Genomic DNA, 53,171 nt, shown 5'->3' with positions numbered 1-53,171 from the left:
CCCCGATGGCGGTGCCATCCGTCTCGGCAACCGCGTAAAGCTGGGCTACGTGGCGCAGGAGGCCCCGGCCGGGGACATCACGCCGCTGGACGTGGTGCTGGCGGCCGATACCGAACGCGCCGAGCTGCTGGCGGCGGCTGAGGACCCCGCCACCCCGGCCGAGCGCCTGGCGGAAATCCATGAGCGCCTCTTCGCCATCCAGGCGGATTCCGCCCCCTCCCGCGCCGCCTCCATCCTGGCCGGGCTGGGTTTTAACGAGGAATGGCAGGCCCGCCCGATGTCCAGCTATTCGGGCGGCTGGCGCATGCGCGTGGCGCTGGCGGCAGTGCTGTTCTGCCAGCCCGACCTGTTGCTGCTCGACGAGCCGACCAACCATCTGGACCTCGAAGCCACACTCTGGCTCGAAGGCTATTTGCAGAAATTCCCCGGCGCCATCCTGCTCGTCAGCCATGACCGCCAGCTCCTCGATCATGCCGTGGAAGCCATCGTGCATCTGGACAAGGGCAAGCTCACCCTTACCCCCGGCGGCTTCGCGGAGTTCGTGCGCATCAAGACCGAGCGCGCCATGCAACAGGCCCGCGAGGCCGAGCGCGTGGCCGCCCAGCGGGCGCATATGCAGTCCTTCGTGGACCGTTTCCGCGCCAAGGCCACCAAGGCCCGCCAAGCCCAGAGCCGCCTGAAGGCGCTGGAGCGCCTGCCGCAGATCGAGGCGGTGGTGGAGGATCACGCCACCGAATTCTCCTTCCCCTCGCCAGAGGACCTGCCGCCCCCGATGCTCCAGCTGGAGGGCGTGGATATCGGCTATGACGGCAAGCCGATCCTCACCGGCGTCTCGCTGCGCATCGACATGGAAGATCGCATCGCCCTGCTCGGCCAGAACGGCAACGGCAAATCCACCCTGGTCAAGCTGCTGGCGGGAAGGCTGTCCGCGCTACGCGGGCGGGAGTTCCGGGTGAAGGGCCTGCGGATCGGCTATTTCGCCCAGCACCAGGAGGACGATCTGGTGCTGGAGGACACGCCCTACGACCATCTGGCTCGCGCCTTGCCCAAGGCCCTGCCGCCGCAAATCCGCGCCCAGGCGGCGCGCTTCGGGCTGGATGCCGACCGCGTGAACACCAAGGTCGGCGCGATGTCCGGCGGTGAGAAGGCACGGCTGCTGCTGGCCCTCGCCACCCGCGACGCCCCGCATCTGCTGCTGCTGGACGAGCCGACCAACCATCTGGACATCGATGCCCGCGACGCGCTGGTGAAAGCCCTTACCGCCTTCGAGGGCGCTGTGGTGCTGATCTCGCACGATCCATACCTGGTGGACCTCGTGGCCGACCGCCTGCTGTTGGTCGCCAAAGGCAAGGTCACGCCGTTCGACGGCGACCTCGCCGCCTATGCCGCCACCATGAACGAGCGCGCCGCCCCGGCGGCAAAACAGCAAGTGGAAGCCAGAAAGAACGACAAGGCTGCCAGGGCCGAGGCCCGCGCCAAGCTCGCCCCGCTGCGTCAGGCGGCCAAGGCGGCGGAGCAGGTTCTGGCGAAGCTGCTGACGGAAAAGGAAAGCCTGGAAGCCCGGCTGGCGAGCGAGGAGCTCTACGCCCAGGCCAAGACGGCGGAACTGACCAAAGTCACGCAGCGTTTGGCCGTGGTGAAGCGCGAGATCGACGCCGCCGAGCATAACTGGCTGGAGGCGCATACGGCGCTGGAAGAGGCGGAAGGCTGATGCGTAAACTTGTTGTTATAATAATTAACCGGATTCCGGTTAATCCTTGAGGGCGTAGATCATTTCAGCGCTTTTGCCCCGGCTGCCACGGCCGGGGATGATGATGTCGGCCCTTTTCTGGGGGCGGGTGAGCATATACATGTCCACGCTGGGCAGAAAAATCTCCCGCCATTCGCGCAGCCAGATGCCTAGGCTGCGCTTGGGGGCGATGTCCAGGATGCTGTTGCGGTCGCTATCGACGAAGATCTTCAGCCCGTAATAGGGCTCCAGCAGTGGTACCAGGGCGGAAATCCCCTCCACGATCACCGGGCGCAGCGTGGTGATCTGGCGCGGCGTGGCGGAGACTTGCAGCGTCGTCCAGTCGAACGGGTGGTAGCTGCACGCCCCCAGCTCGGCGAGGTCGCTCACCGCCTGCAGGAATTCTTCGTAGCGGATATAGGGGAAGGGGAAGGCGGGCTGGCAGCCGCGCCATTCCTCCTCGGGGCGCAGGAATTCGTCCACATGCAGGCACTCGAACCCATGGGCCTGTTGCAGCCGCGTGGCGAGCGTAGTCTTGCCCGCGCAGGGCAGGCCGTCGATGGCGATGAGCGGGCGCGTCAAGCGTTGTGGGAAGCCCGTTGGTAAACCTAGTCCTGCCGTGGCGTTTTCGCCCATTTGGTCCTCGAATGCTGGCGCGCGCGTTGTAACGCAACAGCCCGCGCCAGGGAAATCATCAAACCGGGAGGGTCACGCTCACGCGCAAGCCCCGTTCGGGCAGGTTGGTCAGGCCCACATCCCCGCCATGGGCGCGGATGATGTTGCGGCAGATGGACATCCCCAGCCCCGAACCGCCGGTCTCGCGATTGCGGCTGGTCTCCAGGCGGCGGAACGGCTCGAAGACGCGCTCCATCTCCTCGGCGGGAATGCCGGGGCCCTGGTCCTCGATGTCGATCCGCAGCACGCCCTTGGCTGGCGGGTGCAGGGTGACATGCGCGGCATCACCATATTTCAGCGCGTTGCCGACGAGGTTGGTTAGAGCCCGTTTCAGCGCCAAGGGACGGGCATTCACCGGCAGATGCTCCGGGCCCGTGTAGTTGAGGGCCGTGGCATGGTCCGGGTTGCCATCGGCGGCGTCGTCCAGAATCGTGCGCAGGAGGCTGGCGAGATCGATCCGCGTCACCTTTTCGGTGGTGGTCACATCCCGGCTGAAGGCCAGCGTGGCCGCGACCATCGCTTCCATCTCGTCGAGATCCGCCAGCATCTTGGTGCGCTGTTCGTCATCCTCCATGTATTCGGCGCGCAGCTTCAGCCGGGTGATCGGCGTGCGCAGATCATGCCCGATGGCGGTGAGCAGGAAGGTGCGATCCTCGACGAACCGCCGCACCCGCGCGGACATGGTGTTGAACGCCTTGGCGGCGATGACGATCTCGGCCGGGCCTCTCTCGGGCAGAGGCGGGGCGTTGACGACATCGCGCCCCAGCGCCTCGGCCGCGGCGGCCAGGGTTTTCACCGGCAGCAGCAATTGCCGCACCGCCCAGGTGATCATCACCCCGCCGAGCAACGTCATCACGATGAAGGCAGTGGCGAAGCCGGGCGAGCGCCAGGGGGCTGGCGGCGGCAGGGTGGAGGTGATGGTGAGCCATGCGGATGGCGGGAAGAGCGATGACAGGTCCAGCGGCCCCAGATCAGGCGGCCCCATGCCCAGCAGGGGCGCCCCGCCATTTGGTGGTCCTCCATTGGGTGGGCCGCCATTGGGCGAGATGGGCAGGGGCGGCAGCGGGCCCGGGAAGAACGGATTATCGGGCAGGCCGAAACTAATGATGAAGCGGGGCGGAAACCCCGCGATGCGCAGTACCAGTCCGCGCGGGCGCAGTGGCGGGGGGACGCCGTAATCGAAGATCGCGGCGCGTATGGCGTTACGCGCGCTCATCGGCATGCTGAATGTGTTGTCGATGGGCGGCAACTGCGAGATGATGGCTTTGTCGTTCTTGGGCAGCGGCGCCCGGGCCAGCATGGCGGCGCGGTCCTCGGGAGCCGCCATCGCGATCTGGCGGTAGATGATGACGGCGCGCGTGGCGAACTCCTGCTCCTCCTCCAACTGCTGCAGATGCACCTGGTTGACGGTGTGAATCAGCAGCCCGAAGAGCTGGATGACCGCGAAGCCTGTCAGCAGGAAAAGGATCATCCTGCGCGCCAGGCTGTGGGGCAGGGAGAGGAACCTCAAAGCCGTTCGACAGGCGTGGACAGCACGTAGCCGCCGCCGCGCACGGTCTTGATGAGCTGGGCGTTGCGCCCGTCATCCTCCAGCTTGCGGCGCAGGCGGGAGACGGCGACATCGATGGCGCGGTCGAACGGCCCGGCTTGGCGGCCGCGCAGCAAGTCGAGCAGCATGTCGCGCGTCAGCACGCGGTTCGGGCGGTCGAGCAGCGCCACCAGCAGATCGTACTCGCCGCCGGTGATGGAGACCTCCACCCCGGCCGGGTCCAGCAGGCGGCGGCGCGCGGTTTCCAGCGACCAGCCGGAGAATTTATAGGTCTTGGCGTGCTCGGGCGCGCGCTCTTCGGTGTCGCTGCTCCGGCGCAGCACGGCGCGGATGCGTGCCAGCAGCTCACGCGGGTTGAAGGGCTTGGTCACATAGTCATCCGCGCCCAGCTCCAGCCCGATGATGCGGTCCGTCTCCTCCGCCATGGCGGTGAGCATGATGATCGGCACGTTGGTCTCGGCACGGAACCAGCGGGCGAGGTCCAGCCCGCCCTCGCCGGGGAGCATCAAATCCAGCACCACGAGCTGGTAATGCCCGTTCACGAAGGCCCGGCGCGCTTCCTTGGCGTCCCGCGCGGTGGTCACCCGCAGGCGGTTGCGCTCCAGAAACTTGGCCAGAAGGTCGCGGATTTCACGGTCGTCATCGACGATGAGGATATGCGGCAGCGTTTCCATGTCTGTTACAATAGCGATGGCACGCCCGTTTGGGCAGGCCAAGTTGCACTCCGTGACAATTTGCGCCGGGATGCAAATAAGTCTTGCACCCCGGGGGCGATGGCCCTATTTCGCCCCCCACGCAGCAACGTACGTGCCTCTGCCGGTTCTCCGGTTACGCAACGGCGTCAAGCGTTCTGGCAGCACGACTGGGGAAGCCTGGAAGTCGGCTGGTTCGTTGGACCGTTTTGTAACCATGTCCGTCGCCTCAACAGACGGACATTTCAGAGAAAGGATGAGGGCGATGACTCCCAAAATCGCTTCGTTTCTTGATACCCAGCCGGCAACCCCGTGCCTGGTTCTGGACCTCGACCGCGTGGCGGAGAACTACGCCGCGCTGCGCCGCGCCTTGCCCGCCGCGAAAATCTACTACGCGGTAAAGGCGAATCCAGCCGCCCCGATCCTCGACCTGCTGGCCGCGCGCGGCTCTTGCTTCGATGCCGCCTCCCTGCCCGAGATCGAGATGTGCCTCGCCGCCGGTGCGCCCGCTTCGGCCATCTCCTTCGGCAACACGGTGAAGAAACCCTCAGCCATTGCCGCCGCGCACAAGCTCGGCGTGCCGCTCTATGCTTTCGATTCCATCGAGGAACTGGAGAAGATCGCCGCACACGCGCCGGGCGCCAAGGTGTATTGCCGAATCGCCGTGAACAACGAGGGCGCGGAATGGCCGCTTTCCAAGAAGTTCGGCACGACGCTGGACCGCGCCAAGGTGCTGATGCTGGCCGCCCCCGCGCTGGGGCTAGTGCCGCATGGGCTGTCCTTCCATGTCGGCAGCCAGCAGACCGGCACGGCGGCCTATGAGACGGCGATCGCCGAAGTGGCGATGCTGTTCACGGATCTCAAGGCCGCTGGCGTGGAGCTGAAGATGCTCAATCTCGGCGGCGGTTTTCCAATCCGCTACCTCTCCGATGTGCCCGAGGCCGACGCCTTCGGCACCGCGATCATGGACGCGATGGTCGAGCATTTCGGCAACGACCTGCCGGAGATTCTGATCGAGCCCGGCCGCTCGATGGTTGGCAATGCGGGTGTGGTGGCGTCCGAGGTGGTGCTGGTGTGCCGCCGCATGGAAGCCGATGCGCGCCGCTGGGTTTATCTGGACATTGGCCGTTACGGCGGGCTGGCCGAGACCGAGGGCGAGGCGATCCGCTACCGCATCACCGCCGGTAACGGGCAGACTGGGCCGGTGGTTCTGGCTGGCCCCTCCTGCGACGGCGTGGACGTGATCTACGAAAAGACGCCCTACCACCTGCCGCTGGAGCTGAAATCCGGCGACCGCGTGCTGATCCACGACACCGGCGCATATGTGACCACCTACGCGAGCCAGAACTTTAATGGTTTCGCGCCGCTGCAGGAGTATTATGTATAGCGCAGTTCCAACAGGGAGAACGCTATGCACGAGATCAAGCTGAAGGCCGCGGATGGCGCGGGCGAGTTCACCGCCTATGTGTGGGAGCCCAAAGGGACGGCGAAGGCCGGCGCGGTCGTCTTGATCCAGGAAATCTTCGGGGTGAACGACGCTCTGCGCGCCACGGGTGAGGAGCTTGCGGCCCAGGGGTTCATCGCCATCGCGCCGGATCTGTTCTGGCGCCAGAAGCCGGGGGTGAACCTCACCGACAAGAGCGAAGCCGAATGGAAGCAGGCTTTCGAGCTGCTGAATGGCTTCGACCAGGACAAGGGCGTGGAAGACCTGAAGGTGACGCTGGCGGCGGCGCGCAAGCTGCCCCGCGGCAACGGTAATGCCGGCACCATGGGCTTCTGCCTCGGCGGGCGGATGGCGCTGCTGATGGCCACACGCTCGGACGCGGATGTGAACGTCTCCTATTACGGCGTGGGGCTGGATAATCTGGCGCCGGAGTTCGACAACATTGCCTCGCCGTTGATGCTGCACATCGCCGAGAAGGACGAGTACTTCCCCGCCGACGCGCAGGAGCGCCTGCTCGACGCGCTGGAAGACAACGAGTGGGTTGATGCCTTCATCTATCCCGGCGTGCAGCATGCCTTCGCGCGTGTGAACGGCGTGCATTACGATGCCCGCGCGGCGGTGATCGCCAACGGGCGCACCACGGAGTTGCTGGCGGAAATCCTGGAGTGATGCTCCGCCGCCGTGGACTGCTCGCCGGTGTTGGGGCAGCCATGGCGCTGCCCCGCCTCGCGCGGGCCGACGACCTGGGCGCCGCCTGCGTGCGGGCGGTGCTGGGGCAGATGGCGGCACTGGGCGATGGCCCGGTGCTGCTCAACTCCTATCTGGTGCAGGCTGGTTCGGCGGCGGGGGATTTCGACATCACCCAGGCCAACGCGGCTTATGTGTACGACAACGCTTTGGCAGGGCTGTTGCTGCTGGCCGCAGGGCATACGGACGAGGCGAAGCGCATCGCCATGGCGTTGCAGATTGCTCAGGAGCACGACCGTAAATTTACCGATGGCCGGTTGCGCAACTGCTATCAGGCCGGAGTGATGGCGCAGCCCGCCAAGCTGGCCGGATTCTGGGAAGCCAAAGCCCAGCGCTGGGACGAGGACCCGTATCAGGACGGCACCGATAGCGGGCCGCTGGCCTGGGCCATGCTCCTCTGGGCCGCTTTGGGCATGACCACTCCCGCCAACCGGGCCGGGAATTTCCTCGACCAGCAACTCCGCGCGCCCTCGGGCTATTATGGCGGGCTGTACGGGTACGATCCGTCGCAGACCCTGCTTACCTGGCAGAGTACGGAGCAGAATGTCGATCTGACCGCCGCCTTCCGCGCTTTGGGTCGCAAGGAGGATTCGGCCCATGCGGCTGCCTTCGTGCAGAGCATGTTCAACCTCGCCACGGGGCGCTTCGATTCCGGGATGGGGGCGGATGGCGCGGTGGACCATCTGGACGCGGCGGATGCCGGAATCTGGCCCTATCTTGCCGGGCTGGGCAGCGAGACTTCAGCGCTGAACAGCATCGGCTCGCTGCAACGCGGCCCCGGCATCGGGTTTTCGGACGCCAGCGACGGCATCTGGCTGGAAGGCACGGCCTTTGCCGCGCTGGCGCTCCAGCAGATGGGCCATGAGTCCTACGCGCAGAGCTTCCTGGCCACGGTGGCGCAGAACACCTCGCCGGAAGGCTATGTGTACGCGACCATCTCGCCCAGCCTGGCCACGGGGCTGACAGTTGGGCCATCCCTGCGTCAGGGCGTGCCGGCGCAGATCTTCCAATATTTCCGCCGCCCCTCTCTGAGCGCGACCTGCTGGGCAGGGCTGGCGGCGTTGGGCGTGAACCCGTTAACTCCACCGGGCTAAGGCCGCTTACTTCCCGATACAGAAGCCGGAAAACACGGCGTCGAGAATCTCCTCGACGCCGATGATCCCCACCAGTCGCGCCAACGCCTGAGACGCGCTGCGCAGCTCCTCGCCGCGCAGTTCGGGATCCTCCACGTGAAGCGCCGCATCCAGCGCCGCCTCTGTGTCGCGCACGCAGGCGATCTGCCGTGGCCGCGCCAGCGCGGCAGCGCCCTTGGTGTCGGTCAGTTCCGCCGCCGCTTCGGCCAGTTTGGCCCGCAATTCCGCCATGCCCAGCCCGGTCCTGGCCGAGACGCCGAAGCCCTCCGCCGGGGTAAGGTCGGCCTTGGTGCGTAGCCGCAAACATGGGATGCCCTTGGGCGCTTCGGGGAAAGCCTCGCCAGGGGCAGCCACCAGGAGTAAAAAATCCGCTCGCGCCGCCCGTGCCTTGGCGCGCTTCACGCCTTCGGCCTCGATCACATCTTCCGTCTCGCGCAGCCCGGCTGTGTCGGTGATGTGTACTGGCACCCCGCCTAGATCGACCCGCACGCCCACCGCGTCGCGCGTGGTGCCGGGGATGTCGGAGACGATGGCGATCTCCTCGCCCGCCAACGCGTTGAGCAGGGTGGATTTACCTGCGTTCGGCGCGCCGAGGATGACGAATTCCAGCCCCTCGCGCAGCCGCTCCGCCGCCGGGGCGGCGCTCAGCGCGGCGCGCATTTCATCGCGCAGGGCAATGATGCCAGCCAGCAGCGCGGCTTCCACCTCGGGAGGCAAATCCTCGTCGGGGAAGTCGATCAACGCCTCCTGCCGCGCCATGATCTGCCGGAGTTCCTCACGCCAGATCAGGCAGGCGGCGGAAAGGCCGGTCATGCTCTCCAGCGCCATGGCGCGCTGCGCCTCAGTCTCGGCGGCGATGAGGTCCGCCATCGCCTCGGCCTGGAGCAGATCCATCTTGCCGTTCTGGTGCGCGCGGCGGGAGAACTCGCCCGGTTCGGCGGGGCGGGCGCCCAGCGTGGCCAGCACCTCGCTCACCGCCGCCAGTACGGCGCGGCCGCCATGCAGGGAGATCTCGGCCACATCCTCGCCGGTGAAACTGTGCGGGGCGGGGAAGGTGACGAGCAGCGCCTCGTCCAGCCGCCGCCCCTCATGCCCCAGTGGGCGCAGGCTGGCGCGGCGCGGCGCGGGCAGGCTCCCAGCCAGCGCCTGCACGATGCCGAAGGTGCCGGGACCGGAGAGGCGCAGCACGGTAACGGCACCGCCGCGCCCGGTGATGGGAGCAAAAATCGTGCTCATGCGCGTTATGCTTCGGCGTCGGCCAGCAGGGCGCGCACCGCGTCGGCCGAGGGTGCGGCCAGCGCGTCGGCGGCCAAGCGCTGGCAGGCGGCGAGGCTGCTGGCGCGGATCGCCTTTTTCACCAGCGGCACGGTGTTGCCGTGCATGGAAAGCTGGCGGATGCCCAGGCCCAGGAGCAGTGGCGCCGCATGGGGCCGTCCGGCCAGCTCGCCGCACACGGAAACCTGGATGCCCACCTGCGCCGCGAAGCTGGAGGTGAGGTGGATGAGCCGCAGCACCGCCGGTTCCAGCGGGTCGTAGAGTTTCATCCCGGCGGGCAGGCTGCGATCCGCCGCCAGGGTGTACATGGTGAGATCGTTGGTGCCGATGGAGAAGAAATCCGCATGTTGCGCCAGCACCGGCGAGGCCAGGGCAGCCGCCGGGGTTTCCACCATGATTCCGAGCGGCGGCAAGCTGTCGGGCAAAGTGATGTTCTTGCGCCGCTTCAACCGCCGCCAGACGCGGATGAGCACCTCCCGCGCCGCCTGAACCTCGGCGGCGACACTGACCATGGGCAGCATGATCCGCACCGGCCCGTGTGCGGCGGCGCGCAGAATGGCGGCGAGCTGGGTTTCCAGCAGCGCCGGGTAGCGCAGCAGCAGGCGGATGCCCCGCAGCCCCAGCGCCGGGTTGGCCTCGGGCGTTTCCGGCAGATAGCGCGAGAGGGCTTCCACTTCCTTGTCCGAACCCCAGTCCAGCACGCGGATGGTCACCGGGTCGCCATCCATGGCTTCCACTATGTCCTGGTAGATGCGCGCCTGGGTATCCTCGTCGGGCGCCACCTCGCGGTTCATGAACATGAACTCCGAGCGCAGCAACCCGATGCCATGCGCGCCCGACTCGGCGATCATCGCCAGCTCGAAAGGCAGTTCCAGATTGGCCTGCAACTCCACGGGCGTGCCGTCTTTGGTGGTGGCGGGCAGGCGTTGCAGCCGGGCCAACGCACGGCGGGCGCGGGCCTGGGCCGAGAGCTTCTTGCGCGCCGCCTCCAGGCTGGCCTTGGTCGGGTTGAGGATGATCTCGCCCGTGTCGCCGTCCACGATGACGAGGCTGCCCGGTTGGGCGGCGTCCAGCACACCGTCCGCCCCCAGCACAGCGGGCAGGCCGAGGGCGCGCAGCATCACCGCCGTATGGCCCTCCACCCCGCCTTCGGTGGTCATGATGCCCGCGAAGCGCGTGGGCTGAATCAGCGCGGCATCGGCGGGGCGCAGATCCTCCGCCGCCAGCACGCTGCCCTGGGGCAGGGCCGTGAAGCTGCGGAAAGGCTGGCGGGTGAGATTACGCAGGATTCGGCGTCCCAGCTCGCGCACTTCCTCGGCGCGGCGGTTGCGCCCGGCCTTGTCCTCCCCCGGCTGGGCCAGAATCGCCTCGGCCTGGGCTTCCGCCTCTTCATGCACCGCCGCCTCGGGGCAGAGGTGCTTCTCCTGGATTCGCGCCTTGATTCCGCGCATCAGCCGCGAGGGGCCGAGCATGTGCAGATACACATCCATCAGCGGCGAGATTTCCGCCTGCGAATCCTCAGGCAGGACGGCCAGCCGGTTCTTCAGCTTCTGCAACTGGTGGCGCGAGCGGGAAACAGCCTCTTCCAGCCGTGTCAGTTCGGGCGCGACCTCGGCGGCGGTGAGTTTCTTGGTGGAAACGACAAGATCCGGCTCCAGCGCCTCATGCACCGGGCCGATGCCGATGCCAGGGGAGACCGGATGGCCGGTGAAGGTTTGTTCCTTGCCGCGCCTAGTCTGTTTCATGGAAGCCGGCCTCGATCAGCGCGGCGATGGCATCAAGCGCTTCCTTCGCGTCGAACCCCTCGGCCGAGAGGCGCACCGTGCTGCCGATGCCAGCCCCCAGCATCATTAAACCCATGATGGACCGCGCTGAGACGGATTGCCCGTCCTTGGAAACCTCCACGCTGGCGGAAAACTGTTCGGCCAGATTCACGAGCTTGGCAGCCGCCCGAGCGTGCAGGCCGCGCTTGTTGACGATACCGACATCGACGGAAATCATCGCGCCACTCATGGCCGTTACTCCGCGGCGCGGCAGGCGGGGGCCTGCAGTTCGTGTCCGTTGCAGATGTACTTCTTTCCAGCGGCCTCGGCATGGGCCACGGCCTCGGTCAGGGTTTCCTGGCCGCGGATCTTAGCCAGCTTCACCAGCATGGGCAGGTTCACGCCGCCGATTATTTCCACCCCTGGTTGCGCGGCCATCGACATGGCGAGGTTGCTGGGTGTGCCACCGAACATATCGGTGAGCAGGATCACGCCGTCTCCGGTGTTCACCTCCGCCATGCGCTGGGCGATTTCCGCCCGCTGGCCCTCGAATTCCGCGTCTGATTCAATACAGACGGTGGCAAGATTCTTTTGCTTGCCGACAACATGCTCCATGGCTTCGCGCAGCGCGGTGGCAAGCGTTCCATGGGTAACAAGGACCATACCGATCATGTGGAGAGGCTCATTCCTTCGCCGATATTTCCGGCGTCGCGCTGGCCGTCGCGAAGCGGGCGGCCTCGCGATGCGTAACGCCGACGCGCCAGCCGAGATTGGCCAGATGGGTGCTAAGTTTTTCGATCATGTAAACAGATCTATGTTGTCCGCCGGTACATCCGATACATATCGTTGCATATTTTTTTCCTTCTTGCACGAAGCGTGGAAGTAAAAATTCAACGATATCCGCGACTTTTTGGAAGTATGTCGAAAAATCAGGGTCTTGCTCGATGAAATTTCCCACCTCGGGGTCACGGCCGCAGAGGGGGCGCAAGGCGGGGTCGTAATGCGGATTGCGCAGGAATCGGGCATCGAACACCAGATCGGCCTCCGGTGGCAACCCGCCCGGATAGGCGAAGGACATAAGCGAGATGACCATGCCCGGCGAGGTTTCGCCGAAATGCTGCTCGATGAGCGCGCGCAGCCGGGGCAAAGGCAGGCGCGAGGTATCCACCAGCCAGTCGGCGGCGCGGGCCAGCGGTGCGGTGAGCTGGCGTTCCAGCGCGATGCCCTCGGCAATGGCGCCCGATTGCGCCAGCGGGTGGCGGCGGCGCGTCTCCGAGTAGCGGCGCAGGAGCGAGTCCTCGTTGGCGGTGGCGAAGATGAGAGACGGGCTGAGATTGGCATGCTGGCGAAGCTGATACAGCGCATCCAGCACCGCCTCCGCCGCGAAACCGCGCGAACGGGCATCGACGCCGATGGCGAGGTTCTTCTCCGCCCGCGTGGCCAGAGTGACCAGCGTGTCGAGCGGCGGATTGTCCACGGTCTCGAAACCGAGATCCTCCAGAACACGTAAAATTGATTGCTTGCCCGCGCCAGACAGCCCGGTGACGAGCACGATCTGCAACTTGGGCGGTTGGGAGTTCATGCGCTGAAGGCGCCCACAAGCTGGGTAATGCGCCCGCAGGCGGCTTCGAGCGCCAGGGCGGCGCGTTCGGGTGCGGAGGCCAGGGCTGGGTCGAGGGTGATCTCGGGCAGGTCCAGCACCGCATGGCAGCGGGGGGAGGGCAAGCGCTCCGGCTGCACGCCAAGCAGGATGACGAGGCGCAGCCGGGCCTGGGGCAAATAAGGCAGGCGGAAAATGCCGAGGCCGCGGACTTCCAGCAGTCCGGCGAGTGATTCGGGAGCGCGGGCGATGCCGTTTTCCACCAGCACCTGGTCATCGGCCACCAAGGCAAAGCCGCGGTCGATCAGGCGCAGCAACAGGTCAGACTTGCCCGTCCCGGCAGGGCCGAGCAGCAATAAGGCATCGTCACCATCCGGCATTTGCCGGGCGGCACAGGAGGCGTGCAGGCGCATGATGCGCCGAATGTGGCAAATTTTGGGCGGGCGGGGAAGGGGAGCCAACGCAGCCCCCCTATGCCGAGGCTGTCAGCTCGCCTTCGCCTTTACCACGCTCTGCGGCATCTCAATGTCAATCTCGAGGGTGGAGACCTGATCGCTGCGGTCGAGCTTCACGTTCACCTTCTCGCGGTCGATGGCGATGTGCTTGGCGATGACCGCCAGGATTTCCTCCTGGAGGATGGCCGCGAGGTCGGCCCGCCCGGTCAGGGCGCGCTCATGCGCCAGCAGCAATTGCAGGCGTTCGCGCGCAACCGGGGCGGAGCGCTTGCGGGTGAAGATGTCGAAGATGCTCATGCCACCGCCTTCCGGCCGAACAACCGGCCGAGCAGGCCCTGCTTCTCCAGCGCCGGGGTGGTGATCTCCACCGTCTCGCCGAGTAGGCGCTTGGCGGCGTCGGCATAGGCCTTGGCGGCGGTGGAGGCGGGGTTGTGGAGCGTCACCGGGCAGCCGAGATTGGAGGCGTTCAGCACGTCCGGGCTTTCCGGCACGATGCCGAGCAGCGGAATGGCCAGGATTTCCAGCACGTCGTCCACACCCAGCATCTCGCCCTTGGCGGCGCGGGCCGGGTTGTAGCGGGTCAGCATCAGGTGCTTCTCGAAGGTCTCGCCGTTTTCCGCGCGCACGGTCTTGGAGTCGAGCATGCCGATGATACGGTCGGAATCGCGCACCGAGGAGACTTCCGGGTTGGTCACCACCACCGCGACATCGGCGAAGCGCATGGCCAGCATCGCGCCCTTCTCGATGCCCGCCGGGCTGTCGCAGATGATCCAGTCGAACTTCGTGCGCAGCTCGTCGATGACGGATTTCACGCCTTCCTCGGTCAGCGCGTCCTTGTCGCGGGTCTGCGAGGCGGCGAGGAGCGAGAGCGTGTCCACCCGCTTGTCCTTGATCAGCGCCTGGGCCAGCTTGGCGTCACCCTGCACGACGTTCACAAGGTCGAACACCACGCGGCGCTCGGCGCCGAGCACGAGGTCGAGGTTACGCAGGCCGACGTCGAAATCCACGACCACGACATTCTGGCCGGCCTGGGCCAGAGCCGCGCCGAGAGAGGCGCTGGTCGTGGTCTTGCCGACACCGCCCTTGCCCGAGGTGACCACAACAACTTTCGACATGCGATTTACAGCTCCTTCCTGATTGTCCGGCGCGTTCATGCCAGGGGTGCAATGTTAAGCACGCCGCCCTCGAGTCGGACCTGCGCCGCGCGATTATTAAAGGCTTCGCTCCAGCTTTCGGGCGTGTCGTAAACACCGTCGATGGCCACGAGTTCCGCGCCGAATTTATGGCAGAAGATCCGCGCATTGGCCCCGGCCCGCAGCCCGGCGATGGCCCGGCCCCGCAGCGCGCCATAGATATGAATGGACCCGCCCGCGATGACCTCGGCCCCCGAGGAGACCGGGCCGATGATGGTGACGTCTCCGTCCTCGAAGATGATCGACTGGCCGGAGCGGACCGGGCGGTCGATGAGCAAGGAGGTGACAGCTGGGACGGAGGGGGCGGGGAGCGGGTCGTCGGGGATTTCGATGAGCTTGCCGCCCACATCCTCGCGGTCCTGCGGCTTTTGGCGCAGATCCGGCAGCCCGGCCCAGCGCGTGCCGGTCAGTTCGTCGGCGCTCAGCCCTTCCACGGCGATAATATAAAGTCCGCGTGCCTCCAGTGCCGAGACGATTTCGTCCAGCTTGCCCCCGGCCTCCTGCGCCACGGCCAGATTGATTACGATGGGCTTGTTCACAAAGTAGCTGGCCGCGCGGCGGAGCTGTTCGTCGAGCGCTGTGAACCAGGCTTCGAGCGGCGGCTCGGGAGCCAGAATCAGGCACATGAAACTGCGCCCGCGAATGCGAAGCTGCGGCAGCGCCGGGGCGGCGGCGTTTACCGGCAAGGGGGCAGCCCCTGCCGCCACGCCCGCGAGCGGTTCAAAAACTTCAGCCTGCTGGCAAGCGTTTTTGGAAAATAAAGGGGCATTTTATGAGTCCGATAAGCAGGCGGCGCGATTCAGGTCAAGGATTGATGTCCAGGGTTTTCCTAACCTTTGATCCATGTCAAGGACGGCCTGCAAACAAAGGTTCAGATGCAATTCACCTTATGCGGTCGGAGGCCTCGCCGCGTCAGGGCCACCATTTTCAGGAATGAACCATATGTTTTGCTTCCAGTGTGAACAGACCTCCCGTACCGACGGCATTGCCGGGTGCCACACCGCCAAGGGGGTGTGCGGCAAGGACGAAACCACCGCCGATCTGCAGGACGTGCTGATCTATCAGCTCAAGGGCCTAGGCCAGTACAGCGCGCGGCTGCACAAGCTCGGCCAGCTGGACCAAGCGGCGGACAGCTTCATTATGTACGGCCTGTTCACCACCCTCACCAACGTGAACTTCAACCGCGCGGTGTTTCAGGAGCTGATCGCCGAGGCGGCGCGGATCCGCGATCGTCTGCGCGATGCCTATGAGGCCGCCGCGGTGAAGGCGGGCAAGGTGCCGGGGCAGCTCAGTGGCCCGGCGCGGTTCGCCCCGGCGGATTCGCTTCCCGGTCTGCTGGCCCAGGCGCAAATCGCTTCGGTGCGCGCTGGCGTTGAAGTGGTGGGCGAGGATGTTGTCGGCCTGCGTTCGCTGATCCTGTACGGGCTGAAGGGCGTCGCCGCCTATGCCCATCATGCCGAGGTTCTGGGCCAGGCGCGGGAAGAGATCTACGCCGGTATCGCCCATGCGCTGGACTTCCTGGCCACCGAGCCGGTGGACATCAATGCCCTGCTGGAAGAGGCGCTGGCCCTCGGCCGCCTGAACTTTACCGTGATGGAGGCGCTGGACGCCGCCAATACCGGCAATTTCGGCGCGCCCGTGCCCACCGCCGTGCGCACCACCCCGGTGGCGGGCAAGGCCATCCTGGTTTCCGGCCATGACCTGCGCGACCTGCACAACATCCTGGAAGCCACCAAGGACAAGGGCATCAACGTCTATACCCATGGCGAGGTGCTGCCCGCCCATGGTTACCCCAAGCTGCACGCCTACCCGCATCTCGTGGGCAATTATGGCGGCGCGTGGCAGAACCAGCAGGCCGAGTTCGCGGCTTTCCCCGGCCCGATCGTGATGACCTCGAACTGCCTGATCGAACCGCAGCCCAGCTACCGCAACCGCATCTTCACCGCCGGGCCGGTGGGCTGGCCGGGCATCCGCCACATCAAGAACGACGACTACGCCCAAGTGGTCCAGGCGGCCCTGGCCTCGCCGGGCTTCGCCGAGACCGCGCCGGAGCAGACCATTCTTGTCGGCTTCGCGCGTGATACCGTGCTGGGCGTGGCGGGTACGGTGGTGGATGCCGTGAAGAGCGGGGCGATCAAGCACTTCTTCCTCATCGGCGGGTGCGACGGCGCTGCCCCGGGCCGCAACTACTACACCGACTTCGCGGACCACGCGCCGAAGGATTCGGTGGTGCTGACGCTGGGCTGCGGCAAGTACCGCTTCAACAAGCATGATTTCGGCACCATCGGCGGCCTGCCGCGTCTGCTCGATATCGGCCAGTGCAACGACACCTACTCCGCCATTCAGATCGCCTTGGCCCTGGCCAATGCCTTTGAATGCGGGGTGAACGACCTGCCGCTCTCGCTGGTCGTCTCCTGGTTCGAGCAGAAGGCCGCCGCTGTGCTGCTGACCCTGCTGGCGCTGGGCGTGCGCAATGTGCGCCTCGGGCCGAGCCTGCCCGCCTTCCTCACGCCCGCATTGCTGAACGTGCTGGTGGAGAAGTTCGGCGTGCTGCCGGTTACCACCGCCGAGGCGGACATCGCCGCCTCCCTGAACCGTCAGGCGGCGTAAGCCCTTGGGGCGGCCCGGCAAGTCTGGGCCGCCTTATTTCTGCTGAGGATAAGTTCGATGACCGTGACATTGGTGACGCGCGACGAGGCGCGGTTGGCGTTTTCCTGTGCCGAAGGCCAGAACGTGCTGGCGGCGGCCGAGGCGGCGGGGCTGTATCCGCCCGCCATGTGCCACGAAGGCAGTTGCGGGCTGTGTCAGGCCCATGTGCTGGAGGGCGGCTACGAAATGGGCCCGCACACCGCCTCGGCGCTGCCCGCCGGGCCGGGGGGCGTGCTGCTCTGCCGCTGCCTGCCGCAAGGCGACCTGACCGTGCAGCTTCCCTGCACCGACGCCCAGGTGGGCCGTCACCAAATTCCGGTGCGCGAGGCGGTCATTGAGGCCATGGGCCCGGCTGGTGCGGGCGCGGTGGCGCTGACATTGCGGCTGAAGCCGGATGCGGCAGCGGGGGTAGGGGCGGATTTCGTTCCCGGCCAGTACATGGAGCTGGCGATCCCCGGCACGGATATCCGCCGCGCCTATTCGCTCGCCAATCTGCCGAACTGGGACGGGCGGCTCGACTTCATTATCCGCCTGCTGCCGGGCGGGGCGTTTTCCACCTGGCTGGGCGAGCGCGCGGCGGTGGGCGATGCGCTGACCGTACGCGGCCCGCTCGGCCATTTCGTGCTGGACGAATCCAGCCCCCGTCCGCGCTGCCTGGTCGGCGGCGGCTGCGGCATGGCGCCGATTCTCTCCATGCTGCGCCACATGGCGGAGTTCCAGGATTCCACGCCGGTGCATCTCATCTACGGCGCCAACCGCGAGGATGAGTTGCTGACGGTGGAACTCGACGAGTTGCGAGCCACTTTACCGCAACTGGGAGTCACGCTCAGCGTCTGGCACCCAGCCCCTGGCTGGGCTGGTTTTACCGGCACGGCGGCGCAGGCGCTGGAGGTGCATCTGGCGGAGGCCGCCGAGAGCCCGGACATATACGTCTGCGGTCCGCCGAAGATGCTGGATGCCGTCATCGCCGTGGCGCGGGAGCGCGCTGTGCCGGAGGCGCAGATCTACGCTGAGCGAGTGCAGAGTTGAGGCTAGTCCCCGGTGGCGCTAAAGTGCGCCATGCACCTCACGCGCTTTACTGATTACGGTCTCAGAACCCTCATCTATCTGGCCCTGCGGCCCGAGAAGCTGGGCATGATCGCCGAGATCTCCCAGGCCTACCAGATTTCCGAGAGCCACATGACCAAGGTCGTGCACAAGCTCGGCCAGGCGGGGCTGATCGAGACGATTCGGGGCCGCAATGGCGGTATGCGCCTCGCCCGCCCGGCCTCCGAGATAGGGCTGGGCGATACGGTGCGCGCCCTGGAGCCGGAACTGGCGCTGGTCGAGTGTCAGGCCGGGGAATATTGCGCCATTGGCGGCATCTGCCGGCTCCAATCCATCGTCGATGAGGCGCAGGATGCGCTGCTCGGCGTGCTGGACAAATACAAGCTCTCGGATGTCGCCGGGCCGGAAAGCAAGGCCTTGCGCAAGCGGCTGGGGGTGGCGGCCGAGGCTTAAGCGGCTGTTTGAAAAGCTGTCGCTCTGACGGCCGCCAGAGTAGACCTTGCAAACAGCCTCTAAGCCTCGGGCGTTTCTTTCCGCAGCACGTCCAGCGGCACCAGCGCGCCCTCGCGCTCGAAATGCCAGAACGTCCAGCCATTGCAGGAGGGGGCGTTCTGAACGGCCGCGCCCACCTGATGGATGGAGCCGCGATGCTGGCCGGAGACGAGCTGTCCCTCCGCCGTGACTTCCGCGCCGAAGCGGCGCTGCTTGTCCATCACCGGCGTGCCGGGGCGGATGATCCCGCGCTCCACGAAGCTGCCGAAGGCGATGCGCGGTGCCTCGCGCCCGCTGGGCGGGGCGACGACGGCGCTCTTGGGCGCCTGCCGCTCGGCCTTCAGCCGGCCCCAGGCGGCCTCTACATAGGCCGGGTGGCGCTCGATGCCGATGAAATGCCGGTGCAGCCGCTTGGCCACCGCCGCCGTGGTACCGGTGCCCAGGAACGGATCGACAATGATGTCCCCCGGGCTGGTCGAGGCCATGATGACGCGGTGCAGCAACGCTTCCGGCTTCTGGGTGGGATGCAATTTCAGCCCATGCGTGTTCTTTAGCCGCTCGCCGCCGGTGCAGAGTGGCAGCGTCCAGTCGGAGCGCATCTGCAAATCGTCGTTCAGCGCCTTCATGGCCTGATAGTTGAACTTGTAGCGGCTCTGCGGGCTCTTGGCCGCCCAGATCATCGTCTCATGCGCGTTGGTGAAGCGCCGTCCGCGGAAATTCGGCATCGGGTTGGTCTTGCGCCAGATCACGTCGTTGAGGATCCAGAACCCCATATCCTGCATCATCGCGCCGATGCGGAAGATATTATGGTAGGAGCCGATGACCCAAATTGTACCATCCTTGAGCAGGATGCGGTGGCACTCGGCCAGCCAATCGCGGGTAAAGGCGTCATAGGCGGCGAAATCGGAGAACCGGTCCCAATCCTCGTCCACCCCGTCCACCAGGCTGTCATCCGGGCGGCGAAGCTCGCCCCGCAGCTGCAGGTTATAGGGCGGGTCTGCAAAGATGCAGTTAACCGACGCGTCGGGCAGCATGCGCAGCATTGTCCCGGCATCGCCGAGCAATATCTGGTCCAGCGGCAGTTCGCGCAGCACTTCCACGGGCAAGGCGGGTCCTCAAAATTACGGAAACACCAGGGTAAACTGACTTTTGGCCCGTAACCGCGTCAACAGCCGCGCCACACATTTTAAGGCATACCCATGAAACAACATTTAAACCGTTATGTATTCTTGACAGGGCAGGGGGGGATGGGTAGCAACCCGCCAACGTCTAAGCGGTTAAAACCGCTGAAAACAGGTGCATGAGCGAAGGTCGGGATAAATCGGCGTTTGAAGAGCGGCTCAAGGCGGCGGAAGACGCTGCTGCGGGCCCCAAGCGCGAAACGGCTGAAAGCGATGCCAGTTCCGCGCGGCGCGCGATCGAGCTGGCTATGCGCCTGGGCGTCGAGATGGTGGCCGCGATGGTCATCGCCGTGGTTGTCGGCTGGGGGCTGGATAAGCTCTTCCATACGTCGCCCTGGCTGATGATCCTCATGGTGCCAGTGGGTATGGTGGCCGGGTTGCGTAATCTTCTTCGCGCGTCCGGCGGAAAAACAGGCGGCTGAACGGGATAGACATGGCAGGACCGACGATCGACGCGCTGGGACAATTCAGCCTCACCACAGGCCTTGGCAGCCTTGGCCGTGCCGTCAATTTCACCAATTCCAACGAGGCCATGCTGGGCGCCGCCGCGGTCATCGTGGCCGTGTTCGCCCTTGGCCTTAAGAGCAAGGCCCTGGTGCCCGGCCGCGCGCAGTCGCTGGTCGAGATGCTCTACGAGTTCGTGCGCAACATGTGCGTGGACACGATCGGCGAGGAAGGCCTGCGCTTTTTCCCGCTGGTGTTCACCATCTTCAGCTTCATCCTGCTGGGCAACCTGCTGGGGCTGTTCCCCTATTTCTTCGCCTTCACCAGCCATATCGCGGTCACGCTGACGTTGGCGCTGTTCGTGTTCGTGTTCTCCACCGGTGTTGGGTTCTACACGCACGGCTTCAAGTTCCTTAAGTTCTTCGTGCCCTCCGGCGTGCCGACTTGGCTGCTGCCGCTGCTGGTGCCCATCGAGATCATCTCCTACCTCTCGCGTCCTGTTTCTCTCTCGGTTCGTTTGTTCGCAAACATGACCGCCGGGCACGTGATGTGGGAAGTGTTCGCCGGCTTCATGCTGCTGCTCACCGCGAGCTTCGGCGTGCTCGGCGCCTTCGCCTCCGTGGTGCCGCTGAGCCTGAACGTTGCCCTTGCCGCCCTTGAGCTGCTGGTGGCCGGACTGCAGGCCTACGTGTTCGCCATCCTCACCTGCCTGTATCTGCACGATGCTGTTCACATGCACTAAGCATGATGCCGTGCATATGCACTAAGACTTCGCCAATAAAGTTTCTCGGAAAGGAATAGTTACATGGATCCTCAGTCTGCCGCTCTGCTCGCCAAGGACGTTGGCGCGGGTCTCGCCACCATCGGTGTCGCCGGTGCCGGCGTTGGTATCGGTAACCTGTTCGGCGCGTTCGTGTCCTCCGTTGGCCGCAACCCGGCGGCGCGCGACACCATGTTCAAGGACGTGCTGCTGGGCTTCGCGCTGACGGAAGCCGTCGCGCTGTACGCCCTGGTCATCGCGCTGGTCATCCTGTTCACCTAATGCGCCGCATTAGCACCGCTCTCCTGCTGGCGCTGGCGCCTTCGGCCGCACTGGCCGAGGGCACCATGCCGCAGATGGATTTCGCCAACCCGCTCACGCTGGATCAGGTGGGCTGGATGGCGGTCATCCTCGTGGTGCTGTATCTGCTGCTTTCGCGCTGGGGCCTGCCGGAAATCGGCAAGGTGCTGGAACACCGCGCCGGCGTGATCTCCAAGGATCTCGCCACAGCGCGCGCGGCCAAGCTCGAGGCGGACCAGGCGGTGGCGCAGCTCAATGCGACCATTGCACAGGCCCGTGGCGCGGCTCAGGCCGAGGTGGCGAAAGCCGTGGCCGAGGCCAAGGCCGATGCGGCGGCGAAGGCCGCTGCCCTGGCTGGCCAGCTGGAGGCGAAGCTCGCCGAGTCCGAGGCGCGGATCGAAGCCGCCCGCGCCGCGGCCCTGGCCGCCATCAAGCCCGTGGCCGCGGAGGCAGCCAGCTCCATCCTGTTGAAACTCACGGGCAGCCAGCCCGCGGAAGATAAGCTTGCCCAGCGCCTCGACGAAGCGCTGGCAGCGCGCAAGGCGGCATAAGCCATGGAATACCAAGCTCTCTCCGGTGGCGCTTTTTACACCCACGGGTCGTTCTGGGTCTTTGTGGCTGTCGCCATCTTTGCGCTCCTCGCGGGGCGCAAGATTTTGGCGGCCATCGCCTCCATGCTCGATGCTCGCGCTAAAAGCGTGAGCGACGCGCTGGCCGAGGCGGCGCAGCTGAAGGCCGAGGCCGAGGTTCTCCTCGCCGATGCCAAGGCGCGACAGGCTCAGGCGATGGAAGACGCGAAGCAGATTCTGGAAACCGCGCATCAGGAAGCTGCCAGCTTGGCCGCTGCCCTGGCTGCCGAGGCCGAAGCCACTGCCAAGCGCCGCGAGCGCATGGCGGTTGAGCGGATCGAGGCCGCGGAAGCCGCTGCGGTGAACGAGGTTCGCGCCGCCGCCATCGACATCGCCACCACAGCCTCCGCCGCACTGCTGCGCGATGGCCTGGGTGTGCAGGCCGATGCCACGCTCATCGACCACGCCATTGCCGGTGTGCCGGGGGCGCTGCGGGCGTAAGCTTCGCAACAGCCAAAATATCAAGCCAGGGGCCTCGGTCCCTGGCTTTTTTGTTGCCCGCGCCCTGCGCGTGCCGTCTTTGCCCAGGCGCGTGAATCCGGTAATGCTAAATATTGTTACATCGCTGCGGCGAGTGCGTTGGTGAATCTTTCAACACGGGAGACTTCGATGAAGCAGATTTTCGCGCCGGCTTTTGCCGCGCTTTGCGCGTTGGGTGTGGTTGCGGCGCCGGTTGCCGCGCATGCCAAGGCTTTCACCGAGATCAAGTTCGGCGTGGACGCGACCTATCCGCCCTTCGAGAGCCTCTCCCCCTCCGGCGATTTCCAGGGCTTCGACATCGACCTCGGCAAGGCCATCTGCGCCCAGCTGAAGGTGAAATGCGTGTTCGTCAGCCAGGGCTTCGACGGCATCATCCCCGCCCTCCAGGCCCGCAAGTTCGACGCCATTCTCTCCTCGATGACGGTGACGCCGGAGCGCGCCAAGCAGATCAACTTCTCCTCCGAAATGTATAACGAGCCGACCAGCCTGATCGAGAAGAAGGGCGCTGGGCTGCAGCCGACCGCCGAGAGCCTGAAGGGCAAGACCGTGGGCGTGGAAGCCGGGACCATCCAGGAGACTTACGCAAAGACCTATTGGCAGCCGCAGGGCGTGAACGTGGTCTCCTATCCGGGCCAGGACCAAGTTTATGCCGATTTGCTCTCCGGCCGCCTGGATGCCTCGTTGCAGGATTCGGTTGAGGCGTCTTACGGCTTCCTGAAGACGCCGAAGGGCGCGGATTACGCGTTCGGCGGCAATGTCACATACGATCCGAAGGACGTGCTCGGCTCCTACATCGCCATTGGCGTGCGCAAGGACGAGCCGGAACTGCTGAAGAAGATCGACGAGGCGATCGCGGCCATCCACGCGAACGGCACCTACAAGAAGATCGAAGCGCAGTACTTCAACTTCGACGTTTACGGCGCCACGCCAGCCGCGCAGTAATCTTTCTACCGGGCTCCGGCGGCAAACGCCGGAGCCTTCTTCGCTTTGGGAAACAGAATGTTCGATCTGGCCGGGTACGGGCAGCAGATTTTCAACGGCACGGTCACGACCATCGAGTTGTCCGTGCTGTCGCTGGTTTTGTCCTTTATCATCGGGCTGCTCGGCGCCTCGGCTAAGCTGGCGCGGCACCGGGTGCTGCGCGGCATTGGCACTGTGTACACCACCATTATCCGTGGCGTGCCAGACCTCGTGCTGATGCTGCTGATCTTCTACTCGTTGCAGATTTGGCTGAACGATTTCTCGGACTGGCTGGATTCGCTGCAAAACAGCATCGATTTCGAATTCCCGCTCGATCCCTTCACCAGCGGCGTCATCACGCTGGGCTTTATCTACGGCGCCTATTTCACCGAGACCTTCCGTGGCGCGTTCCTCGCCGTGCCCAAGGGACAGTTGGAGGCCGCGCGCGCCTACGGAATGCGCCCGCTGCTGGTGTTCCGCCGTATCCTGTTCCCGCAGATGATGCGCTACGCTTTGCCCGGCATCGGCAATAACTGGCAGGTGATTCTGAAGGCCACGGCGCTGGTTTCGCTGATCGGGCTGTCGGACGTGGTGAAGGCCGCGCAGGCGGCTGGCGAGGCGACCTTCCGCACCTTCTTCTTCATCTCCGTCGCCGGGCTTGTTTATCTGGTGCTGACCGTCATCTCCAATGGCGTGCTTATGCTGCTGGAGCGCAAATACGCGGTTGGCGTGCGCAAGGCGGCGCTATGATCGGCATTTTCCAAACCTATTGGCAGGCGCTGCTGTATTCCGATGGCTACCGGATGACCGGCCTCGCCATGACGCTGTGGCTGCTGGTGATTTCCTGTGGCATTGGCTTCTGCCTCGCGCTCCCGCTGGCCGTGCTGCGCAACGCCCGCAGCCCGCTGCTGTGGTTCCCGGTGTGGCTCTATACTTTCCTGTTCCGGGGCACGCCGCTCTATGTGCAGTTGTTGCTCATCTATACCGGCATTTACGGGTTGAGCTTCATCCACAACACCCCGCCCTTCAACGAGTTCTTCCGCCAGGGCCTCAACTGCACCATCCTGTCCTTCGCGCTGAACACCGGCGCCTACACCACCGAGATCTTCGCCGGCGCGATCAAGGAAACCGCGCATGGCGAGGTGGATGCCGGGCTGGCCATGGGCATGTCCCGCTACACGCTGTACCGGCGCATCATCATCCCTTCAGCCCTGCGCCGCGCCTTGCCGGCCTACAGCAACGAGGTGATCCTGATGCTGCACGCCACCACGTTGGCCTTTACCGCCACAGTGCCGGACATCCTGAAGGTCACGAACGACGCCTATTCCGCCACCTACGATCCGTTCGACTGCTTCGGTCTGGCGGCGCTGATCTATCTCTGCGTGTCCTTCGGGCTGATTTTCCTGTTCCGCCGGGCGGAGCGGCGTTTCCTGGCTTATCTGCGGCCTTGAATGCCCGCTCAGGGTGTTGAATGCTTAATAGGAAGTTTAATTTTAGGGATAATATTTTCGTGATGTAATATTTTTGACCGTAATCAATGATAAAGAGAGACAACAAGATTACGGTAATTCCGTGAGAATTTTAGTTTCTCTCGGCAGCACGGCCCTGCTGAGGCGTAACCAGCACCTCTCCTGTGCCGCTCTGCATGAACGCATCACCGAAGTCGCGCAGCATCTGGCCGGTGCGGTGATGGCGGGTAATCATCTGGTCGTCACCTTTGGCGATGCCTCCCAACTCGGCTTGCTGGCCCTGCAAACGATCAACAGCCCGCGCGAGGCGCTGATGCCGCTGGACGTGCTGCAGGCGCAGGCCACAGGCTGGCTTGCCTATGAGCTGGAGCTGGCAATCCGCAACGCCTTGCCGGGCGGGGCGCTGGTTGTCAGCATGGTCACCCAGACGCTGGTGGATTTACATGACCCAGCCTTCCATGCCGCCGGTGCGCCGGTCGGGCCGGTGTTCGACAAGCATACGGCGGACCATCTCTCGGCGGAGCTGGGCTGGAAAACCGGCCAAGCCGGGAATGGCTGGTGCCGCTTAGTGCCCGCGCCAAAGCCTGTGGATATCATCGAGGTCGATGCCATACGCCGCTTGGCCAATACGGGCGTTACCGTCATCTGCGGTGGTGGCGGCGGTGTGCCGGTGCGCCGGGATATCGACGGCAAGCTGCATGGCATCGAGGCCGTGGTTGATAAGGATGCAGCGGGCGCGCTGCTGGCCGAGCGTGCCGAGGCGGATTTCTTCCTCATGCTCTCCGACCTTGGCGGGCTCCATCTGGATTTCGGCGGGGAGGAGCAGCGGCTGATCGCCGCCGCCGGGCCGCGGGATCTGGCCGCGCATCTCGCCAACTTCCCCGAGTGGACGCTGCGGCCCAAGGCGCAGGCGGCCATCTCCTTTGTGCGGGCGACGGGAAAACCCGCCGCCATTGGCAAGCCGGAGGATCTGGCGGGCATCCTGGCTGGGCGGTGCGGTACGCTGGTCTCGCCGGGGGAGGGGCTGATCAGCTTCCATGACGCCGCCTACGAAGAGGTTGCCCCCTAAACCCGGCCGCGCCACTTAACGCCATCATTTTGTTGTGTTTTGGCCCGGACGCGCTAAGGTGGAAGGGCTGGGGTAACAACACGCCGCATGGGTGAAAAAAGTGAGCAACGCAGGACAGTCCGCTGATCAGGACGGGCCTGGGGATCTGGCCAGCTTGGCGTTGGCCGCCCTGCGCGAGCGTGAGGCGCATCTGCGCTCCATTCTCGCCACCGTTCCAGACGCGATGATCGTGATCGACGCGGCCGGGATCATCTCCTCGTTCAGCAGCGCGGCGGAGCGGCTCTTCGGCTACAAGGCCGAGGACGTGGCCGGGCGCAATGTCAGCCTGCTGATGCCCTCGCCTTATGCCGAGCAGCACGATTCCTATCTCGAACGCTATCTGACGACCGGGCAGAAGCGCATCATCGGTGCCAGCCGCGTGGTGATGGGGTTGCGCAAGGATGGCTCGACCTTCCCCATGGAGCTATATATCGGCGAGACGGCTACACGGGACGGCCGCGCCTTTACAGGCTTCGTGCGCGACCTGACCGAGCGCCAGGAGACCCAGGCGCGGCTGCACGAATTGCAGGCGGAGCTGGCGCATATGTCGCGCTTTACCGCCATGGGCGAGATGGCCTCCACTTTGGCGCATGAGCTGAACCAGCCGCTGACCGCCGTGGCGACTTACCTCAACGGCTGCCGCCGCCTGCTGGCGCGGGGCGAGGCGGCGGACCTCACGATGCTGGGCGATGGCATAGAGCGCGCGGCAGAGCAGGCGCTGCGGGCGGGGCAGATAATCCGGCGGCTGCGCGAATTTGTCTCCCGTGGCGAGACCGAGCGGCGCCTGGAGAACCTGCCCAAGCTGGTCGAGGAGGCGAGTGCCCTGGCGCTGGTCGGCGCGCGCGAGAGCGGGGTGCGGGTCAGCTTCGCGTTCGACCCCGATTGCGGTTCCGTCATCGCCGACAAGGTGCAGGTGCAGCAGGTGCTGCTCAACCTCATCCGCAACGCCATGGAGGCGATGCAGGATACCGAGCAGCGCGATATGCTGGTGACCACCACGCCGGCCTCCGAGGGCATGGTCTGCGTTTCGGTGGCCGATACCGGGCCGGGCATCGCGCCGGAGGTGCTGGCGCAGCTGTTCCAGCCTTTCGTCACCACCAAGAGCTACGGGATGGGGGTGGGGCTTTCCGTCTCCCGCACCATCATCGAATCCCATGGCGGGCGGCTCTGGGCCGAGCCGAATCCGGGCGGCGGCGCGGTATTCTCCTTCACCTTGTTCGGCCGTGGGCGGCCCGGAATGGATGACGATGCAGCCTGATCCCGTGGTGCATCTCATCGACGATGACGAGGCCGTGCGGCAATCTCTGGCCTTCCTGCTCACCAGCGCGGGGTTTGCCATCCGCACCTACGCCTCCGCCACCGCCTTCCTCGATGCGCTGGTTGCCGTGCAGCCCGGATGCGTGGTCACGGATGTACGTATGCCCGGCCTCTCGGGGCTGGATTTGCAGCGCGAGCTGATCAGCCGCCGCATTGGCCTGCCGGTGATCGTGATGACCGGCCATGGCGATGTGAAGCTGGCAGTGGAGGCGATGAAGGCCGGGGCGGTGGATTTCATCGAGAAGCCGTTCCAGGACGAGACCATGATTAGCGCCATCCGCACGGCGTTCGACCGTTATGCGCGCGATGCCCGCCATAGCGATGAAGCCAATGCCGTGGAGGCCCGGCTGAATGCCCTCACCGTGCGCGAGCGTGAGGTGCTGGATGGCCTCCTTGCCGGGCGCCCCAACAAGACCATCGCCTACGACCTCAGCATCAGCGCCCGTACCGTGGAGGTCCACCGCGCCAACCTGATGACCAAGATGGGGGCCGCCAGCCTTTCCGAGTTGGTGCGCATGGTCCTGCTCTCCCGCACGCCTGGCGTTTAGAGCCCTTGGTTTCCGCCGTTAGTTTGCGCTGAATCAAATGATACGGCGCTGATCTCTGTTATCCGGCGTTAGTTGATTTTTTTGAATGAAGACAAGTGGTGCCGGTGTTCGAGGCGGGGGTTTGGGAAATGGCCGAGGCGCGGCCGCTCGTTGTAGTTGTGAACGACGACGCGGCCATGCGGGACGCGCTGCGGTTTGTTCTGCGGCTGGAAGGGCTTGAGGTTCAGGCCTATGCCAATGGAGACGCGTTCCTTGCCAGCCGCGATCTGCCGCGCACGAAATGCCTGATTCTGAAAGACCGGCTGCCGGGGTTGGATGCGTTCGAATTGTTGCGGCAATTGCGGACGCGGGAGTTCTCGCCGCCGGTTATTCTGCTCACCAGCGCGGCCAGCCCGGCGCTGTATGGCAGGGCGCAGGCGGCGGGGGTCTGGCGGGTGCTGGAGAAGCCGATCCTTGATAACAGGCTGGTAGAGGCGGTAACAAGCGTGCTGGAAGGGCACCCCTCGCGCCAAGCCTAAGTAGAATCCCGTAGGGAAAAACCGGATACCGCGCATAAACCCTGTCCGGCTAAACCTTGCCTCGTCAAAAACGGGATGAGGAGCTTCGGGATGTCAGCCAGCGTTGCCCTGCGGGGAGATAACAGCTTTGCCATTCCGAAGGTGGCCAGAGTCTGGAGTTTGGGGCTGGCCGGGCGTCCGGCCGAGGCGCCGTTCAGTCCGGCCCCGCTGCACTTCGCCCAGGATGCTGAAATCTATGCCGAGGGGGACGAAGCCTCTTACGTGTATAAGGTTGTCAGCGGCATGGTGCGGACCTGCAAGTTCCAGAATGACGGCCGCCGGCATATCGATGCCTTCCACAAGCCGGGCGATATGCTCGGCTTCGAGCTTGGTGCCGAGCATGCGCTCTCCGCCGAGGCGGTGACCGATTGCATGGTGGTGCCCTACCGGCGCCGCACGCTGGAAACCCAGGCCGGGCATGATGAGACCGCGGCCATGCAGCTCTATACCTATGCCATGCAGTCGTTGGAGCGGACCCGCCAGCATGCCCAATTGCTTGGCCGCGGCAGCGCGCCGCAGAAGCTTTCGGTGTTCCTGCTGGAGCTGGCCGGTGCGCAAGGGGAAGAGGTGGAACTGGCGATGACCCGCCAGGATATCGCCGATTACCTGGGGCTGACCATCGAGACCGTCTCGCGCACCTTGTCGCACCTTGAGCGCGACGGCACGATCCGGCTGGCGGCGGCGCGGCGGATCGAGCTCTCGGACCGCGCGGCGCTGCGGGCCCTGTGCGGCTGAAGGCCACTCCGTCCCGCTGGACGGAGTGAATGTTATAATATAGCATTCTTCCCAGTGGAAGCTGGGGAGCGACAATCATGCGTTGGGGGATGTTGGCGAGCGCTGCGGCACTGGTTCTGGGTGCGGGGGCGGCGCAGGCGCAACCGGTGTTGCATGCCGTTGGCATCGAGAATGAATATGCCGATGTGATGTCCCAGATCGGCGGCCCCTATGTGCGGGTTTCCGCCATCGTGACCGACCCGAACACCGATCCACATGAATTCGAGATCAGCCCGCAGGTGGCAGGCGAACTCGCGAGCGCGGATGTGGTGGTGGAAAACGGGCTCGGCTACGATGGCTGGGCCGACAAGCTGCTGAGCGGCACACATGCCACGGTGATCAGCGCCCAGCGCGTGCGCAACCTGCCGAATAGCACGCCCAATCCGCATCTCTGGTACGATCCCGCCACCATGCCCGCTGTGGCCAAGGCCGTGGCCGACGCCTTCGCCACCAAGGACCCCGCCCATGCCGCCTATTACCAGGGGCAGGTGACGGTGTTCGACGCCTCGCTGAAACCCTGGCTCGACGAGCTGGCACAGGTGAAGGCGCATTACGCAGGGACGCCCGTGGCGGTAAGTGAGCCGGTGGCGGATTACCTGTTGCAAGCGGCGGGGATGAAGATCCTCACCCCCTTCACCCTGGAGGAAGCGGCAATGAACGGCACCGACCCCGCGCCGCAGGACGTTTCCACCCAACAGGACCTGCTCGTTTCCCGCAAAGTCGCGGTCTATGTCTTCAACCAGCAGGTGCAGGATACGCTCTCCGATTCCTTCCGCGCATTGGCGCAGCAAAGCAATCTGCGTGTGCTCGGTGTGTACGAGACCATGCCCAAGAGGGCGAAGAGTTATCAGAATTGGATGTTGGGTGAGACCAAGACCCTGGCGGAAGATCTCGCGGCGGGCGGGCAGTGACACCGGCCCTTAACGTCGAGGGTATCAGTGTCGCGCTTGGCGGACGGGAAGTGCTGCGCGATGTCGGCTTCTCCCTGGCCCCCGGCGCGTTCTGCGGGCTGATTGGCGCCAATGGCTCGGGCAAGACGACGCTGCTGCGCACCATCCTCGGCTTCACCGCCCCCAGCGCCGGGCGCGTCACGCTGGGCGGCGCGGTGGGCTACGTGCCGCAGAAATTGCAGCTCGACCCGGATATGCCGATCCGGGCGCGGGATTTCGTCGAGCTGGGGCTGAACGGGCACCGCTTCGGGTTTCCCTTCCCCTCGCGCGCACGCCGGGCGCGGGTGGAGGAACTGCTCTCCGCCGTGGATGCGAAGACATTCGCCGACCAGCGCATTGGCGAGCTTTCCGGCGGGCAGCAGCAGCGCGTGCTCATCGCTCATGCGCTGATCCGCGAGCCGAAGCTGCTGTTGCTGGACGAGCCGCTGGCCAATCTCGATCTTCGCGCCGCGGCCGAGATCATCGCGCTGCTCAAGCGCGTGGCGGCGCAGGGGGTGGCGGTGCTGATCTCGGCGCATGACATGAACCCGCTGCTCCGTGCCATGGATCGCATCGTGTATCTGGCCAATGGCCGCGCCGCGAGTGGCAAGACCCAGGACGTGGTGCGTACCGAGGTGCTCTCCGCCCTGTACGGCTACCATATCGACGTGATCCGCGTGCATGAGCGCATCCTTGTCGTGGCCGGGGAGCACGGCGCGCATGGGCATGAGCATGTGGCGGCGATTCCATGATGCTGTTGCAGCCCGGATTCCTGGCCAGCGTGCCGGTGCAGAACGCGCTGCTCATTGGGGCTGGCGCGGCGCTGCTCTCGGGGGCGGCGGGCGTGTTTACCGTGCTGCGCAGCCAGTCCTTTGCCGGGCATGCGCTGGCCGATGTCAGCTCCGCGGGCGGGGCGATGGCTTATCTGCTGGGCATCAGCCCGCTGCTGGGGTTCTTCAGCCTCTCGGTGTTGGGGGCGCTGGCGCTGGAGGTCATCGGCACCCGCCGTGCGGCGGAGCGGGATCTGGCGGCGGGCATCGTGCTGGGGGCGGGCATGGGGGGGACGGCGCTGCTGCTCTACCTGGACGTGACCGTGAAAGGCAGCGCCGGAGCCGCGGTGAGCGTGATGTTCGGCTCGCTCTTCGCCGCCCCGCCGGGGCTGGGCGTGGCGGTGGCGCTGGGCGCGTTGGCGGGGCTGCTGGGGCTGGGGTTGATCTACCGCCCGTTGCTGCTGGCCTCGCTGGATTCTGAACTCGCTAAGGCCGACGGCGTGAATACGCGGCTGCTGGGGACGGCTTATCTGCTGCTGCTGGCGCTGGCGGTCACGCTCTCCGCCATGGCGGTGGGGGCGATCCTCTCCACGGCGCTGCTCATTGGTCCGGCGGCTGCGGCGTTGCGGTTGGCGCACAGCCCTGCGGCGGCCATGGGGTTGGCCGCGCTGCTTGGGCTGTTCTGTGCCTGGGGCGGGGTGTGGCTGGCGTACCAGAGCTATGGCTGGACGCCGGGGCATGTCTGGCCGGTGAGCTTCTTCATCACGGCGCTGGTGCTGGCGGTTTATGCGGTGGCCTCGCTGGTCAGGCGGGGGTGAGCATGTTCGAGCCCTATATGCTGGATGCCTGGATCGTCGCCACGCTGGTGGCCCTGGCCGCGGGTTGCGCCGGATATTTCGTGGTGCTGCGCGGTGCCGGGTTCGCGGCGCATGCGCTGCCCATGGCGGCGTTTCCCGGTGCGGCGTTGGCCGGGCTGCTGGGCATCGCGAGGTTCTATGGGCTGGCGGTGTTTGCGCTGGGTGGTGTGGCGGGGCTGGCTTGGCTGAAGCGCGCCCAGAGGCCCGACGCCGCCACGGCCCTGGTACTGGTCGCCATGCTTGGGCTGGGGGCGCTGTTTCTCAGCCTTTCGGGCCAGTACAGCAACGCGGTTTATGCCCTGCTGTTCGGGCAGATCCTCGGCGTTGGCGCGGCGGATCTGCCGCCGGCTTTCGGCATTGGCATTGGCGTGCCGGTGGTGCTGCTGCTCTGCTTCCGCCCGCTCACCTATAGCGCCCTGGTCCCCGATCTCGCCGCAACGCGCGGGCTCTCCGGCGCGGGGCTCGATTTGCTGTTCCTCGGCCTGCTGGCCGTGACATCCGCCGTGGCGCTGCCCATCGCGGGAGCGCTGCTGGTGTTCACTCTCATGGTCGGCCCAGCGGCGGCGGCGCGCAATCTGGTCCGCGCCCCGCTGCCCGCGCTGGGGGTGAGCATAATACTGGCGTTGCTCATCGCCTGGGCGGCGCTGGCTTTGGCCTATCTTACGGGGCTTCCGTCGGGCTTTTTTGTCGGCACGCTATCGGCCGCGGCCTATCTGGCGGCGCGGCTGACGCGCCGGCTCAGTCCTTAGCGCAGGCGGCGCATATCCCGTCCAGTTCCACGATCGCCTGGGCCGGGTGGAAGCCGTGCGCCGCAGCCGCCTTGGCCAGGGCGGTGGAGATGCCGTGATCCTCGATCTCCATCACCGCGCCGCATTTGCGGCAGATGAGGAACTGCACGTCGTTATGCTCGTGGTCGGTCTCGGCGCAGGGGATGAAGGCGTTCAGCCGTTCGATGCGGTGGATCAGCCGATTGGCGAGCAGAAAGTCCAGCGCCCGGTACACTGTGGGCGGCACGGCGGATTTGCGGATCTCCCGCAGCTGGTCGAGCAGCTGGTACGCGGTAACCGGCGCCTCCGCGTGCAGGATCAGTTCCAGCACTTCCCGCCGCAGGGCCGTGAGCTGCGTGCCGTGCTTGGCGCAGAGTTGTTCCGCCGCAGCCAGCAGGGCCGGGATGTCGCGCTCGCTGTGGGCAGCATGGTCATGAGGCATGAGGCCGATGATACGGCATTGCGCGGCATGGGGGGAGGGGGCGGACGTCTCTTGACGAAACCTTGGGCAAGGCTAGGTTTTCAACATGGCTGACAATGCGAGGCTGATGCCGATGAATGGGCAGGGCGGCCCCGCCGGTGAGGTGCCGCGCGAGGACGTGATGCGCGCGCGCGACCGTTTGCGCGTGCAGAAAACCAGGGCGCAGAGGCGCTGGCTGCGGTTGCTTTGGCTGCTGGCCGGGCCTGGGGTTCTGGTGATGCTGGGCGAGAATGATGGCCCGTCCATGGTCTCCTATGCCACCACCGGGGCGACGTATGGCGTCGGGTTCTTCGTTCCCTTCATCCTGCTCACCTTTGCCATGGCCTATGTGGTGCAGGAGATGACGGTGCGCCTCGGCGTGGCCACCCATCGGGGGCATGCGGAGCTGATCTTCCAGCGTTTCGGCTCGTTCTGGGGCTATTTCGCCATGGCCGATCTGGTGTTCGGCAATATATTGACGCTTGTCACCGAGTTCATCGCCATCCAGGCGGGCGGGCTGTATTTCGGACTCAAGCCCGTGGTCTCGGTGGGGGCGGGGGTGGCGCTGGTGCTGGCCTCGCTGGCACTGCGCCGTTACGCCACATGGGAGCGCACGCTGCTGGCGCTGGCGGCGGGGAATCTGCTGTTCATCCCGGCTGCACTTATGGCGCACCCAGATGGTGCGGCCCTGGCCCACGCCCTGGCCACATGGGGGCCGTTGCCCGGCGGGTTCCGTACCGATTTCGTGGTGCTGATGCTGGCTGATATCGGCGCGACGGTGACGCCCTGGATGATCTTCTTCCAGCAAAGCGCGGTGGTCGATAAAGGCCTCACCCGTGCCGATCTGGTGCAGGGGCGGATCGACACGGCACTGGGCGCGCTGATCGCCGCCGTGGCGGCCATCGCCACCGTGGCGGCGGCGGCCCCGCTTTTCGCGGCGCATACCGATATCGGGCAGTTCGCCTCCGGCGCTGATTTCGCGACGGCGTTGCAGCCGCTTATCGGCCATACCGGGGCCACGCTGTTCGCTTTGGGCATGACGGAGGCCGGGCTGGTCGCGGCGATGACGATCTCCACCAGCTCTTCCTACGCCCTGGCGGAAACGGTTTCCGCTCGGCACAGTCTCAATCTCGATTTTCACACCGGCCGCTGGTTCTACGGCGCGGCTATTCTCTCCACGCTGTTCGCGGCGGGCATCGTGCTGATTCCCCACGCGCCGCTGCTGGCGCTGACGTTGAGCGTGAACGTGATCGCCACGCTGCTGATGGCGCCCGCGCTGCTGTTTCTGCTGCTGCTGGTGAATGACCGCGAGATCATGGGTGAGCTGGCCAACCGGCGGCTTGGCAATCTTGCTGGCGGGCTCATCATTATCGCCATCTCGCTGGCGGGGGCGGTGTATGGCGTGCTCACGGTGTTTCCGTCATGACTCAGGACGATATTCTGCAAGTGCTGGAACCAGCGCAGCGTTCCGCGCAGAAGTACATTCCCTATCCGCGCCGCAAGCTAAGCGGATGGGAGGTGGCGCTGCTCTGGCTGCTGCGGGCTTATGTACTGATCGCTGTGCCGCTGGTGATCTACGCTTTTGTGAAGGCGCTGGCGGCGGGCGGATAAAAGTAACAGAAGTTTTTGGGGTTTGGCCCTTTTTTAAAAAGGGCCAAAAAGAACGTGGGGGCTTTTTGGAAAAAGCCCCCACACCCGCAAAAACTTTTTTAAGTTTTCTTACTTGATCGGCTCGGGCACGATCGTCTTCACGATGGTGCTGTCCAGCGCCTCGAAGCCGGCATAGTCGATGGTGGCGTACAGGTCCTTGCGGGTCAGCATCTGGTCCACGCAGTTCTGTGCGCCGCCATCCTTGGCGATGGCCTGGAACAGCTTCTCCTGCGCCAGGGCCGCCACGCGCAGCGAGGTCACCGGCCAGATCATCATCTTGTAGCCGAAATCCTCGAACTGCTCCTTGGTGTAGAACGGCGTGCGGCCGAACTCGGTCATGTTGGCCAGCAGCGGCACGCCCGGCATGCGGCGAGCGAACTCGCGGAAGGCTTCCTCGGTGTTCAGCGCCTCGGGGAAGATCGCATCGGCGCCGGCTTCCATGTACAGCTTGGCGCGGGCCACGGCGCCGTCCATGCCTTCGGAGGCGGCGGCGTCGGTCCGGGCGATGATGTAGAGATGGCGGCGGGCATGAGCGGCGGCGGCCACCTTGGCGGCCATATCCTCGGGCGAGGCCAGCTTCTTGTCGTTCAGATGCCCGCATTTCTTCGGCAGGATCTGGTCTTCCAGATGCACGGCGGCGGCACCGGCATCCTCGAAGGTGCGGACCATGTGCATCACGTTCAGGGCTTCGCCGTAGCCGGTATCGCCATCCACCAGCACCGGCAAGCCGGAGGCGCGGGTGACCTGACGGATGAAGAAGGCGACTTCATCGACGGTGATGATGCCGAGATCCGGCAGGCCCATCGAGGCGGTCATCGCGGCACCCGAGAGGTAGCAGGCCTCGAAGCCCGCATTGCGCGCCTGCTGCGCGGCGAGGCCGTTATGGGTGCCGGGGATGCCCAGAATGCCGGGCTTGGCCAGCAGGGCGCGGAAGCGGTCGCCCGCCGGGACGTGGGAATAAGAAGATGCGCTCAGATAAGTCATGGTAGTCTCCATATTCAGGCGCGCGGGGCTGGTGGGGCGGCCGCGCGCAAACCTATAACTTAAAAACCCCGCCAAGTTGCCTTGGCGGGGCGCAGGATTTAGCGGTCCGCCAGGGGGACGTAGGTCAGGTTTTCCGGCCCGACATAGTTGGCGGAGGGGCGGATGATCTTGCCGTCCACGCGCTGCTCGATGATGTGCGCGCTCCAGCCGGATGTGCGCGAGATCACGAAGAGCGGGGTGAACATGGCGGTCGGCACGCCCATCATGTGGTAGGACACGGCCGAGAACCAGTCGAGGTTCGGGAACATGTTCTTCACTTCCTTCATCACGCTCTCCAGGCGCTCGGCGATGTCGTACATCTTGGTCGAGCGGGCTTCGTCGGAGAGGTGCTTGGCGACGCGCTTGATGACGACGTTGCGCGGATCGGAGATGGTGTACACCGGGTGGCCGAAGCCGATCACCACTTCCTTGTTCGCCACACGCTGGCGGATGTCGATCTCCGCCTCATCCGGGCTGTTGTAGCGCTTCTGGATCTCGAAGGCGACCTCGTTCGCGCCGCCATGCTTCGGCCCGCGCAGCGCGCCGATGCCGCCGGCGATGGCGGAGTAGAAATCCGACCCCGTGCCGGCGACGACGCGGCAGGTGAAGGTGGAGGCGTTGAACTCATGCTCGGCGTAGAGGATGAGCGAGGTGTGCATGGCGCGCACCCAGCTCTCCTGCGGGGCCTTGCCGTGCAGCAGGTGCAGGAAGTGGCCGCCGATGGAGTCGTCGTCGGTCTCGACCTCGATGCGCTTGCCGTTGGTGGAGAAATGGTACCAGTACAGCAGGGCGGAGCCGAGCGAAGCCATCAGCTTGTCGGCGATGTCCTTGGCGCCGGGCTGGTTGTGGTCATGCGCTTCCGGCAGGATGGTGCCGAGAGCGGACACATAGGTGCGCATCACGTCCATCGGGTGCGCGGCGGCGGGGATCTGCTCCAGCACGGCCTTGGCGGCGGCGGGCAGGCCACGCAGGGATTTCAGCTTGGTCTTGTAGGCCGCCAGCTCGGCGATGTTCGGCAGGGTGCCGTGCACGAGCAGGTGGGCGATTTCCTCGAACTCGGAGCTGTCCGCGAAGTCCAGGATATCATAGCCGCGATAGTGCAGGTCGTTGCCGCTGCGGCCAACGGTGCAGAGCGCGGTGTTGCCAGCGGCAACGCCCGAGAGCGCGACGGATTTCTTCGGCTTCGGCAGAGTGCTTGTTTCGTTCATGGCTTTCCCTTTTTTAAAGAAGTTCAAAGACGTTCCCTCTTTGCTTGCGCGCGGAGGGGCTAGAAGATCCCCGGCCTGGACTCGTCGAGCGCGCCAGCCGGAAGGATGATGTTCAAAGCCGAGAGCTCGCCGGGGCCGAGGCGGGGCAGATCCTGCACCGCCTGGAGGAAACGGTTGCTCTCACGGGTGGTGATGATGCCCTCCGTCAGCATCTTGAACTTGTTGATATAGTCCTTGCGCCCGAAGGGCCTGGCGCCGAGCGGATGCGCGTTGGCGACGGCCATCTCGTCCACCAGTCTGGAACCGTCCTTGAAGACGATCTCGACGCGGCCGCCGAAGGCCTTCTCTGAGAGGTCCAGCGTGTGGTAGCGGCGGGTCCACTCGGGGTCTTCCACCGTTTCGATCTTGTGCCACAGGCGCACGGTATCCGGCCGGGCGGCGTGCCTGGGCGCGTAGGAGGATTTATAGTTCCAGAACCCATCCTGAAGCGCCACGGCGAAGATGTACATGACCGAGTGGTCGAGCGTCTCGCGGCTCGCCTTCGGGTCCATCTTCTGCGGGTCGTTGGCGCCGGTGCCGATCACGGTGTGCGTATGGTTCGAGGTGTAGATGACGATCTTCTCGATCGCTTCCAGATCCTCGATGGAATTGCGCATGCGGAAGGCGAGGTCGATGAGCGCTTGGGCCTGATACTCCGCGGAGTGCTCCTTGGTATAGCTGTCCAGAATGGCGCGCTTGGCCTCGCCGGGCTCCGGCAGCGGCACGTGGTACACGGCCTCGGGACCGTCCAGCATCCAGGCGATGACGGAGTCCTCGCCTTCGTAGATCGGGGAGGGCGCCCCCTCGCCGCGCATCGCCCGGTCCACGGCCTCGACGGCCAGCTTGCCGGCATGGGCCGGGGCAAAGGCCTTCCAGGAGGAGATTTCGCCCTTGCGGGACTGGCGGGTGGTGAAGGAGACATGCACCGCCTGCTGCACCGCCTGGTAGATGACCTCCTGCTTCAGCCTGAGCAGGGTGCCTATGCCCGCCGCCTGAGCCGGGCAGAGATGGGCGATATGGTCGATCTTGTGCTCGTGCAGGCAGATGCCCTTCACCAGGTTCACATGGATCTCATAGCCGGTGGCGATGCCGCGGATCAGGTCCTTGCCGGATTTCTCCAGCGCCTGCGCGACGGCCAGGATGGGGGGAATATTGTCGCCCGGATGGGAGTAGTCGGCGGCGAGGAAGGTGTCGTGATAATCCAGCTCGCGCACGGCGGTGCCGTTGGCCCAGGCGGCCCATTCGGGGCTCACGGTCACGCGGGCTGGGGCGCCGAAGATCTGCGCGCCGCCCATTTTCTTCAGGTGCCCCAGGGCCGCGCCACGGGCGGAGACGGCCGGGCGGCGGTTAAGGGAGGCAACGGCCACTGCGGCGTTATCGATGATCCGGTTGATGACCATGTTCGTGACCTCTTTGGTCACGCCGACCCTGTCGGCGGCCACGCCCGCGATCTTCCACGCCAGTTGATCTTCGCGCTTGAGCGGCTCTTTCGAGGGATAAACGCGGACCTCGTGAAGTTTCACGACCTGACTAGCTCCTTGGGTTGGCCTTCTCTTTGCGTTTATTGCCTGCTCAGTCCAGCGTTTGCCTTGCGGATAAGAGTAAAGGTCTTGCCGTGTTTTGTTAATTTTGCAAATGTCCGGGGGTGACTCGCAAGAAAATGTTTGCTGGTGAGCGGCTGCGCCGCGCGCGCGAAAAGGCGGGGCTGAAGCAGGCCGCCCTGGCGCAACGCCTGACCATTTCTCCCAGCTATCTCAACCAGATCGAGGGGGATCAGCGGCCCCTCACCGTGCCGCTTCTGGAACGTTTGTGCGCCATTCTGAAGGTGCCGAAAACTTACTTCGCGGATAGCGAAGATGCGCGGCGCGAGGCGCAGCTGCGCGAGGATCTGGCTGATCCACTGTTCCGCTCCATCCGTGGTGTGGAGGGGGAGGTTGGGGCGCTGGTGCGCGCGGCCCCCGCCATGGCCGAGGCGTTCATGACGCTCTACCGCGCCTATACCGCGCAGGGCGAGCAGCGCGAGACCCCGGCGCCAAGCTTGCCGCGTTTTCCTTACGATGAGGTGCGCGATTGGGTGCAGTCCCGGACCAATCATTTCGAGACGCTGGACCGCGCTGCGGAGCTGGTGTTCGAGGATAATCATTTCTCCACGGTTACGTTGCGCGATGACCTGCGCCGCTATCTGCGCGACACGCATGGTATTACCACCAGCGTCTCGGGCGGGCTGCTGACGGCAGGCATGTTCTGGCGCCTCAGCCGGAGCGGCAAGCGGTTGTATCTGGCCGAGGATGCAGCTGCGGAGAGCGAGACCTTCTGGCTGGCGCATGTCATCGGCCAGTTGGAGAAGAAAGAGCTGATCGAGAAGGAGTTGCGCCGGGTTACGTTCACCTCCGATGAGGCGCGGGGGCTGGCGCGCATCGCGCTGGCGAATTATTTCGCGGGCGCGCTGATGCTGCCTTATCGGCGCTTCCACGAGGCCGCACGTCTGGCGCGTTACGATATCCAGCGGCTGCAACGCGCCTTCGGCGCCAGTTTCGAGCAGGTGTGCCATCGTTTGAGCACCATGCAGAGGCCGGGCCTGCCAGGGATTCCGTTCTATTTCGCGAAGACCGACATCGCCGGGAACATCCTCAAGCGTTCCAGCGCCACGCGCTTTCAATTCGCGCAGTTCGGTGGGCCGTGCCCGCTGTGGAACGTGTACCGGGCCTTCGCGCGGCCGGGCGAGATATTGGTGCAACTCGCCAGCACGCCGGATGACGTGACCTACCTCAACATCGCCCGCACGGTGGGGCGCAGCGGCGGGTCGTATCTGGCCCGGCCGCGCGCGGTGGCGGTGGTGCTGGGGTGCGAGATCGCCTATGCGGAGCAGACGGTTTACGCCGAAGGACTGAACCTAGCCTCGCCGCAGGCGGTGGACCCGATCGGCCCCGGCTGCCGCGCCTGCGAGCGCACGAATTGCCGCCATCGCTCGGTGCCGCCCATGGGCACGGGGCTGGACATGGGCACCGCCGAGCGCGGCGTGGTGCCGTATCAAGTGAAGGAACGCTAAACTTACTTCCGCAGCGCCATGGTGATGGGCCCCTGCGCACGGCCATGGGTGAACTGGTCCACTACCGGGTTGGGGCAGGTCATCAGCTCGTTGGCCGGTCCGGTCCAGGTTACTTGGCCCTGGTAGAGCATCGCGGCATTGTCGCCGATGCGCTGGGCGCTCGCCATGTCGTGCGTGATGGCGATGGAGGTGCTGCCCAGGCGCTTGACGCAATCCACGATCAGCCCGTCGATCACCGCGCCCATGATCGGGTCCAGCCCGGTGGTCGGCTCGTCGAAGAAGATGATCGCCGGTTCGGAGGCGATGGCGCGGGCGAGGCCGACGCGCTTTTGCATGCCGCCCGAAAGCTCGGAGGGGGAGAGGTCGGCCACCGTGGCATCAAGCCCCACCTGGGCCAGCACCTCTATCGCCTTGCCGCGCGCGGCGGAGCGGCGGATGCGCCTCTGCGCCAGCAGGCCGAAGGTGACATTCTCCCAAACCGGCAGGGAGTCGAACAACGCGCCGTTCTGGAAGAGCATGCCGATTTGGGCGCGCAGCTCGCGGGCGCGGGCGCGGGGGGCTTTCAGCACGTCCTCGCCGTCGATCTCGATAACCCCGGCATCCGGCGTGACGAGCCCGAGCACGGATTTGATCAGCACGGATTTGCCGGTGCCCGAGCCGCCGATGACGACCATGGCCGTGCCCTGTTCGACATCCAGGTCAACGCCGTCCAGCACCACTTTGGGCCCGAACGCCTTCTTCAGGCCGCGGATGCGGATCTTCGGCTGGCTCATTTGACCTTCACGAACAGCACTTGGGTGAGGATGTAGTCCAGCGCCAGGATGAGGATGGAGGCCGAGACCACGGCGGCGGTGGTGGCGGTGCCCACGCCCTGCGCCCCGCCCTTGGAGCGGTAGCCGTTGAAGCAGCCCATCAGCGCGATGACAAAGCCGAACACCCCGGCCTTGATGAGGCCGGAGACCACGTCCTCGGTCTTGAGATTGGTGAAGGTGGCCAGCAGGTACGCGCCCGAGGCGAAGCCCAGCTTCTGCGTGGCGACGAGGTAGCCGCCCAGCACGCCCAGAATGTCGGCCAGCAGCACCAGCAGCGGCAGGGCGATGGTGGCGGCCAGGAGGCGCGGGGCCACCAGATATTTCATCGGCTCGGTGGAGAGGGTGGAGAGCGCGTCTATCTGATCGGTAACGCGCATGGTGCCGAGTTCAGCCGCTATGGCGGCTCCGGCGCGGCCCGAGACCATCAGCCCCGCCAGCACCGGCCCCAGCTCGCGCGTGACCGAAAGCACCACAACCGAGGCGATGGCGCTCTCCGCGCCGAAGCGCGAGAAGCCGGTATAGGATTGCAGGGCCAGCACCATGCCGGTGAACAGCGCGGTGAGCGCCACCACGGGCAGGGAGAAATAGCCGATCTCCATGAACGCCTTGCCGATGAGGCGCGGATAATAAGGCGGGCGGAAGATGTGGCTGAGCCCCGATAGCGCGAACAGCCCCAACTCGCCGATAAACTCCACCGTTCCCAGCGCCAAGGCGCCGATGAGCGCGACCAGATCGAGCAATTTGTTCATGCGCCGATATACTGACGCTTGAAGCGCCGCCCCAGAGAGGTCAGGATTTCGTAGCCATTGGTCTTGGCTTCGGTGGCGAGCGCGTCCACCCCGTGCCTTGGCCCAAGCAGGGTCAGCGTGTCGCCGGGGGTGGCCGGCACGTCGGTCACGTCGAAGGTGGTGAGGTCCATTGACACCCGGCCTACCAGGGGGATGGGGGTATCGTCAAAATACGCATGGGCGGTGTTGGTCAGCGCGCGGTGGTAGCCATCGGCATAGCCGACGCCGAGCGTGGCGATGCGGCTGGGGCGCTCGGCCCGCCAGACGCCGCTATAACCCACCGTTTCGCCGGGGGCGACGTCATGGATTTGCAGGATCGGCGCGGTCAGGCGGACCACGCCGCGCATCGGGTTGGGGTGCGCGGGGGTGGGGTTCACACCGTAGAGCGCGGCACCGGGCCTTGCGAGATTGGTATGGAAGAACGGCCCCAGGAACATGCCGGAGGAGTTGGCGAGGCTCTTCTTCGCGCCCGGGAATTGCCGCGCCGCCTCGTAGAAGGCCATGGCTTGGCTGCGGTTCACCGGATCATCCGGCGCATCGGCGGCCACCAGATGCGTCAGCGCCACATCGACCTGCACGCCATCGAGCAAAGTGGGGTTGGCGCGGAGCGTCTCCAGCTCCCGCGCCGTCAGGCCGAGGCGGTTCATGCCCATTTCCAGGTGCAGCATGCAGGGCAGGGGGCGGCCCAGCCCCGCCGCCTCGGCGTGCCAGAGGGCGATGTCCCGCAGTGAGCCGAGTACCGGGGTGATGTTATGCTCGTAAAAATCCGCCGCCGCGTGCGGGAACAGTCCGTTGAGCGCGGCGATGCGCGCCGTAGGCAAAATCTCACGCAGGGCAACCGCTTCATCCAGATGCGCGGTGAAGAAGGTCTTGCACCCGGCCTTGGCCAGCACCGGCGCCAGCCGTGCCGCGCCCAGCCCGTAGGCATCGGCTTTCAGCACGGCGGCGGTTTCGCCGGGATGCATGGCGGCGAGCTGGCGCCAGTTGGCGGCGATGGCGCCGAGGTCGATCTCTAGGAGCGCGGTCAAAAAATCACTCGTGCATTGTGTCGAGATCGGCGAAGCGGGTGAACTCGCCCTCGAAGAAGAGGTCGATCTTGCCGGTGGGGCCGTGACGCTGCTTGGCGATGATCAGCTCGGCCTTCTGGTAGACATTCTGCATGTCCGATTTCCACTTCTCCATCGCCTCCTGGTATTTGTCGTCCCGGTCGAAGGAGGTGATCTTCGGCTCACGCTGCGCGAGGTAGTATTCGTCGCGGTAGATGAACATCACCATGTCGGCATCCTGCTCGATGGAGCCGGATTCACGCAAATCCGAAAGCTGGGGGCGCTTGTCGTCGCGCGATTCCACCGAACGCGAGAGCTGGGACAGCGCGATGACCGGCACCGCCAGCTCCTTGGCGATGGCTTTGAGGCCCTGGGTGATCTGCGAGATTTCCAGCACGCGGCTCTCGGGGCGGGTGCCGGCGGCGGGGCGCATGAGCTGGAGATAGTCCACGATGACCAGCCCCAGCCCCTGGGTGCGTTGCAGCCGGCGGCAGCGCGTGCGCAGGGCCGAGAGGGTAATGGCCGGGGTATCGTCGATGACCAGCGGGATGTCCGAGATTTCGCGGCTGACCTTCACGAAGGTATCGAAATCGCGCGAGGAGATTTCGCCGCGGCGGATTTTGTCGCCCGAGATGCGCGCCTGCTCGGCCAGCAGACGGGTGGCGAGCTGGTCGGAGCTCATTTCCAGCGAGAACACGGCGACGCATTCCTTCGCCATGGCGTTGGGGTTCTCGGCGCGGGCATTGTCCAGCATGGCCTTGGCCGCGCCGAAGGCGATCTTGGTCACCAGCGCGGTCTTGCCCATGCCGGGGCGCCCGGCGAGGATAACGAGATCCGATTTGTGCAGACCGCCAGTGCGCTTGTTCAGATCGCGCAGGCCGGTGTCCAGCCCCGAGACGGAGCCCTGATTCTGGAACGCCTTCGAGGCGAGCTCGATGGCCTCGATCAGCGCGGCCTTGAAGGTGATGCCGCTGCGCTCAGCCCCGCCCTGGGTGGCGAGGTTGAACAGCGTCTGCTCCGCCGCCTCGATCTGCCCCGCGCCATCCAGCTCCGGCTCGGCGCCGAAGGCGCGGTTCACCACCGTCTCGCCGATATCGATAAGCTGGCGGCGCAGCCAGGCGTCGCGAATGACACGGCCGTAATCGCCGGCATTGATGATGCCGACCATGGCCGAGAGCAGCTGGGCGAGATAGGCATTGCCGCCCACCTCGTCGAGCATGCCGGAATGTTCGAACTCGGCGCGCAGGGTGACCGGGTCGGCGATCTGCCCGGCCTCGCAGCGGCGCTGGATGGCGGCGTAGATGCGGCCATGGATCGGGTCGGCGAAGTGTTCCGCGGTCAGGAACTCGGAAACCCGCTCATAAGCCTTGTTGTTGGCCAGCAACGCGCCGAGCAGCGCCTGTTCGGCCTGGACGTTGCTGGGCGGTAGACGCTGGGACAGGCCGGGCGTGGGGAGGGTATCGAGCGAATTCATGGCCCCGGATACTAGCCTGGATGACCGCCGCCCGGCCAGGGGATGGATCATGGAATGCGCAGGGCTGCCCGGTGTATAGTGGGGACAAATGGAGGGGTGCATGACGATAGCGTCAAAACGCAGGTTCGATGCCGCGCGGTTTTTTCACCCCGAGCGCGTCAGCCTGAGCGGGGCGGGGACGGCCTTTGGCAAGCAGATTCTGGCCAATCTGCGGGCTGGCGGGTTCACCGGAGAGATCGGCACGGATGACGCGCCGCTGGAAAACGCCGACGTCGCCCTGGTGGCCGACGCGCCTGGAGATATTCAGGCAGCGCTGCTCCGCCATGCGCGCATGGGCGCGCGCGGGGCGTTCGTGCTCTCGCACAAGGTGCGGGGGCTGGCGGCCATGGCGCGGGAGGCGAAGATCCGCGTGGTGGGGCCGCATTCCTTCGGGCTGATCCTGCCGGGGCTGGGGCTGAACGCCTCGCCCTTCGCGCTTACCCCGCAGCCGGGGCGCATGGCGCTGGTCGGGCAGTCCTCCTCCATCGCCCGCACGGTCATCGACTGGGCGGCCCCCAACGCCGTGGGGTTCAGCCATCTCGTGGGCATTGGCGGCAATACCGATATCGGCTTCGGGCTGGTGCTGGACCAGCTCTCCCGCGACCCCAATACCGCCGCGATCATGGTCGAGATCGACCGGCTGCGCGACCCCAAGCTGTTCTTCTCGGCGGCGCGCGCTGCGGCAAGGCTGCGCCCGGTGGTCGCCATCGTGCCGGGGATGCGCATGGATTTCCCCGGGGCCAAGCAAGCCGCCGCGCTTGAGGCCGCCATGGCCCGAGCCGGCGTGCTGCTCACCTCGTCGATCAGCGAGTTCCTGGCCGCCGCCGAGACCCTGACCCGCGTGAAGCCGGTGCGCGGCGATAACCTCGCCATCATCACCAACTCCACGGCCATCGGGCGATTGGCGGCGGATGAGGCGCTGCGCTCCGGCGTGCCGATGGCGGAGCTGGCCCCCGAGACGCGGCAAGTGCTCTCCCTCACTTTGGGCAAGGTGCCGGCCACGGGGCCGATCTTCGTCGGCAAGGGGCCGACGCGCTTGGCCGAGGCTGCCGCACAACTCTCCTCAGCCCCCGAGGTTGGAGGCATATTGGTGGTGCACGCGCCCAGCGACGATGAGGGCGATACCGCCATCGAGACGCTGATCGCCTGCGCTCAGACGGTCAAGGTTCCGCTGCTGATCTCGGTGATGGGCGAGGCGCAGGGCTTGCGCCACCGCCATATGCTCAGCGAGGCGCGCTTCGCCTGTTTCGACACGCCGGAAAGTGCCGTGGCCGGGTTCCGCCACCTGCTGCGTAACCGCCACAACCGCGCGGCGGCGCGCGAACTGCCCGACGCCACTGTGCTGCGCATCAATGGCGACAAGGCCCATGTGGCGGCGCAGATCAGCGCGGCGCGGGCGCATGGGCAGAATGTGCTGCTGCAGGACGAGGCGCTGGCGCTGGTCTCCGCCTATAACATCAAGACGATCGAGAGCCGCCATGTGACGACGCCGGACGAAGCCGCGGAGGCCGCCGAGGCGCTGGGCTATCCCGCCGTGCTCAAGCTCTCGCACCCCGATGTGCCGACGCATCTCTTCCCCGGCTCCGTGGTGCTGGACCTGCCGGACGCGGCGGCGGTGCGCCATGCCGGGAGGTCGATTCTGGCGCGGCTGGTGCAGCGGGGCGACGATGTCGCCAAGGCCGGGTTCGTGGTGCAGGCGCAGGCGCCGCGCAGCACCTTGCTGCGGGTGCGGGTTTCTGACCATCCGGTGCTGGGGCCGCTGATCGGCTTCGGCGCCGGGGGCGGCGACCCGGACGACGTCTCGCTGCTGGCCGCCGATCTGCCGCCGCTCAACCTTACTCTGGCCCGCGCGCTCATCCACCGCGCCCAGGTGGCGCCGCTGCTGGCGGCGCATCGCGGCCAGGAGGCGGCGGATGAGGAGGCTATCGCCGCGATCCTGGTGCGGGTGAGCCAGCTCATCCTCGATACGCCGGAGATCGCGCTGCTCGATCTCGACCCCGTGTTCGCCAACGAGACCGGGGCGGTGGCGGGCAGCGCGCGCATCGTGCTGCGCCCACCGGGCGCGGTGCGGCCCGAGCCGATCATCAGCCCGTATCCGGCGGATCTCGCGAGCAGCTACGAGGCCAAGGGGATGAAATTCACCATCCGCCCCGTGCGCCCCGAGGATGCCGACGCGCATATCGCCATGGTCGCGCGCCTGACGCCCGAGGACATGCGTTACCGATTCTTCTCGCCGATGAAGAGCCTGCCGGTGGAGCAGATCACCCGTATGACGGACGTGGACTACACCCGTGAGATGGCATTCATCGCCAAAAACGAGGCGACCGGCGCCACCATGGGCGTGGCCCGGCTGGTGCGCGACGATACCGACGGTCTTACCGGGGAGTTTGCCGTGTCGGTGGAGCCTGCGGCCAAGGGGCTGGGGCTGGGCTCGGCGCTGATGCGCGCGATTATAGAGTGGGGCCGCGCGCGGGAGATGCGGGAGATCGCCGGGCAGGTGCTGGCGGATAACGCGCCGATGCTTTCCTTCATCAAGCACCTGGGCTTCACCGTTGCGCGCATCCCCGACGAGCCGGATGTGGTGGAGGCGAAGCTGGCGCTGTAAATAAATAAGGCCGGCGGGAGCACCGCCGGCCTTATTTGCGTTGGGAGCCTTAGACGGCCAGCGAGGCCTGGAAGGCGTAGTAGTCGCGCACGCGGGTGCGGTACTTGCGCCAGCAGGAGGTGCCCTCGTAGCGGGCGAAGGGCGGGACCTTCTGGGTCAGGGTGCGGCTCAGCGCGGCGGGGTTCTCGTTAATGGCGGCCAGCACGCTCTCCAGCCAGGCGTCGGACAGGACGGCAGTGGCGCCGGACTGCGCCGGGGCCGGCACGAGGCCCGCGCGAATGGCGCGGCGCAGGGTGCGGACGGCAACGCCCAGACGGGCAGCGGCTTCGGGGAAGCCAAAGGTCGTGGTGATGGTCATGAGACGGCAGTTCCTATGTCAAAATCGCGGGGCCCGTATAGCCATGGGCGCCAGCCTGCGGCAAGGGGGCGGCACTGGCGGGCGCGCGAGACCGCCTTATCTCCGCCATACCGCGCCGTTATCCGGCTTTTCGACCCGGCTTGCGCCGGTCGTCAGCTGGACTAACAGAGGGTATAATGAAGAGACTATCCATCGCCGCCGTGTTTGTTGCCCTGTCTTTCGGCGCATCGGCTCATGCCCAGGAAGATCAAAGCGGCGAAGCCGAGCTGCTGGCCGCCCACAACGCCTATCGGGCAGATGTTGGCCTTCCGCCGTTGCGGTGGTCCAACCGGCTGGCGGCCAATGCGCAGCAATGGGCCGATCATCTCGCCAAGATCGGGCGGCTGGAACACAGTGGGTCGGGCCAGAACCTGGCGATGGCCGCGGCCGGTACCCAGTCGCTGACGCAGCTGGTCGATCTGTGGGGCGGCGAGCAGGCCAACTTTACCAATGGCAATTTCCCGGACATTTCCACGACCGGAAACTGGATGGATGTGGGCCATTACAGCCAAATGGTCTGGAGGGCGACGACCGAGGTTGGGTGCGGGTTCGCTGAGAATTACGGGCGCGACGTGCTGGTCTGCGATTACGATCCGCCGGGGAATGTCATGGGGGAACGGGCCTACTAGCTTGAACGATCCCGCGCTGTGGTGGAGGTGGCATGACTGCCCGATGATCGTCACGGCGTGAGGTCGTCAAGCGGCCCCGCGCGCGGGGCATGCGCGTTATTCGCCGAGCAAGGTGCTGGCGGATAACGCGCTGATGCAGGCTTTTATCCGTCGGTTGGGGTTTGTCATCCCCGAGAGCCGGATGTGAAGCTGGTGCTGTTACGAGAAGAAGGGGCTTTTTGCTTTAGCTCCTAATTCCCTGCTTTTGTAAGCGTGCCGGAGTCGATGTGGGAAAACGGCTTGCCGTACACCTGCAAACTCGTTTCCTGTTTATACTTCAAAGTGTTTTTAGATATCTCGTAGGTTATCGTAAAGTTTTCGGTACTGTCGTTTTTAACCATGTATTGTGACTGGGCGATGCCCTGGCCTTCGGATTTCAGGGTCAGCGTGGTTCCCGGCTTGCCTTCGGCCACGACGCAGACAGCCCGGGGAATGCAGAAGGTGTCATAAACCGTCTGATTGGCCTTGTCGTAGATCAGATATCCGATCTGGTCGTGGAACTGCTTGTTGTCGCTCTTCCGGAAGACCTGCTGATGGTAAAACATTGCGGCCAGATGCTGGTCGCTGGCGTTGGTGGCATCGCCAGCCGGGGTGAAGGTTATGGTTTCATAAGAGGGTTCGACCGCCACGCCGCCTTTACCGACTTTTGAGCCTTCGCGGCCGGGGGCAATGTCGACACCGCCGGTGGCGTCGCTCTTCCAGGTGCCCACCAGCGAAGCAAGCGGGCCGTAATCCAGCCCGTTGATCACAGTGTCTGTTCCCGGGGTGGCGGCCAGCGCCTGGGTGCAGGGCATGGCGGCAGGGACGATAAGGGCTGCGGCGAAGATAGCGGATTTTTTGAAGAATGGCATGGGAGTGATCCTGTTTTGTTGATGACCCAGAATAAAGTGGACTGTAAGCATCTGCACAAAAAAATAGGTGATTGTGCAACCATCGAAACAGTAACTAATTGTACGATAATAATGATTATCAATGGACATTCGCACGGGGTGGGGAAAACCGGCGTCTTGGTGCACTGAACGGCGTGCCCGGATTGGAAATGGCGGCGTGAGGGCGTGGATTCCGGGAGTCCCCCTTGTTTTCCGTGGTCATCCGTGCTTAAGCCCCGCCTTCCCTGCTGGGTGCGTGGCATCGCGCCTGGCTATGCTCGCCCCGATTCCCGGGTGGTCCAGACCAGGACCTGAGCTGAATCAGCCGTAGGGAGGGACATATGCCGCTTTATGAAACCGTGGTGATCGCGCGCAGCGAGATCACCCAGGCGCAGGCCGACGCCGTCGCCGATGCCGCCGTTGCCGCGATCGAAGCCGATGGCGGTGCCGTCAAGAAACGCGAATATTGGGGCCTGCGCTCGCTGGCCTACCGCATCAAGAAGAACCGCAAGGGCCACTACATCCTTCTGGGTCTGGATGCCGCTTCCCCCGCCATGCAGGAGATGGAGCGCCAACTGACCCTGAACGAGGACGTCCTGCGCTTCATGACCGTGCGCGTGGAAGAGATCTCCGAGGAGCCCTCCGCCATCCTGTCCCGCAAGGCCGACGACCGTGAGCGTTCCTTCCGTGGGCCCAAGCCCGCTGGCCGCTTCGAGTCCGGCCGCAAGCGCGGCTTCGATGAGGGCCGTGAGGAGTTCCGCGCGCGTGACGAGTTCCGCGCCGACCGTGATGACTACGGCGCCGAGGAGGAAATCTAATGTCCGAAACGACCGAACCGACCCCCGGCCTGCGCCGCCCCGCCGTTGGCGCCCGCCGTCCGTTCTTCCGCCGCAAGAAGTCCTGCCCGTTCTCCGGCGCCGGCGCGCCGGTGATCGACTACAAGGACGTGCGTCTGCTCTCCCGCTTCCTCTCCGAGCGCGGCAAGATCGTCCCCTCCCGCATCACCGCCGTCAGCGGCAAGAAGCAGCGTGAGCTGGCCAAGGCCATCAAGCGCGCCCGCTTCCTCGCCCTGCTGCCCTACGTGCTGAGCTAAGGAGAAAAGACAATGGCAAACGTTGATCTGATCCTGCTGCAGCGCGTTGAGAAGCTCGGCCAGATGGGCGAGCTGGTGTCGGTGAAGCCGGGCTATGCCCGCAACTTCCTGCTGCCCCAGGCCAAGGCCGTGCGCGCCACCAAGGCGAACAAGGAGCGCTTTGAGCGCGAGCGCGCCCAGCTCGAGGCCCAGAACCTCAAGCGCCGCGAAGAGGCGGAGCGCGTGGCTGAGCGCGTGGCGGGCCTGACCGTCACCCTGATCCGCCAGGCCTCCGAAGCTGGCGCGCTGTATGGTTCCGTCTCCAGCCGCGACATCTCCGATGCCGCGACCGCTGCTGGCCTGTCCATCAGCCGCAACCAGGTGCTGCTGGTCCACCCGATCAAGTCGCTGGGCATTTCCTCCGTGCGCGTTGAGCTGCACCCGGAAGTGATCATCGACATCAAGGTGAACGCCGCCCGCTCCGTGGAAGAGGCGGAGAAGCAGGCCCGTGGCGAGGTGATCGCCCAGGAAGCCGACGAGAAGCCGGAACTCGGCCCGCTCTTTGGCCAGGAAGAAGAAGCCGAAGGCTAAGCCTTGGCTTAAAACCTGTTCATACGGCAATAAAAAGCGTCCTTCACCCCCAGGTGGAGGACGTTTTTCTTTGCGGGCACATTTTTTGTGTTATGGTCAGTATCGCTGATGTTCTCCCAAAAAAGGAGAGTAGAGACGTGATCTGGCTATGGCAAAAGCTTCTGGATCGCATGCTCGCCAGGCTGGTGCGCCGAGGGGCGTTCCTGGTCGTCTGGCCCGGTGGCACGCGCAGCGAATATGGCGACGGTGAAGGGTTCCGCGCCGGGATCCATATAAAGAACGAGCAGACGCTAAGGGCGTTGGTGCTCAACCCCGGGCTGGGCCTGGGTGAAGCCTACATGGATGAGGGGATGGTTCCGGTGAACGGCACCATCCATGACGTGCTCTGCGTGATGATGGACAACCTGCGGGACTTCAATCTGCCCAGCCTGGCGTTCAACGCCAGGCTGGGCCGGCTGCTGCGTCCGCTGTTGCAGGCCAACGGGGCAAGCCAGTCCAAGCATAATGTCGCGCATCATTACGACCTCAATGGGCGGCTGTATTCCCTGTTCCTGGACCGCGACCGGCAATACTCCTGCGCCTATTTCCCGCGCGGGGATGAGGCGCTGGAGGAAGCCCAGGCGGCGAAGAAGCGGCATATCGCGGCCAAGCTGCTGCTGGACAGGCCGGACCTCGAGGTGCTGGACATCGGCTGCGGCTGGGGGGGCACGGCCCTGACGCTGGCCAGGGATTACGGCGCGCGAGTCACGGGTATCACGCTTTCCGAGGAGCAACTTGCCGCTGCCCGTGCCCGTGCGACCGAGGCGGGGCTGGCCGACCGGGTAAGCTTCGAGCTGATGGATTACCGGGCGATGGACCGGCAGTTCGACCGCATCGTCTCCGTGGGCATGTTCGAGCATGTCGGGGTGCCGAATTTCCCGGCCTTTTTCGCCACCATCAAACGCTGCCTGAAGCCGGATGGCGTGGCGCTGCTGCATTCCATCGGGCGGTTCGAGGGACCGGGGGCGACCAACCCCTGGATCGCCAAGTACATCTTCCCTGGTGGGTACTCCCCGGCATTGTCCGAGGTGCTGGGGCCGGTGGAGAAATCAGGGCTCGTCATTGGCGACATCGAGATCCTGCGCCTGCATTATGCCAAGACATTGGCGCATTGGCGCCGGCGTTTCTCCGCCAACCGGGATGCCATCGCCTCGCTCTACGACGAGCGCTTCTGCCGTATGTTCGAGTTCTATCTTTCGGGTTCGGAAGTCAGCTTCAGCCTTGCGGACCACATGAACTTCCAGATCCAGCTCATGCGCGACCAGGAGGCGGTGCCGCTGACGCGGGACTATATGTTCGAGCGGGAGCGGCAGGAGAAATTTGCGTCCGCGTCCGACTAGACTAAGCTGAAGGGCATGAAACTGCCCTTCATGCGTCCCAAGATCCCGGTCATCGCCTTTCGCGGAATGATCGCCGCACGGCCAGGGATGATCAGCCTCGATGCCTATACGGATGCCATCGAGCGCGGTTTCGATTTGGCGAAGAAGAGCGGCAATCTGGTGCTTGCCATCGAGAGCCCGGGCGGCTCGGCCGCGCAGTCGGATTTGATTGGCCAGCTTATCCGCCGCCGGGCGGAGGAAACCGGCGTCGCGGTGACGGCAGTGATTGGCGATGTCGGCGCCTCGGGCGGGTATTGGCTGGCTTGTGCGGCGGACCGTATCCTTGCCAACCGGCTGTCCATCGTGGGGTCTATCGGTGTTGTCACGGGCGGGTTTGGGCTGGACAAGTTCATCGCCCGGCATGGCATCGAGCGCCGTGTTTTTACCGCGGGTGAGAATAAGCGCCGCAACGACATGTTCGCGCCGCTGAAGCCGGAGGATGAGACTTTCACCCGTGAGTTGCTCGACGAGGCGCACGGCATGTTCAAGGACTGGGTGCGCGAGCGCCGGGGCGAGCGCCTGACCGATGACGACAGCAAGGTTTTCGACGGCGGCTACATGCTGGGCAGCCAGGCCCTTGGGCTCGGGCTGGTGGATGGCTTTGCGGATGTCGATCAGGTGGTGAAGGAGCTTGGCGGGGAGACGGCGAAGCCGGTCTGGCTGCGCCCGCGCGCGCCGCGTGGGATATTGCGCTTCATCATGCGCGGCACGGCGGAGGCTGTGCTCGACGCTGCCGAGGAGCGCGCCGCCATGGTGGCGCTGCGATGAGCCTGACCGTCCGCCGCGCCCGCCCCGAGGACGCGGAACTGCTGCTGCAAATGTCCCGGGATTTCCATATCGAGGACGGCTCGCCGTTGGATGAGGCGGGAGAGGCGACGCTCGCGCATGTTGCCGCCGGGGAGGCCTTGGCGCCCGCCTATATATTGGAGCTGGACGGCGCGCCTGCCGGGTTCTTTATCCTCACGCTGGGTTACAGCGTGGAGAATGGCGGCACTGACGGGTTCATCGACGATATTTACCTGCTCCCCGCGCTGCGCGGGCGCGGGCTTGGGCGGCAGGGTGTGGCCCTGGCGATAGAGGCGGCACGGGAGGCGGGCATCCGCACGCTATTGCTGGAGGTGGAGGCGCCGAACGAGCGCGCCTACAGCCTGTATTGCAAGATGGGCTTCACCGACACAAAGCGCAGGCTGCTGCGGCAGGTGATTGTGGAGGGTTAGCGCCACACCGTGAGCAGGCCGATGAGCAACAGCGCCGCGATGCAGAGGGCGACGTTCACGGTCAGGAATTTGGTAAAGAATTCCCAGCCTTTCTTCGAAGGTGTATCGAAATCCACCGGGGTTTCCGGTGCGGGTTGTATTGCCATTTGTATTCTCCCCAATTCCGGCGGGCCTTGCGGCCCGTTTGTCCGGATTTAGGAGTGTGACGCCGCCTGAGGCAAGCGGATTTTACGGGCAAGCTCGGCCAGGGCACGCGGGTAGATGATGTGCTCCTGCGCCAGCACGCGGGCGGCCAGGGCGTCCTCGGTGTCGTTGGGCAGCACGGGCACTTCGGCCTGGGCCACCACGGGGCCTTCGTCCATGCCTTCCGTCACCAGATGCACGGTGCAGCCATGCTTCGCCGCCCCGGCCTCAATGGCGCGGGCATGGGTGTCCAGCCCCGGGAACTCGGGG

At 65.4% G+C, this 53,171-nt stretch carries 60 protein-coding genes (2 of these 60 cut by a window edge); 35 read left to right on the top strand and 25 right to left on the bottom strand.

Annotated features, from left to right (window positions below; all coding sequences use genetic code 11):
* Nucleotides 1-1,711: the 3' portion of an ABC-F family ATP-binding cassette domain-containing protein gene (locus tag HNP71_RS12035; protein ID WP_183267174.1), read on the top strand. It extends 161 nt beyond the left edge of the window; 1,711 of the gene's 1,872 nt are visible here — the last part of the coding sequence; its start codon lies off the left edge, out of view; it ends in the stop codon at nt 1,709-1,711.
* Between the two features lie 39 nt (nt 1,712-1,750).
* Here the strand turns inward: HNP71_RS12035 and HNP71_RS12030 are convergent, their stop codons facing one another.
* The 3 genes from HNP71_RS12030 to HNP71_RS12020 all read right to left on the bottom strand — a co-directional run bounded on the left by HNP71_RS12030 (nt 1,751) and on the right by HNP71_RS12020 (nt 4,627).
* Nucleotides 1,751-2,311 (bottom strand): uridine kinase family protein, encoded by a 561-nt coding sequence (locus tag HNP71_RS12030; protein WP_183267173.1) that lies wholly within the window; start codon nt 2,309-2,311, stop codon nt 1,751-1,753.
* Between the two features lie 112 nt (nt 2,312-2,423).
* Nucleotides 2,424-3,875, bottom strand: a complete 1,452-nt coding sequence (locus HNP71_RS12025; RefSeq protein ID WP_183267172.1) for an ATP-binding protein — start codon at nt 3,873-3,875, stop codon at nt 2,424-2,426.
* A 35-nt stretch (nt 3,876-3,910) separates the two neighbouring features.
* Nucleotides 3,911-4,627: a response regulator gene (locus HNP71_RS12020; protein ID WP_183267171.1), complete on the bottom strand. Its 717-nt coding sequence runs from the start codon at nt 4,625-4,627 to the stop codon at nt 3,911-3,913.
* 283 nt (nt 4,628-4,910) lie between these two features.
* Here HNP71_RS12020 and HNP71_RS12015 point away from each other — a divergent pair, with 283 nt between their 5' ends.
* The 3 genes from HNP71_RS12015 to HNP71_RS12005 are packed head-to-tail and all read left to right on the top strand — an operon-like array spanning nt 4,911 to nt 7,930.
* The gene (locus tag HNP71_RS12015) at nt 4,911-6,032 is read left to right on the top strand and encodes a type III PLP-dependent enzyme (RefSeq protein WP_183267170.1); all 1,122 of its coding nucleotides are present in this window, start codon (nt 4,911-4,913) and stop codon (nt 6,030-6,032) included.
* Between the two features lie 24 nt (nt 6,033-6,056).
* Nucleotides 6,057-6,758, top strand: a complete 702-nt coding sequence (locus tag HNP71_RS12010; RefSeq protein ID WP_183267169.1) for a dienelactone hydrolase family protein — start codon at nt 6,057-6,059, stop codon at nt 6,756-6,758.
* Complete coding sequence (locus HNP71_RS12005) at nt 6,758-7,930, top strand: hypothetical protein (RefSeq protein ID WP_183267168.1); 1,173 nt, start codon at nt 6,758-6,760, stop codon at nt 7,928-7,930. The genes HNP71_RS12010 and HNP71_RS12005 overlap by 1 nt, the downstream gene beginning before the upstream one ends.
* A gap of 6 nt (nt 7,931-7,936) precedes the next feature.
* On the opposite strand, the gene mnmE is transcribed toward HNP71_RS12005, so the two are convergent.
* The 9 genes from mnmE to minC form a co-directional block, all read right to left on the bottom strand.
* Nucleotides 7,937-9,205: a tRNA uridine-5-carboxymethylaminomethyl(34) synthesis GTPase MnmE gene (mnmE, locus tag HNP71_RS12000; RefSeq protein ID WP_183267167.1), complete on the bottom strand. Its 1,269-nt coding sequence runs from the start codon at nt 9,203-9,205 to the stop codon at nt 7,937-7,939.
* Between the two features lie 5 nt (nt 9,206-9,210).
* On the bottom strand, nt 9,211-10,989 hold the full coding sequence (ptsP, locus tag HNP71_RS11995; RefSeq protein ID WP_183267166.1) for a phosphoenolpyruvate--protein phosphotransferase: 1,779 nt from the start codon (nt 10,987-10,989) through the stop codon (nt 9,211-9,213).
* Nucleotides 10,976-11,257: an HPr family phosphocarrier protein gene (locus tag HNP71_RS11990; protein WP_183267165.1), complete on the bottom strand. Its 282-nt coding sequence runs from the start codon at nt 11,255-11,257 to the stop codon at nt 10,976-10,978. The genes ptsP and HNP71_RS11990 overlap by 14 nt, the downstream gene beginning before the upstream one ends.
* A 5-nt stretch (nt 11,258-11,262) precedes the next feature.
* Entirely contained in the window at nt 11,263-11,679 is a 417-nt protein-coding gene (locus HNP71_RS11985) for a PTS sugar transporter subunit IIA (RefSeq protein ID WP_183267164.1), read from the bottom strand.
* 10 nt (nt 11,680-11,689) lie between these two features.
* Entirely contained in the window at nt 11,690-12,589 is a 900-nt protein-coding gene (rapZ, locus tag HNP71_RS11980; protein WP_183267163.1) for an RNase adapter RapZ, read from the bottom strand.
* Nucleotides 12,586-13,020 carry an HPr kinase/phosphorylase gene (locus HNP71_RS11975; protein WP_183267162.1) on the bottom strand — a complete coding sequence of 145 codons (435 nt, stop codon included), beginning with the start codon at nt 13,018-13,020 and terminating at the stop codon, nt 12,586-12,588. The genes rapZ and HNP71_RS11975 overlap by 4 nt, the downstream gene beginning before the upstream one ends.
* Nucleotides 13,021-13,092: 72 nt before the next feature.
* Nucleotides 13,093-13,359, bottom strand: coding sequence for a cell division topological specificity factor MinE (minE, locus tag HNP71_RS11970; RefSeq protein WP_183267161.1), 267 nt, complete (start codon nt 13,357-13,359; stop codon nt 13,093-13,095).
* On the bottom strand, nt 13,356-14,177 hold the full coding sequence (gene minD / locus HNP71_RS11965; protein ID WP_183267160.1) for a septum site-determining protein MinD: 822 nt from the start codon (nt 14,175-14,177) through the stop codon (nt 13,356-13,358). Before minD ends, minE begins: the two co-directional genes overlap by 4 nt.
* 35 nt (nt 14,178-14,212) lie before the next feature.
* Complete coding sequence (gene minC, locus HNP71_RS11960; RefSeq protein ID WP_221246844.1) at nt 14,213-14,941, bottom strand: septum site-determining protein MinC; 729 nt, start codon at nt 14,939-14,941, stop codon at nt 14,213-14,215.
* Between the two features lie 256 nt (nt 14,942-15,197).
* On the opposite strand from minC, the gene hcp reads away from it, so the two are divergent.
* From hcp to HNP71_RS11945, 3 genes are read left to right on the top strand one after another with little or no spacing between them, the layout of a single operon-like run.
* Nucleotides 15,198-16,865, top strand: a complete 1,668-nt coding sequence (hcp, locus tag HNP71_RS11955) for a hydroxylamine reductase (RefSeq protein WP_183267159.1) — start codon at nt 15,198-15,200, stop codon at nt 16,863-16,865.
* A gap of 57 nt (nt 16,866-16,922) precedes the next feature.
* Nucleotides 16,923-17,933, top strand: coding sequence for an FAD-binding oxidoreductase (locus HNP71_RS11950; protein WP_183267158.1), 1,011 nt, complete (start codon nt 16,923-16,925; stop codon nt 17,931-17,933).
* Nucleotides 17,934-17,963: 30 nt separating this feature from the next.
* A complete protein-coding gene (locus tag HNP71_RS11945; RefSeq protein ID WP_183267157.1) occupies nt 17,964-18,404 on the top strand; it encodes an Rrf2 family transcriptional regulator in 441 nt (146 codons plus the stop codon).
* Nucleotides 18,405-18,463: 59 nt separating this feature from the next.
* Here HNP71_RS11945 and HNP71_RS11940 read toward each other — a convergent pair whose 3' ends face one another.
* Complete coding sequence (locus HNP71_RS11940) at nt 18,464-19,486, bottom strand: site-specific DNA-methyltransferase (protein ID WP_183267185.1); 1,023 nt, start codon at nt 19,484-19,486, stop codon at nt 18,464-18,466.
* Nucleotides 19,487-19,743: 257 nt separating this feature from the next.
* On the opposite strand from HNP71_RS11940, the gene HNP71_RS11935 reads away from it, so the two are divergent.
* The 17 genes from HNP71_RS11935 (at nt 19,744) to HNP71_RS11855 (ending at nt 32,275) form a co-directional block, all read left to right on the top strand.
* Nucleotides 19,744-20,046, top strand: a complete 303-nt coding sequence (locus HNP71_RS11935; RefSeq protein ID WP_183267156.1) for an AtpZ/AtpI family protein — start codon at nt 19,744-19,746, stop codon at nt 20,044-20,046.
* Nucleotides 20,047-20,057: 11 nt separating this feature from the next.
* The gene (locus HNP71_RS11930) at nt 20,058-20,810 is read left to right on the top strand and encodes a F0F1 ATP synthase subunit A (protein ID WP_183267155.1); all 753 of its coding nucleotides are present in this window, start codon (nt 20,058-20,060) and stop codon (nt 20,808-20,810) included.
* A 63-nt stretch (nt 20,811-20,873) separates the two neighbouring features.
* Complete coding sequence (locus HNP71_RS11925; RefSeq protein WP_183267154.1) at nt 20,874-21,110, top strand: ATP synthase subunit C family protein; 237 nt, start codon at nt 20,874-20,876, stop codon at nt 21,108-21,110.
* On the top strand, nt 21,110-21,679 hold the full coding sequence (locus HNP71_RS11920; RefSeq protein ID WP_183267153.1) for a F0F1 ATP synthase subunit B family protein: 570 nt from the start codon (nt 21,110-21,112) through the stop codon (nt 21,677-21,679). Before HNP71_RS11925 ends, HNP71_RS11920 begins: the two co-directional genes overlap by 1 nt.
* Before the next feature lie 3 nt (nt 21,680-21,682).
* Nucleotides 21,683-22,198: a F0F1 ATP synthase subunit B family protein gene (locus HNP71_RS11915; protein WP_183267152.1), complete on the top strand. Its 516-nt coding sequence runs from the start codon at nt 21,683-21,685 to the stop codon at nt 22,196-22,198.
* Between the two features lie 168 nt (nt 22,199-22,366).
* Complete coding sequence (locus HNP71_RS11910; protein ID WP_183267151.1) at nt 22,367-23,179, top strand: ABC transporter substrate-binding protein; 813 nt, start codon at nt 22,367-22,369, stop codon at nt 23,177-23,179.
* A gap of 57 nt (nt 23,180-23,236) precedes the next feature.
* Nucleotides 23,237-23,947, top strand: coding sequence for an ABC transporter permease (locus HNP71_RS11905; RefSeq protein ID WP_183267150.1), 711 nt, complete (start codon nt 23,237-23,239; stop codon nt 23,945-23,947).
* The gene (locus HNP71_RS11900; protein ID WP_183267149.1) at nt 23,944-24,648 is read left to right on the top strand and encodes an ABC transporter permease; all 705 of its coding nucleotides are present in this window, start codon (nt 23,944-23,946) and stop codon (nt 24,646-24,648) included. The genes HNP71_RS11905 and HNP71_RS11900 overlap by 4 nt, the downstream gene beginning before the upstream one ends.
* Before the next feature lie 121 nt (nt 24,649-24,769).
* Nucleotides 24,770-25,735, top strand: a complete 966-nt coding sequence (locus HNP71_RS11895) for an amino acid kinase family protein (protein ID WP_183267148.1) — start codon at nt 24,770-24,772, stop codon at nt 25,733-25,735.
* Between the two features lie 100 nt (nt 25,736-25,835).
* Nucleotides 25,836-27,032 carry a sensor histidine kinase gene (locus tag HNP71_RS11890; protein WP_343062403.1) on the top strand — a complete coding sequence of 399 codons (1,197 nt, stop codon included), beginning with the start codon at nt 25,836-25,838 and terminating at the stop codon, nt 27,030-27,032.
* On the top strand, nt 27,022-27,639 hold the full coding sequence (fixJ, locus tag HNP71_RS11885) for a response regulator FixJ (protein WP_183267147.1): 618 nt from the start codon (nt 27,022-27,024) through the stop codon (nt 27,637-27,639). Before HNP71_RS11890 ends, fixJ begins: the two co-directional genes overlap by 11 nt.
* A gap of 98 nt (nt 27,640-27,737) precedes the next feature.
* Entirely contained in the window at nt 27,738-28,157 is a 420-nt protein-coding gene (locus HNP71_RS11880; protein ID WP_183267146.1) for a response regulator, read from the top strand.
* Nucleotides 28,158-28,247: 90 nt separating this feature from the next.
* Nucleotides 28,248-28,931 (top strand): helix-turn-helix domain-containing protein, encoded by a 684-nt coding sequence (locus HNP71_RS11875; protein ID WP_221246843.1) that lies wholly within the window; start codon nt 28,248-28,250, stop codon nt 28,929-28,931.
* A gap of 77 nt (nt 28,932-29,008) precedes the next feature.
* Nucleotides 29,009-29,881 (top strand): metal ABC transporter solute-binding protein, Zn/Mn family, encoded by an 873-nt coding sequence (locus HNP71_RS11870; protein ID WP_183267144.1) that lies wholly within the window; start codon nt 29,009-29,011, stop codon nt 29,879-29,881.
* A complete protein-coding gene (locus tag HNP71_RS11865; RefSeq protein ID WP_183267143.1) occupies nt 29,878-30,651 on the top strand; it encodes an ATP-binding cassette domain-containing protein in 774 nt (257 codons plus the stop codon). Before HNP71_RS11870 ends, HNP71_RS11865 begins: the two co-directional genes overlap by 4 nt.
* Nucleotides 30,648-31,487: a metal ABC transporter permease gene (locus tag HNP71_RS11860; protein ID WP_183267142.1), complete on the top strand. Its 840-nt coding sequence runs from the start codon at nt 30,648-30,650 to the stop codon at nt 31,485-31,487. Before HNP71_RS11865 ends, HNP71_RS11860 begins: the two co-directional genes overlap by 4 nt.
* A 2-nt stretch (nt 31,488-31,489) precedes the next feature.
* Entirely contained in the window at nt 31,490-32,275 is a 786-nt protein-coding gene (locus HNP71_RS11855) for a metal ABC transporter permease (RefSeq protein ID WP_183267141.1), read from the top strand.
* On the opposite strand, the gene HNP71_RS11850 is transcribed toward HNP71_RS11855, so the two are convergent.
* The gene (locus HNP71_RS11850; RefSeq protein ID WP_183267140.1) at nt 32,265-32,735 is read right to left on the bottom strand and encodes a Fur family transcriptional regulator; all 471 of its coding nucleotides are present in this window, start codon (nt 32,733-32,735) and stop codon (nt 32,265-32,267) included. The genes HNP71_RS11855 and HNP71_RS11850 overlap by 11 nt on opposite strands.
* A gap of 85 nt (nt 32,736-32,820) precedes the next feature.
* On the opposite strand from HNP71_RS11850, the gene HNP71_RS11845 reads away from it, so the two are divergent.
* Both HNP71_RS11845 and HNP71_RS11840 read left to right on the top strand, forming a co-directional pair.
* Nucleotides 32,821-34,179, top strand: a complete 1,359-nt coding sequence (locus HNP71_RS11845; RefSeq protein ID WP_221246841.1) for an NRAMP family divalent metal transporter — start codon at nt 32,821-32,823, stop codon at nt 34,177-34,179.
* Nucleotides 34,176-34,364 (top strand): hypothetical protein, encoded by a 189-nt coding sequence (locus tag HNP71_RS11840; RefSeq protein ID WP_183267139.1) that lies wholly within the window; start codon nt 34,176-34,178, stop codon nt 34,362-34,364. The genes HNP71_RS11845 and HNP71_RS11840 overlap by 4 nt, the downstream gene beginning before the upstream one ends.
* Nucleotides 34,365-34,472: 108 nt before the next feature.
* Here the strand turns inward: HNP71_RS11840 and prpB are convergent, their stop codons facing one another.
* The 3 genes from prpB to HNP71_RS11825 all read right to left on the bottom strand — a co-directional run bounded on the left by prpB (nt 34,473) and on the right by HNP71_RS11825 (nt 38,196).
* Nucleotides 34,473-35,387 carry a methylisocitrate lyase gene (gene prpB, locus HNP71_RS11835; protein WP_183267138.1) on the bottom strand — a complete coding sequence of 305 codons (915 nt, stop codon included), beginning with the start codon at nt 35,385-35,387 and terminating at the stop codon, nt 34,473-34,475.
* 98 nt (nt 35,388-35,485) lie between these two features.
* Nucleotides 35,486-36,634, bottom strand: coding sequence for a bifunctional 2-methylcitrate synthase/citrate synthase (gene prpC / locus HNP71_RS11830; RefSeq protein ID WP_183267137.1), 1,149 nt, complete (start codon nt 36,632-36,634; stop codon nt 35,486-35,488).
* A gap of 59 nt (nt 36,635-36,693) precedes the next feature.
* Nucleotides 36,694-38,196, bottom strand: coding sequence for an MmgE/PrpD family protein (locus HNP71_RS11825; protein WP_183267136.1), 1,503 nt, complete (start codon nt 38,194-38,196; stop codon nt 36,694-36,696).
* A 137-nt stretch (nt 38,197-38,333) separates the two neighbouring features.
* Between HNP71_RS11825 and HNP71_RS11820 the strand changes: the two genes are divergently transcribed.
* Nucleotides 38,334-39,722, top strand: a complete 1,389-nt coding sequence (locus tag HNP71_RS11820) for a helix-turn-helix domain-containing protein (protein WP_183267135.1) — start codon at nt 38,334-38,336, stop codon at nt 39,720-39,722.
* 2 nt (nt 39,723-39,724) lie between these two features.
* On the opposite strand, the gene HNP71_RS11815 is transcribed toward HNP71_RS11820, so the two are convergent.
* Genes HNP71_RS11815 through HNP71_RS11800 form a run of 4 tightly spaced genes read right to left on the bottom strand, consistent with a single transcriptional unit; the run spans nt 39,725 to nt 43,842 of the window.
* Complete coding sequence (locus tag HNP71_RS11815; protein WP_183267134.1) at nt 39,725-40,495, bottom strand: ABC transporter ATP-binding protein; 771 nt, start codon at nt 40,493-40,495, stop codon at nt 39,725-39,727.
* On the bottom strand, nt 40,492-41,283 hold the full coding sequence (locus HNP71_RS11810; RefSeq protein WP_183267133.1) for an MlaE family ABC transporter permease: 792 nt from the start codon (nt 41,281-41,283) through the stop codon (nt 40,492-40,494). The genes HNP71_RS11815 and HNP71_RS11810 overlap by 4 nt, the downstream gene beginning before the upstream one ends.
* Complete coding sequence (gene alr / locus HNP71_RS11805) at nt 41,280-42,350, bottom strand: alanine racemase (protein WP_183267132.1); 1,071 nt, start codon at nt 42,348-42,350, stop codon at nt 41,280-41,282. The genes HNP71_RS11810 and alr overlap by 4 nt, the downstream gene beginning before the upstream one ends.
* 4 nt (nt 42,351-42,354) lie before the next feature.
* Nucleotides 42,355-43,842: a replicative DNA helicase gene (locus HNP71_RS11800; RefSeq protein ID WP_183267131.1), complete on the bottom strand. Its 1,488-nt coding sequence runs from the start codon at nt 43,840-43,842 to the stop codon at nt 42,355-42,357.
* A 100-nt stretch (nt 43,843-43,942) separates the two neighbouring features.
* Between HNP71_RS11800 and HNP71_RS11795 the strand changes: the two genes are divergently transcribed.
* On the top strand, nt 43,943-46,486 hold the full coding sequence (locus tag HNP71_RS11795; protein WP_183267130.1) for a bifunctional acetate--CoA ligase family protein/GNAT family N-acetyltransferase: 2,544 nt from the start codon (nt 43,943-43,945) through the stop codon (nt 46,484-46,486).
* A gap of 49 nt (nt 46,487-46,535) precedes the next feature.
* Here the strand turns inward: HNP71_RS11795 and HNP71_RS11790 are convergent, their stop codons facing one another.
* Nucleotides 46,536-46,844 carry a helix-turn-helix transcriptional regulator gene (locus HNP71_RS11790; RefSeq protein ID WP_183267129.1) on the bottom strand — a complete coding sequence of 103 codons (309 nt, stop codon included), beginning with the start codon at nt 46,842-46,844 and terminating at the stop codon, nt 46,536-46,538.
* A gap of 176 nt (nt 46,845-47,020) precedes the next feature.
* Here HNP71_RS11790 and HNP71_RS11785 point away from each other — a divergent pair, with 176 nt between their 5' ends.
* Nucleotides 47,021-47,512 (top strand): CAP family protein, encoded by a 492-nt coding sequence (locus HNP71_RS11785; RefSeq protein ID WP_183267128.1) that lies wholly within the window; start codon nt 47,021-47,023, stop codon nt 47,510-47,512.
* A 230-nt stretch (nt 47,513-47,742) separates the two neighbouring features.
* Here HNP71_RS11785 and HNP71_RS11780 read toward each other — a convergent pair whose 3' ends face one another.
* On the bottom strand, nt 47,743-48,402 hold the full coding sequence (locus HNP71_RS11780) for a heme-binding beta-barrel domain-containing protein (protein ID WP_183267127.1): 660 nt from the start codon (nt 48,400-48,402) through the stop codon (nt 47,743-47,745).
* Nucleotides 48,403-48,761: 359 nt separating this feature from the next.
* On the opposite strand from HNP71_RS11780, the gene rpsF reads away from it, so the two are divergent.
* The 6 genes from rpsF (at nt 48,762) to HNP71_RS11750 (ending at nt 52,718) form a co-directional block, all read left to right on the top strand.
* Nucleotides 48,762-49,238 (top strand): 30S ribosomal protein S6, encoded by a 477-nt coding sequence (rpsF, locus tag HNP71_RS11775; RefSeq protein ID WP_183267126.1) that lies wholly within the window; start codon nt 48,762-48,764, stop codon nt 49,236-49,238.
* Nucleotides 49,238-49,513, top strand: coding sequence for a 30S ribosomal protein S18 (rpsR, locus tag HNP71_RS11770; protein WP_183267125.1), 276 nt, complete (start codon nt 49,238-49,240; stop codon nt 49,511-49,513). The genes rpsF and rpsR overlap by 1 nt, the downstream gene beginning before the upstream one ends.
* A gap of 12 nt (nt 49,514-49,525) precedes the next feature.
* Complete coding sequence (rplI, locus tag HNP71_RS11765) at nt 49,526-50,083, top strand: 50S ribosomal protein L9 (protein WP_183267124.1); 558 nt, start codon at nt 49,526-49,528, stop codon at nt 50,081-50,083.
* A gap of 170 nt (nt 50,084-50,253) precedes the next feature.
* The gene (locus tag HNP71_RS11760) at nt 50,254-51,462 is read left to right on the top strand and encodes an SAM-dependent methyltransferase (RefSeq protein WP_183267123.1); all 1,209 of its coding nucleotides are present in this window, start codon (nt 50,254-50,256) and stop codon (nt 51,460-51,462) included.
* 15 nt (nt 51,463-51,477) lie between these two features.
* Nucleotides 51,478-52,269 (top strand): S49 family peptidase, encoded by a 792-nt coding sequence (locus HNP71_RS11755; RefSeq protein ID WP_183267122.1) that lies wholly within the window; start codon nt 51,478-51,480, stop codon nt 52,267-52,269.
* Entirely contained in the window at nt 52,266-52,718 is a 453-nt protein-coding gene (locus HNP71_RS11750; RefSeq protein ID WP_183267121.1) for a GNAT family N-acetyltransferase, read from the top strand. Before HNP71_RS11755 ends, HNP71_RS11750 begins: the two co-directional genes overlap by 4 nt.
* Here the strand turns inward: HNP71_RS11750 and HNP71_RS11745 are convergent.
* Both HNP71_RS11745 and purN read right to left on the bottom strand, forming a co-directional pair.
* Nucleotides 52,715-52,864: a hypothetical protein gene (locus HNP71_RS11745; RefSeq protein ID WP_183267120.1), complete on the bottom strand. Its 150-nt coding sequence runs from the start codon at nt 52,862-52,864 to the stop codon at nt 52,715-52,717. The two genes, HNP71_RS11750 and HNP71_RS11745, sit on opposite strands and share 4 nt — an antisense overlap.
* Before the next feature lie 48 nt (nt 52,865-52,912).
* Nucleotides 52,913-53,171 carry the final stretch of a phosphoribosylglycinamide formyltransferase gene (purN, locus tag HNP71_RS11740; protein WP_183267119.1) on the bottom strand. 347 nt of this gene lie beyond the right edge of the window, so the window shows 259 of its 606 coding nt (coding positions 348-606); its start codon lies beyond the right edge, outside the window; the stop codon is at nt 52,913-52,915.

It is taken from the genome of Acidocella aromatica (assembly GCF_014201825.1).
Lineage (GTDB): Bacteria > Pseudomonadota > Alphaproteobacteria > Acetobacterales > Acetobacteraceae > Acidocella > Acidocella aromatica.
Note: the sequence above shows the minus strand (reverse complement) of the source record. Positions and strands in the feature narration are given on the sequence as shown.

What these genes read in the sequence shown, in the direction of transcription:
- HNP71_RS12025 (WP_183267172.1), bottom strand. Translation starts at nt 3,875, where the DNA reads ATGATCCTTTTCCTGCTGACAGGCTTCGCGGTCATCCAGCTCTTCGGG.
- HNP71_RS12020 (WP_183267171.1), bottom strand. Translation starts at nt 4,627, where the DNA reads ATGGAAACGCTGCCGCATATCCTCATCGTCGATGACGACCGTGAAATC.
- HNP71_RS12015 (WP_183267170.1), top strand. Translation starts at nt 4,911, where the DNA reads ATGACTCCCAAAATCGCTTCGTTTCTTGATACCCAGCCGGCAACCCCG.
- HNP71_RS12010 (WP_183267169.1), top strand. Translation starts at nt 6,057, where the DNA reads ATGCACGAGATCAAGCTGAAGGCCGCGGATGGCGCGGGCGAGTTCACC.
- HNP71_RS12005 (WP_183267168.1), top strand. Translation starts at nt 6,758, where the DNA reads ATGCTCCGCCGCCGTGGACTGCTCGCCGGTGTTGGGGCAGCCATGGCG.
- mnmE (WP_183267167.1), bottom strand. Translation starts at nt 9,205, where the DNA reads ATGAGCACGATTTTTGCTCCCATCACCGGGCGCGGCGGTGCCGTTACC.
- ptsP (WP_183267166.1), bottom strand. Translation starts at nt 10,989, where the DNA reads ATGAAACAGACTAGGCGCGGCAAGGAACAAACCTTCACCGGCCATCCG.
- HNP71_RS11990 (WP_183267165.1), bottom strand. Translation starts at nt 11,257, where the DNA reads ATGAGTGGCGCGATGATTTCCGTCGATGTCGGTATCGTCAACAAGCGC.
- HNP71_RS11985 (WP_183267164.1), bottom strand. Translation starts at nt 11,679, where the DNA reads ATGATCGGTATGGTCCTTGTTACCCATGGAACGCTTGCCACCGCGCTG.
- rapZ (WP_183267163.1), bottom strand. Translation starts at nt 12,589, where the DNA reads ATGAACTCCCAACCGCCCAAGTTGCAGATCGTGCTCGTCACCGGGCTG.
- HNP71_RS11975 (WP_183267162.1), bottom strand. Translation starts at nt 13,020, where the DNA reads ATGCGCCTGCACGCCTCCTGTGCCGCCCGGCAAATGCCGGATGGTGAC.
- minE (WP_183267161.1), bottom strand. Translation starts at nt 13,359, where the DNA reads ATGAGCATCTTCGACATCTTCACCCGCAAGCGCTCCGCCCCGGTTGCG.
- minD (WP_183267160.1), bottom strand. Translation starts at nt 14,177, where the DNA reads ATGTCGAAAGTTGTTGTGGTCACCTCGGGCAAGGGCGGTGTCGGCAAG.
- hcp (WP_183267159.1), top strand. Translation starts at nt 15,198, where the DNA reads ATGTTTTGCTTCCAGTGTGAACAGACCTCCCGTACCGACGGCATTGCC.
- HNP71_RS11950 (WP_183267158.1), top strand. Translation starts at nt 16,923, where the DNA reads ATGACCGTGACATTGGTGACGCGCGACGAGGCGCGGTTGGCGTTTTCC.
- HNP71_RS11945 (WP_183267157.1), top strand. Translation starts at nt 17,964, where the DNA reads ATGCACCTCACGCGCTTTACTGATTACGGTCTCAGAACCCTCATCTAT.
- HNP71_RS11940 (WP_183267185.1), bottom strand. Translation starts at nt 19,486, where the DNA reads ATGCTGCGCATGCTGCCCGACGCGTCGGTTAACTGCATCTTTGCAGAC.
- HNP71_RS11935 (WP_183267156.1), top strand. Translation starts at nt 19,744, where the DNA reads ATGAGCGAAGGTCGGGATAAATCGGCGTTTGAAGAGCGGCTCAAGGCG.
- HNP71_RS11930 (WP_183267155.1), top strand. Translation starts at nt 20,058, where the DNA reads ATGGCAGGACCGACGATCGACGCGCTGGGACAATTCAGCCTCACCACA.
- HNP71_RS11925 (WP_183267154.1), top strand. Translation starts at nt 20,874, where the DNA reads ATGGATCCTCAGTCTGCCGCTCTGCTCGCCAAGGACGTTGGCGCGGGT.
- HNP71_RS11920 (WP_183267153.1), top strand. Translation starts at nt 21,110, where the DNA reads ATGCGCCGCATTAGCACCGCTCTCCTGCTGGCGCTGGCGCCTTCGGCC.
- HNP71_RS11915 (WP_183267152.1), top strand. Translation starts at nt 21,683, where the DNA reads ATGGAATACCAAGCTCTCTCCGGTGGCGCTTTTTACACCCACGGGTCG.
- HNP71_RS11910 (WP_183267151.1), top strand. Translation starts at nt 22,367, where the DNA reads ATGAAGCAGATTTTCGCGCCGGCTTTTGCCGCGCTTTGCGCGTTGGGT.
- HNP71_RS11905 (WP_183267150.1), top strand. Translation starts at nt 23,237, where the DNA reads ATGTTCGATCTGGCCGGGTACGGGCAGCAGATTTTCAACGGCACGGTC.
- HNP71_RS11900 (WP_183267149.1), top strand. Translation starts at nt 23,944, where the DNA reads ATGATCGGCATTTTCCAAACCTATTGGCAGGCGCTGCTGTATTCCGAT.
- fixJ (WP_183267147.1), top strand. Translation starts at nt 27,022, where the DNA reads ATGCAGCCTGATCCCGTGGTGCATCTCATCGACGATGACGAGGCCGTG.
- HNP71_RS11875 (WP_221246843.1), top strand. Translation starts at nt 28,248, where the DNA reads ATGTCAGCCAGCGTTGCCCTGCGGGGAGATAACAGCTTTGCCATTCCG.
- HNP71_RS11870 (WP_183267144.1), top strand. Translation starts at nt 29,009, where the DNA reads ATGCGTTGGGGGATGTTGGCGAGCGCTGCGGCACTGGTTCTGGGTGCG.
- HNP71_RS11860 (WP_183267142.1), top strand. Translation starts at nt 30,648, where the DNA reads ATGATGCTGTTGCAGCCCGGATTCCTGGCCAGCGTGCCGGTGCAGAAC.
- HNP71_RS11855 (WP_183267141.1), top strand. Translation starts at nt 31,490, where the DNA reads ATGTTCGAGCCCTATATGCTGGATGCCTGGATCGTCGCCACGCTGGTG.
- HNP71_RS11850 (WP_183267140.1), bottom strand. Translation starts at nt 32,735, where the DNA reads ATGCCTCATGACCATGCTGCCCACAGCGAGCGCGACATCCCGGCCCTG.
- HNP71_RS11845 (WP_221246841.1), top strand. Translation starts at nt 32,821, where the DNA reads ATGGCTGACAATGCGAGGCTGATGCCGATGAATGGGCAGGGCGGCCCC.
- HNP71_RS11840 (WP_183267139.1), top strand. Translation starts at nt 34,176, where the DNA reads ATGACTCAGGACGATATTCTGCAAGTGCTGGAACCAGCGCAGCGTTCC.
- prpB (WP_183267138.1), bottom strand. Translation starts at nt 35,387, where the DNA reads ATGACTTATCTGAGCGCATCTTCTTATTCCCACGTCCCGGCGGGCGAC.
- prpC (WP_183267137.1), bottom strand. Translation starts at nt 36,634, where the DNA reads ATGAACGAAACAAGCACTCTGCCGAAGCCGAAGAAATCCGTCGCGCTC.
- HNP71_RS11820 (WP_183267135.1), top strand. Translation starts at nt 38,334, where the DNA reads ATGTTTGCTGGTGAGCGGCTGCGCCGCGCGCGCGAAAAGGCGGGGCTG.
- HNP71_RS11815 (WP_183267134.1), bottom strand. Translation starts at nt 40,495, where the DNA reads ATGAGCCAGCCGAAGATCCGCATCCGCGGCCTGAAGAAGGCGTTCGGG.
- HNP71_RS11810 (WP_183267133.1), bottom strand. Translation starts at nt 41,283, where the DNA reads ATGAACAAATTGCTCGATCTGGTCGCGCTCATCGGCGCCTTGGCGCTG.
- HNP71_RS11800 (WP_183267131.1), bottom strand. Translation starts at nt 43,842, where the DNA reads ATGAATTCGCTCGATACCCTCCCCACGCCCGGCCTGTCCCAGCGTCTA.
- HNP71_RS11795 (WP_183267130.1), top strand. Translation starts at nt 43,943, where the DNA reads ATGACGATAGCGTCAAAACGCAGGTTCGATGCCGCGCGGTTTTTTCAC.
- HNP71_RS11790 (WP_183267129.1), bottom strand. Translation starts at nt 46,844, where the DNA reads ATGACCATCACCACGACCTTTGGCTTCCCCGAAGCCGCTGCCCGTCTG.
- HNP71_RS11785 (WP_183267128.1), top strand. Translation starts at nt 47,021, where the DNA reads ATGAAGAGACTATCCATCGCCGCCGTGTTTGTTGCCCTGTCTTTCGGC.
- HNP71_RS11780 (WP_183267127.1), bottom strand. Translation starts at nt 48,402, where the DNA reads ATGCCATTCTTCAAAAAATCCGCTATCTTCGCCGCAGCCCTTATCGTC.
- rpsF (WP_183267126.1), top strand. Translation starts at nt 48,762, where the DNA reads ATGCCGCTTTATGAAACCGTGGTGATCGCGCGCAGCGAGATCACCCAG.
- rpsR (WP_183267125.1), top strand. Translation starts at nt 49,238, where the DNA reads ATGTCCGAAACGACCGAACCGACCCCCGGCCTGCGCCGCCCCGCCGTT.
- rplI (WP_183267124.1), top strand. Translation starts at nt 49,526, where the DNA reads ATGGCAAACGTTGATCTGATCCTGCTGCAGCGCGTTGAGAAGCTCGGC.
- HNP71_RS11760 (WP_183267123.1), top strand. Translation starts at nt 50,254, where the DNA reads ATGCTCGCCAGGCTGGTGCGCCGAGGGGCGTTCCTGGTCGTCTGGCCC.
- HNP71_RS11755 (WP_183267122.1), top strand. Translation starts at nt 51,478, where the DNA reads ATGAAACTGCCCTTCATGCGTCCCAAGATCCCGGTCATCGCCTTTCGC.
- HNP71_RS11750 (WP_183267121.1), top strand. Translation starts at nt 52,266, where the DNA reads ATGAGCCTGACCGTCCGCCGCGCCCGCCCCGAGGACGCGGAACTGCTG.
- HNP71_RS11745 (WP_183267120.1), bottom strand. Translation starts at nt 52,864, where the DNA reads ATGGCAATACAACCCGCACCGGAAACCCCGGTGGATTTCGATACACCT.